The organism is Acinetobacter sp. 24-47-67 (genome assembly GCF_056779735.1).
Genome location: NZ_JBWYIK010000008.1, coordinates 1 through 57,671, shown reverse-complemented (window position 1 = coordinate 57,671; position 57,671 = coordinate 1). Strand labels below are relative to the sequence as shown.

Genomic DNA, 57,671 nt, shown 5'->3' with positions numbered 1-57,671 from the left:
ATTGACGTTGAATCTGCTTCTGCAGGTGACATCGTATGTGTAACAGGTATGGACGAACTTCATATCTCTGACACGATTTGTGATCCTAAACATGTTGAAGCATTGCCACCGCTTTCTGTAGATGAGCCTACAGTATCGATGACATTCCAAGTTAACAACTCACCATTCGCCGGTAAAGAAGGTAAGTTTGTGACCTCACGTAACATCCGTGAACGTCTTGATCGCGAATTAATTCACAACGTAGCACTTCGTGTAGAAGATACTGACAGTCCTGACCGTTTTAAAGTGTCGGGCCGTGGTGAACTTCACCTTTCGGTATTGATCGAAAACATGCGTCGTGAAGGCTTCGAGATGGGTGTATCTCGTCCGCAAGTAATCTTGAAAGAGATTGACGGCGAAATGCAAGAGCCATACGAAAACGTAACATTTGACGTAGAAGAACAGCATCAAGGTGCTGTAATGGAACAAATGGGTAACCGTAAAGGTGAAATGACCAATATGGAAGTCGACGGTAAAGGTCGTATTCGTATTGAAGCAACTGTACCTTCACGTGGCTTGATTGGTTTCCGTTCAGAATTCATGACCATGACTTCAGGTACTGGTATCATGACCTCAAGTTTCTCGCACTATGGACCAATGAAACAAGGTTCTGTTGCAAAACGTCAAAACGGTGTGTTGATTTCTATGGTTCAAGGTACATGCTTGGGCTATGCATTGTTCAGTTTACAAGACCGTGGTCGTCTATTTGCTAAACCTCAGTTAGAAGTTTACGAAGGTATGATTATTGGTATTAACTCTCGTTCTGACGATATGGTTGTAAACCCAACTAAAGCGAAACAATTAACAAACGTTCGTGCATCAGGTACTGATGATGCATTAACACTTGTTCCTGCGATTGAATATACGTTAGAACAAGCACTTGAATTTATTCAAGATGATGAGCTTGTTGAAGTTACACCTAAATCAATTCGTATTCGTAAGCGTTGGTTGACTGAAAACGAACGTAAACGTAATAAATCTTAATTGATTTAAATAAAAAAACCGCTCAAAAGAGCGGTTTTTTTATATCTTGACTACATCATTTAAGATATGAAATAAAAGTTGTTGAATTGTTGTAGTTGATTTGGACAAGATCTTGTTTATTTAAACAGAGATACTTATGATTTTGGTGGAAAACCAACGAGTTTAGACGGAAATATCATTAAGAATAATGTATATTATGTCACATTAATGCATAGAAAAAATTTTGGAGAAAAAATGAGCATTATTAAAGAGTTTAAAGAATTTGCCGTGAAAGGCAATGTAATGGATCTGGCGGTCGGTGTGATCATTGGTGGGGCGTTTGGTAAAATCATCGATTCAATGGTGAAAGATGTCATCATGCCAATTATCAGTTGGATCTTAGGCGGTGATGTTGATTATTCAAACTGGTTTGTTGTATTAGGAGATAATCCAAATAACCTTACAACGCTTGCTGCCGCTCAAGAAGCGGGTTTAAATGTTTTGGCTTACGGTAATTTCTTGACGATTCTCATCAACTTCATCCTGCTTGCATGGGTGGTATTCTGGTTAGTGAAATTGATGAATAAAATGCGTCGTAAGCAAGAGGAGCAAGCTCCAGCACCTGAAGCTACTCCAGAAGATATCGAATTACTTCGTGAAATTCGTGACGAATTAAAACGTAAAGGTTAATGCTTTTACAATGAAAACGGCGCTAAATGCGCCGTTTTTTATATCTCATCATTTTTTTAAAATCGCCCGAAATCCCCCTTTGTCAAAGGGAGGCTGGGAGGTATTGATTCTTAGCTCTCCCTTGCGAAGCGATGCTTCTCATCTCCTAAAAGGAGAGGGAAATCCAGGAAGTTTAAAAATCCATACGAAATTTAATTTCGAGTAAATGCCAGCCGAATTGACTCTTAATTGGTCCATGTAATTCACGTTCAGCCAAACTAAAAACTGCCTTATCGATAGGACCAACCAATTGTCCTTTCTTTACCTCACCTAATTCCCCTCCTTTTTTTCCTGAGGGACAAGTTGAGTGTTGCTTAGCAATTTTAGCAAAATCAGCACCGTCTTTAAGCTTTTGTTTAAGTTGGATACACAGGTCTTTATCTTTGACTAAAATATGCCGAACAATTGCTGATTTCATTTGGATTTTACCTTTGATACAGGATTATTTGAGGCTTGAGGTCGCTTAAGCGGTTGACACTCAGGGCAAAAAACAGAAGCACGTTGCCCGAGCTTAATATTTTCTAAAGTTGTTTCACAGTTGATGCACATTTCACCAGCGCGCCCATAAGCCAATAGCGTTTGTTGAAAGTAGCCATTTTCGCCCATGGCATTGGTGTAATCACGTAAAGTAGATCCGCCTAAATCAATTGCTTGTTTAAGGATTCGTTTGATTTCAATGACAAATTTTTCAATTTGTGACCGTGTAAGACTAGAGGCGGGTTGTGCAGGATGAATGCCCAAATTAAACAGACTTTCAGTTGCGTAAATATTTCCAACACCCACAACAATGTGGTTATCCATAATTGCAACTTTGACTGCAACACTCTTATTTTTAAATTTCTGCTCTAGATAGTCCGCATTAAAAGCTTCACTTAAAGGTTCAGGGCCAAGCGTATCTAAAAGTTTGGATTGAGCATGATCATCTAGCCATAAAATGCAACCAAAACGACGAGGATCGTGGTAGCGTAATTGGATATCATCGAATTGAATGATGAAATGATCATGCTTTCTCAACGCATCACATGAATCACTCAAACGAAAGCTTCCTGACATGCCCAAGTGCCATAACATGGTCACATTTTCAAATTGTGCCAAAATATATTTGGATCGACGTGTTAGCCCTATTAGTCGTTGACCGACCAATTGATTTACATCATTTGGTATAGGCCATCTCAGACTTGAATTATTGACTTGAACAGAAAGTACTTTTTGATTCAGCAAAGGGAGCAAGCTGGTTTTCGTGGTTTCAACTTCAGGTAATTCAGGCATGGAAACTCTGTTAAATGGGCGAGTAGAAAAATATTGGGTTAAATGAGGATATTGCAAGCAGCATCGAGTGAACTACAAGATATTACGCTTGAATAGAATATGATACACAATCCATCTAGTGCCTTCATGGTTAAGTTTTAAAATGTTTTTTAAAGCATTCAATGATGAAATGAACTTAGATGATTTATCACGTAAATGCGTTGTACACTGCTACAAATAAATCAATTTAAAATCAGGGAGATTCAGTGTGGCAAAATTATTTGAGCCAATTCAATTCGGAAATTTATCACTCAAAAATAGAATTATTATTGCTCCCATGTGTCAGTATTCTGCGAATGAAGCAGGGGAGCATAGTTTTTGGCATGAACAACAATGGGCGAGTTATGCATTGTCGGGAGCTGGATTATATATTATTGAAGCAACTGCGGTACAAGCTGTAGGTCGTATCAGTTTTGCAGATTTAGGGTTATGGAATGATTTACAACGTGCACAATTAAAAGCATTGATTGATAAGGTAAAATCGATTGCTCCAACGCCAATCGCCATTCAGTTAGCGCACGCGGGACGTAAAGCTTCAACTGATAAACCATGGTTGGGACGTGGTCAATTCTCATCGAATCATGAACATGGCTGGCAAACGGTATCTGCAAGTGATTTACCATTTAATCCAGATGATCAGGCTCCTCATGAATTAAGTATCGAGGAAATCAAAAAAATTATCGATGACTTTGCAACTGCAGCAGTCAGATCTGTAGATGCAGGTTTTGATCTCATCGAAGTCCACGCGGCTCATGGTTATCTATTACATCAATTTATGTCCCCTTTATCTAATCGAAGAACAGATGAATATGGTGGAAGTTTTGAGAATCGCATTCGTCTAACTTTAGAGGTTTTTCAGGCGATCAAAAATGCTGTTCCAGACAACTATCCAATCGGTGTTCGTTTGTCTGCAACAGACTGGATGGAGCAAGAAAAGGGATGGAATATTGATGACTCAATTGGGTTATCAAAGGCATTAGAAAAACTTGGTGCCGTTTATATCCATGCATCATCTGGTGGATTACATGTCGATCAAAATATTCAGATTGGTCCTAATTACCAAGTTCCATTTGCGGAAGCAATCAAGAAACACGTAGACATTCCAGTGATTGCTGTTGGGCTGATCACTGAACCTCAACAGGCGGAAGATGTCTTACAACAAGGCAAAGCTGATGCAATCGGGCTCGCAAGGGCAATACTATTTAATCCAAGATGGCCATGGCATGCTGCTGCTCAATTAAAAGCAGAGGTTGAAATTAGTCCGCAATATTTACGATGCCAACCGCATGATGTGAAATCATTATTTAAGCCATATGCTGATAGATAAAATAGGCATAAAGGTATACTTAAAAAGTCATCCTGGGTAATTACGGCTGTTGTATGATAATTTGACTAACTCATACAATAGCTAGGGATGCTAAGTCATGGTTTTATCGGTCATTATTCCGATTTTTTTACTGCTTTTTTCGGGATATGCCTCGGTTAAACTGAATTTACTTAGCAAGGAACAAGTCTCTATTGTTGGTACATTCGTCATTCGAGTCGCTTTACCTGCTCTATTTTTACAAGCGCTTTCATCAAAAGATCTTGATGCGATATGGCAACCTGAACTTTTTTACAGTTATATTGTGGTGACCGCCTTTGTATTTGCAATCGCTTTAGGGGTTTTGGTAAAGCATTTTAAAAACAATTTAAGTGATGCTGCCATTCTCTCGATTGGAGCTTCAATGTCTAATACTGGATTACTTGGTACAGCCATTTTAAGTCTATTGATTGGTCATATCGCGCTTGCCTTTACTTCTTTAATCGTAATTATCGAAAGTGTTTTTCTTGTTCCTGCAGCTTTATTTATTGCGGGCTTGCAAGCTCAAAATCAGCAAGCACTACTCAATACATTAAAAAATAACTTTATAAATCTATGTAAAAATCCATTGTTTATTGGTGTGGTAATCGGAATTTTGTGCGCGGTTTTTCAGGTTAAACTGCCGCATTATATAGATCAAGTTTTCTTAATGATTGGTCAGACGGCATCTCCTTTGGCGTTATTTGTGATTGGCGGGAGCGTCGCAGGTTTAACCTTAAAATATGTCAACCAGCAGAGTCTTTATATTGTTCTATCATCCAACTTTATTTTTCCAATACTCATGTATTTGACTCTACGATTTATTGCTCAAGCACCGATGGATATCGTGTATGTAGGGACATTGATTGCAGCTTTACCTACACCTGCATTATTTGGAATGTTGGGACAAGCGTATGGGCTCAATGATCGTGCAATTACACCTTTATTGATGAGTACAGTGATTGGATTTATTGTGACTGCTGGATTAATTATTTTATGGTGGTAATTGAATAAAACTTAGAATGTAATCATAAATATCCTTTTCATATAAGAAAACCCTATCTCGTGATAGGGTTTTTGTATTTGAGCATCGGTTTAAAATTTAAATTAATGCTTATGATTTAGCTTTCGTATTTGCTGCAGGTTTTTTTGCATTCTCAGCAATCAGTTTGTTCACGATCGCTAGATTTTCCTTGGCTTGAGGAATATTTTCATCTGCTAAAGCACTAAATATTTTTTTTGCTTCAGGTAGGTTTTGCGGAACGATATTCCCGTTTACGAACATATTACCAATGGCCATAAGCGCAGGGATGTATCCTTTTTTACCTAAATCTTGAATGCTCGCTAAACCTTTTTTCACAGGCGCTTCAGTTTTAGTTTTGAAGCCTAATGAAATATCGTATAAAGCACGAGCATGAATGGCTGGATAACTTCCTTTCTTAATTAAAGGATCAAGTTTTTGTAACGCGAGCTTATCAGATTGTTCTTTGCCTTCAGAGAACAGCAGAACCGCAGATTCAACAATCGCATCTTCAAAACCTTGAGCCGCAGCTTTGTCTAGGTATTCACGAGATTTTTTTTCATTTTTGGTCAGACCCAAGCCACCAGTGGCATAGTTTTGCGCCAATACATAATTGGCTAGAGGATAGCCTGCAGTGCCAGCTTGTTCATAAAGTTGTACTGCTTTTTTGTTGTCTTGTTTGGTTCCTTGACCAGCTTGGGTCAGATATGCCAAGTTATAAGTCGCTTGAGGATTCCCAGCTTTTGATAAGCGTTCAAGTTCTTGGTAGGCCGCATTGTAATTCTTTGCTTGAATCAGTTCCTGTACTTTGCTGAATACAGGATCGACTGGTGCGGCAGCGAAGCTAAATGAGGTGGCAACAGCGAGTAAAGCACCACATAATATTTTTTTCATAATTGTTTTATACCTATCTTAAAAGCAACCCTATTTATTTGATGTAAATAGAGTTTTATACCATTTAATCATAGTCCGAATTATGTGAATGTAAATATATAATATGTATACATCCTTCAAATTTAGCTTCGCTTTGTGAATAAAGTCTGATTATTGCAATGTGTGCATATAAACGATACTGGATTTATGTTGTTCAGCCTTGAATATATGGATTTAACCAAAATTTTAATGCACTAGTAGTTCTTCGATGGTTTTGCTTAAATACGCATTGTGCAATGAGGTGGTCAACGATGTTTATAAAAGGCATTAAACGTAATTACGATAAAGTTTTTCAAGATGATTCAATCCCAGATGAACAAAAGATAGATGCGCTCTTATTGAAACTTGGCGAGCAGTATTTGGTGAGTCAGGAGAATCGAGTGTATGTATTCCAAAAAGGTGATTTAACCGTAAAGTTTGATGCTAAACACGCGAGAGCATTTCATTTTAAAGATTATGTGGTGAAGGATATGAATAAATTATTTCATGGCTTTTAGAATAAACCTCCTAGCGATATAGGAGGTTTTTTATGAGTCATCTCTCAATCGATTGACAGTTAAAATCTATTTCATCTAACGCCTTGGTCTTATTTTCATATCTTTATCAATAAAAAAACTCTATTATAAAACGATACGAAACGTATCGTTTTATTTGTGAGGATTTCATGACAGTCGATGACAAAAGTGCACGACGCCGATCATGTATTTTAGCTTCAGTCAAACAGGCTTTGAATGAAGTGGAATATCACCAACTGACAGTAGAAGACATTGCTTCACGTGCTGGAGTGGGAAAGTCGACTATTTATCGATGGTGGTCACATAAATCTGAATTGGTTCTGGACACCTTTAAAGAGCTCACACTCTCAATTTTTGAGTTTGAGCCAGAGCTCGACCTTGAACAAAATCTTAATCAACAATTGCTTCGTTTGGCTAAGGCTTTAGATCATCCAGTGGGACGAGCGATGTTGGTGGTTATGGCGAATCATCGTGAATTAGCTGCAACATTCTTCAAGCAATATTTATTACCTAAACGAGTTCAACTGCATCAACTGATCCAACAGGCGATTGAGGCGGGGGAGCTGATTGAACATGATCACTATGATTTGGTACTTGATCGACTGTATGGTCCTATTCATTACCAAATTATTTTCTTTAATCATTTGCCTGATGAGCACTATATCCGTCAATTGGTCAAACTGAGTTTAGATCCATTACGTCCTCACGCCTAAACATTAATGCGACAAGAGTAGATTTTCATGAGTGTAACCACCGAACGACTTTGGAATCGTTCATTTATCTTGTGTGTATTAAATAATTTATTTGTTTTTATTTACTACTTTGCCATGTTGGCTGTCCTTCCGATTTACATTGTGAAGGACTTAGCGGGATCAGTTGAAGAAGCAGGATTAGCGTTAACGCTTTTTCTCGCCTCATCAATAGCAGTACGACCATTTTCAGGCATGATCATTCAAAAAATGGGTAAGCGACTCACTATGCGTGGATCGAGCACGTTTTTTGCGGTCTTTGCATTTGCTTATTTATTCATTGATAACATGTGGTCATTGTTGCTTATACGATTTTTACATGGGATATGGTTTAGTGTGTTGACCACTGTGGCTGTTCCAGTCGCGAATGACTTTATTCCTGAGCATCGTAAAGGTGAAGGCATGGGCTATTATGTGATGTCCACAAACCTAGGTGTGGTATTTGGACCGTTAATTGCGCTCACCATGATTCAATTTTATAGCTTCCAAATTTTATTCGGTGCTCTCGCGGTGCTCATCAGTTTAGGTCTAATTTTTAGCTGGCTATTAAATATTCCAGCGAATCAGATACCTCAGCAAAATAAAATGAATAAAAAAGGTTTTAAGCTAGACGATTTTCTTGAGCCTAAAGTTTTTGCTGTAAGTGGTGTTGCTTTACTTACAGCTTTTGCTTACTCGAGTATTACCAGTTTTATTACGGTTTATAGTGAGAGCAAACAACTGCTGGCGTACACCAGTGTATTTTTTATATTGTTTGCGGCGTCGATGTTAATTGTAAGACCTTGGGTCGGTAAAATTTATGATCGTCAAGGTCCGAGTGCTGTTATCGTCCCTTCTTTCATATTTTTTGCGATTGGACTTGTGGTCGTAACACTAGTCAATAATCAGTGGATGTTGTGGTTATCTGCAATTTTTATTGGAATTGGATATGGTTCAGTATTTCCTTGTTTGCAAACGCTCACCATTCAAACCGTAGATAAACATCGGATGGGGCATGCAATATCAACATTCTTTATTTGTTTTGATATTGGTCTGGCAGTTGGTTCAGTTGTAATGGGATTGGTTATTGCACAATGGAGCTTTGAATTTATGTACTGGTGTTGTGCTGTATTGGTCATATTAAACCTGATCATTTATCGGAAATATGTTCCAAATCCTCAGCCTATTAGTTAATAAAAAAACCTCCTAAATGGAGGTTTTTTTAGATTATTTTACTGTGGTCTAGCCACATCACCATTTAAATACTCAGGCAAATCTAAAACAGTCACGTCTAACTCTTCTAATGCTTCAGGGCGTGCCACCACTAAAGCGATATAACCGTTTTCAAATGCCGCACTATTAACGATTTGTACACTTTTATCGAGTTGTTCAGCTTCTGCAGGTACAGCACCTGTACCCTGAATTAAATGTAACCACGCTTTCGGTTTAGCTTTAAACCATAAACGTGCAATCACTTCCTGACCCAAGTAACAACCCTTGTCGTAGTGAACGCCTTCGCGTTGATGTAAACGAAGTTCTTGGGGTTGGAACACGTGTTCAATGGCTTGATCAATGTAAGCTTGACCATGTTGAATGGCCTGAACTTGCCAAGCGGCAATATCTGTTACTTCTGCTGAGAACGTTGTGGTGTCACCTTGAAGCGTAGGATAGACCTGACTAGCTTCTTCAAGTTTCATTTTGGAAAAAGCACCGAATTTTTTAATGTGTTTGGAAAATTCTTCAGCTTGATCTTGAGTGGTTACAATGACGAAGCTTTCAGGATTCAGCTTTGTTAGCCATAAACCAAAGTGAATTCGACCTTTTAAATCACAAATTGCTGTGTAGCGCGTGATATTTTCCTCAAGGCGTTCAACATGCAACGTCACTTGACCTTGTAAAAATTTTTGAGCATCCACGCCATTAAGCGTAAATGAGGAGAAAGATAAATTGTTCATTTTCTATGCTCGAATCTGAATCTAATACTAAAGAATTATCCCAATTTTCCACTATTTTTCAAAAAAAAGCACATAACCGCTAATTTAACTGTGTTATTTGAAACAAAATATTTCAAAAACCCTATTTTTTATACCTAAGTATATGAAATATATAAGATTTGGGAAATGGACTTTCAGCAGTGTACTATGCCATCACAAATGATGAAATCTCATCAACAACAAAATGTTTAGAAAGTTTAGAAAAAAGATGCTCAAGGCAAGGCAGGAACGCGATGAATAACAACTACCGTAAACCACTGCAAGGTACCCAGCTCGAATATTATGATGTGCGTCAAGCCGTTGAAGATATTCAGCCAGGCGCATACGCAAAACTCCCATATACTTCTAAAGTGCTTGCAGAGCAATTGGTACGCCGTTGCGACCCTACAATTTTAGAGCAGTCTCTTAAAGAATTAATCTTTAACAAACAAGACCACGATTTCCCTTGGTATCCAGCACGTGTGGTCTGCCACGATATTTTAGGTCAAACAGCATTGGTGGACCTTGCAGGTTTGCGTGATGCGATTGCCGATCAAGGTGGAGACCCATCTAAAGTCAATCCAGTGGTACCAACTCAGCTGATTGTCGATCACTCACTCGCAGTCGAGTACGGTGGTTTTGATCCTGATGCATTTGAGAAAAACCGTGCAGTGGAAGATCGCCGTAATGAAGACCGTTTCCATTTTATTGAATGGACCAAAACTGCCTTTGAAAATGTTGATGTAATCCCTGCGGGTAATGGCATCATGCATCAAATCAACTTGGAGAAAATGTCTCCAGTGATTCAAAACCGTGGTGGCGTAGCTTTCCCTGATACGTGTGTGGGTACTGATTCACATACCCCACATACCGATGCTTTAGGTGTCATTTCAATTGGTGTCGGTGGCTTAGAAGCTGAAAACGTGATGCTTGGCCGTGCATCTTGGATGCGTCTCCCTGACATTATCGGCGTGGAACTGATTGGTCAGCGTAAGCCGGGTATTACCGCAACTGATATCGTATTGGCTTTAACTGAGTTCTTGCGTAAAGAACGTGTAGTCGGTGCTTATTTAGAGTTCTTTGGCGAAGGTGCGGACACCATGTCGATTGGTGACCGTGCAACCATCTCCAATATGACCCCTGAATACGGTGCAACGGCTGCGATGTTCTATATTGACCAAAATACCATTGATTATTTAACCCTTACAGGTCGTGAGCCTGAGCAAGTGAAGCTTGTTGAAAGCTATGCCAAAGAAATTGGTCTTTGGGCAAGTGATATGACTAAAGCCGAGTACCCACGTGTACTCCGTTTTGATTTATCGACTGTGACGCGTAACATTGCAGGGCCATCTAATCCACATGCGCGTGTGTCGACAAGCGATTTAAAAGCGAAAGGCATTGCAGGCAATTTAGAAGCAGCACGTGCTCAAGAAGCAGAAGGCTTAATGCCTGATGGTGCAATCATCATCGCTGCAATTACATCATGTACCAATACATCAAACCCACGTAATACAGTGGCAGCAGGCTTGCTTGCTCGTAAAGCGAATGAATTAGGTTTGGTACGCAAACCATGGGTGAAATCATCTTTTGCACCGGGTTCTAAAGCAGCAGCATTGTATTTAGAAGAAGCAGGTGTACTCGGTGATTTAGAAAAACTCGGTTTTGGTATCGTGGCGTATGCATGTACCACATGTAACGGGATGTCAGGTGCGTTAGATCCAAAAATCCAACAAGAAATTATCGACCGTGACCTCTACGCAACGGCTGTTTTATCAGGTAACCGTAACTTTGATGGTCGTATCCATCCTTATGCAAAACAAGCGTTCTTGGCATCTCCACCTTTAGTTGTGGCGTATGCGATTGCAGGGACGATTCGGTTTGACATCGAAACTGATGCGCTAGGGTACGATAAAGACGGTAACCCAATTTACCTCAAAGACATTTGGCCATCTGATGAAGAAATTGATGCACTGGTAAAAGTTGCGGTAAAACCTGAGCAATTTAAGAAAGTGTATATCCCAATGTTTGATTTGGGTGAGAAAGTTCAAGCTGCAAGCCCATTGTATGATTGGCGTCCGCAAAGTACTTATATCCGCCGTCCGCCATATTGGGAAGGCGCACTTGCAGCACCACGTACTTTAGCCAATATGCGTCCGCTTGCGATTTTAGGCGATAACATCACCACAGACCATTTATCACCATCGAATGCGATTATGATGGATTCGGCAGCAGGTGAATATCTACATAAAATGGGCGTGCCTGAGGAAGACTTTAACTCATATGCAACGCACCGTGGTGACCATTTAACGGCACAACGTGCGACCTTTGCCAATCCGAAATTGTATAACGAAATGGTGGTACGTTCGGACGGTACGATTAAGCAAGGTTCAAAAGCGCGTGTAGAGCCTGAAGGCGAAGTGATGCGTATGTGGGAAGCGATTGAAACCTACATGAACCGTAAACAGCCTTTAATTATTATTGCAGGGAAAGATTACGGACAAGGTTCTAGTCGTGACTGGGCTGCGAAAGGTGTGCGCCTTGCAGGTGTTGAAGCGATTGTGGCGGAAGGTTTTGAGCGTATCCACCGTACCAACTTAGTCGGTATGGGCGTATTACCGCTTGAGTTTAAGGCAGGAACTGACCGTAAAACTTTAGGTTTGGATGGTACAGAGCTGTATAGCGTGATTGGGAATATTGCACCTCGTTCGACTTTGACTTTAGTTATTGAGCGTTCAACGGTGGATGGTAAAAATCAAACGATTGAAGTGCCTGTTACGTGTCGTTTGGATACCGAAGAAGAAGTGTCTGTGTATGAAGCGGGTGGGGTATTGCAACGCTTTGCACAGGACTTTTTAGAAGGTTCAATCGCTTAAAGAGTTAAGTTAAAAGTTGTTGAATTTAGTTAAAAAAGACCCTACTTTAGAGTAGGGTCTTTAATAAGAGAAGAAAAATGGAAAAAATATATGAATCTAGAATTGTTGACGAATTTGAAGGGTGGGATGGTGATAAAACTTATGAACTTGATAATGGAAGTATATGGAAGTTAGCATCTTATAAATATAAATATGTTTATAAATATCGTCCCAAAGCCGCTATCTTTAGAAGTAATGGGTCTTATTATTTGCAAGTTGAAGGTATGGGAGAAGCTTTAAAAGTATATAGAATATGATTTCTAATAAATTCAATATTTTATAAATGAATATAAAAATAAAGATATATTAATTCGGATTTTTTAGATTTTTATGATGCATAGCTTAGTTGAAATTTTAAAAATACTTTCGAAATGTCGTTTGGATATTAAAAAAACACATATGTATGAAGTAGATGGAATCTACAACGCTTTGGATAGAATTTTTAACAGGTAACATAATTTGATAAATTGGTAACAAATCACTAATTTTTAATTAAAGATTTGATTTTTAGAACATTTGATTGTAAAGAAAGATTATATGCTTAGACGTTTTTGTAAATGGCATTCAGAAACCCAAAAAATCTTGGTTGTTGCATCATATCTTACAGGTATATTTCTAATAACATTTATAGGGTTATCTATTTATAAAGAAATATGGAATTTAGAATTAAATGAAATCGGTGATTCGTTGGCTGGGATGATAGGGAGTCTAGGATTTATTTGGTTAATTATCACTGTGTTAATACAAAATAGAGAGTTGCTTAATCAGGTTAAAGAATTAAGAGAAAGTAAAGATGCACTGAAAGCCCAATCACAATCTCTAGAATCTGCGGAAATATTTACTGCTTTAGAATATGTAGATAAGAAATTACCTGAGTTTGATAATAGATTAAAAGACATTAAAAAAATCATTGTTGATGAGCTTGAAATTTTTTTATCAAAATATCCTTCTGATAGAGCTAAACATATAACTTTAAAACCAAAGTTAGATCTTTGTGAAGTTTGGGGATATTTTATCAAAGAAGATAAATTGAAAGGAATTCAACTTATCTATTCGATAGATGATATCAAAGATGAATTCGATTACGAGGCATATCTTAAGTTAGAAACAATTAGAAGAAATATGGGGTACGCAATTAAGTTTTTGGATAACTTATCTGTGAATGCAAGAAATGAAGTTAAGTTGATTATAAATACTAGAATTGAATATTATGAGATTAGTCATGATATTGATTGGTATCGAGACTGGTATAAAACGTTATCAGGAATAGAGAAATCTATCAAAACTAAAATCTATCAAAATAATCTTGCGCCTTCGGCAATCGCTAATTTTATTATTGGGCAATCACTAGAAAGAGATAATGATGTGTAAGTATATAAGTTGCAAAAAAAATCTGAAAACTAGTTAGATTTATCTTCGCCCAATCGCCATCATCATCTGTCGAAATGGACAATAAAAAGCCATTCATTCTCCGTTATAGTGATCTCACCATTTCTAAAATTATACGGAGAACAAAAATGGTTACAGCTGGCTCTAAACCGGGAACAGGTTTCTATTTTTGCGTTCAATGTGGGCATCGTGCTTACTTAGAAATTGGTACTGATCGTTTACCACCGTGTACCAAATGCTTAAGCAATCAATTTAAAAAATAATTCGCTCAAGCAAACACACTAAAACAGACACCACTGTTTTAAACAAAAGCCCTATTACACCATAGGGCTTTTTTGTTACCTTAAGAAAATTAAAAACATATAAATAAAAAGGTTTGCTATGGAAACAATACTCGGTTTATGTCTTGGTATAGGATTGAGTGCTGCATGTGGCTTCCGCGTATTTGTTCCCTTATTGGTGATGAGTATTGCTGCTATTATGGGCATTTTTGAACCCATAAAAGGTTTTGAATGGTTGGCGATGCCAGCGGTCTGTATTGCACTCGGTTTTGCCACACTGTGTGAAATAGGCGCTTATTACATCCCATGGGTAGACAACTTACTCGACACCATTGCAACACCTGCCGCGATGGTGGCTGGAACATTGACGACCATGGCGGTAAGCTCTGGCGAAATGTCGCAATTTGCAAGTTGGGCTGCTGCAATCATCGTTGGTGGTGGAACAGCAGGAGCAGTGCAACTTGGGACAGTGGCAGCACGGGGCGTATCGACCGCAACCACGGGTGGCGTGGCAAATCCTGTGGTTTCTACAGGTGAGTGGGTCAGCGCATTGGTGATTTCCGTATTGTCATTTTTTATACCAGTATTGGTAGTGATCGCTTTACTAATTGGTGTGGTTTGGGCAGTACGTTGGTTCAAAAAGAAAAAGCAGCGTCAAGCTGATGCTCAGTAAATTTATAAAAGAAGTATTAAAAATACTCGGATAAAGAATGAAAAATATATTGGCATTTTTTCAAGTTTTAATTGGGCTTTACTTTTTGGGTGATCTGATTAGACAGAATCCAAAGATTGATGGGTTTTTACAAAATACTGAAAAAAAATTTTCAAATTGGAATCACAAGCTCAAAGATTCAAATGCAAAATCAGGCTTATTTTTGTTGAAGAAGATTCATGGTTACTTATCTATAATTTTTATCATTATATTTCTCGTTATCCAAAAATTATGGCCTTCACAAATTTATTTGCTTCATCTTCTGTCCGCTGCTTTCGTTGCTTGTATATTTGTTTGGTTGTCTTTGACCTGGACAATTGATCATAAAAACATGATCCTTTCGATGGCAAAGCAAGTTGCTTTTTTAAGTGTAACGCCTTTTATTGCAGGAATAATGGACTATCTTTTTTCATTAAATTTTACAGCAATATTTGTTCAGATATACAACACGCTCGCACAGACACTGCATTTGGAACCGAGCGGGATGCATCATCCAATTATTATGGGGCTTGTAGGTAGTCTTATTTTGACAAGCTTATTTGTCATCTATTACATAATAATGTGGGTGATTTCGCTACCAACACTACTGATTTTTCTATTATTTATGCTGAGTGCTCAGAGAATTGCCAGATTAATTAACAGTATTGCGCCTAAACAGCCTTTAATGGGTTTAGCTGTAATATTGTTTATCATTCTGACGTTTGTTCAAGTAAATATCTAAATTATTCAGTGGATGAATTGAATTTACAGACTTCTGAATAAACTATATCTTTGATTTTTAAGTGAGATTGTTTAAATATTTAAAAACCACGATCAATTTTACAGCTATTTTAGCTCAGCATTGGTCTAAAGCTTGCTTTAGATTTATAGCACTTAAGCTCATTGAAGACTGAAATAAACTTATAGGATCACCCTGTGAATACAGTACAAGAAAAATCCCGCGCAAAACTTCCTTTTAAAGTCCACATGATGGCAGGCTGGCCGTTGTTACTACTGATTATTGGTGGTGCTGTGGGTGGTTCACTCGGTGCAATTGCTTATACAATTAACCTCAAAATTTATAAATCTGAATTATCTCAACTACAAAAAGTAATAGCTAATCTTATGTGTGGCATGTTTGCCATGATGTTGTGGTGGAGCATTGCATCTTGGATTCAAGCCAGTCTCTAAAATGGAAGGTCAACTTGAATTTTAATTGCAATATTTAGCTAAAAATCGCTAAAAAAAGTGTATCAATGAACCTATTTGGGAAAAAATATTATATTTATAAGGTGATATGAAATATTTTTTTATTCGATGCTAAAATTCGTTAATCTTAGGAAATTAATCCCGACGCAGTCTCGCTATTATATATCTCAAGGGTGTGACGGGATCGAAAAGAGTAGATTGCTACCAGTTGCGTACGGCGTGCGTGTAGTACTTACCCAAAAGGTCTTGATTCGGCTTAGGACGCTATAAACCAGAAGTTTATAGGCAATAGGGTTATAACTTACAAAGTTATAATAGTTGAAGTAAACAACATGTTTTCCCTGACACCCTCAAAATTCTCTTAAAAAAAATTATAATTCTCAATTCTCAATTCTCAATTCTCAATTCTCAATTCTCAATTCTCAATTCTCAATTCTCAATTCTCAATTCTCAATTCTCAATTCTCAATTCTCAATTCTCAATTCTCAGTTCTCAATTCTCAATTCTCAATTCTCAGTTCTCAAATCGCTCATCTTATAAATTGACACTGAGTTGATCAGTTGCTATTTTTCCGCATCCCAAAGAAATGCTCTGTTCACATGCCTTTAGACGATAATTTTGTATATATGCCACCTCAAGGTCCGCTTAACATCGTCTATGAAGATGATGATTTGGTGGTCATTGATAAACCAGCAGGATTATTGTCTGTGCCAGGACGCTTGCCTGAGCATCATGACAGTGCGTATTTAAGAGTGATAGCTCAATATCCAAATGCAAAAATTACCCATCGTTTAGATATGGCAACCTCTGGAATTTTGATGTTTGCAAAACATCGCGATGCTGAAGTGGCTGTGAGCAAAATGTTCCAAGCGCGCACCGTGAAAAAAAATTATGTGGCACTGGTGCAAGGTAAAATTGCACAACAGGGACAAGTAGACTTGCCTTTAATTACGGACTGGGAAAACAGACCGAGACAAATCGTTCATTTTGAACTTGGAAAATCAGCCTTAACACTGTTTGAATTGGTCGCTTATGATGCGCATTTAGATGTTAGTCGTGTCTTGTTGACGCCAATTACGGGGCGTTCACATCAATTACGCGTACATATGCAAGCCATAGGTCATCCGATCACAGGTGATAAACTCTATCATCCAAACCCTAAACTCAGTGATTTAGGGCGTATGGCTTTGCATGCGAGTTATTTAGAGTTTCAACAACCGTTGAGTGGTATTGAAATTAAAATTGTGAGTGAAGTTCCATTTTGAATGAAACGCTTCAAGCAAAATACGTATTGTGAGTGCCTAACTAAAATTTAACAATTACGATCATATAAAGTTAAGAACAATTTCTAATGAATTCTTCTCCAAAATGAAATAAATATAGGCTACTCTAGGATATTGTATACGCAATAACCACAATAAGGATGAACGTATGAGCCGTGATTTAGAACAATTTCCAAATGATGATAATGGCGATGTACTGTGGCAAATGTTCCAGGATGGAGATGATTTAAGCGAGCCGCATGAGATTGAGTACTCAATTGCTTTTAGCTCTAAAGACAAAGCTGAAAAATGTGCCTTGTTCTTGCTTCAGGAAGAACAAAAGATCAGTTTATTTATTGATGAAGAGTCTGAATCCGCAGAATGGATTATCACGATTTATGTGTATATGGAGCCAGAATACTCAGATATTGTGGATTTAGAAGAGTGGTTTACCAAAATAGCCAATGACTATGACGGTGAGTACGATGGATGGGGATGTATGGCATATGTATATGATGATGAAGATATAGAAGATGAGTTTCAAAGCTAAACAAGGCTAGAGCCAATAAAAGAACCTAAGTGATTGAACTTAGGTTTTTTTTATTTAAACCTTATAAAATTTAAGGTTTTTTTCTATTCGCTAGATGAAAGTGGTATATTGAGCAAAATTTTTTTAATTTTTTGGATTTTTTTTATGTCTTTGCCAAATTGCCCAAAATGTTCCTCTGAATATACTTATGAAGATGGGGACCTCTTGATCTGCCCAGAATGTTCACATGAATGGAAAGAAGGAGAGACACTCGAAGAAGTGGTTCAGATCAAAGATGCAAATGGCAATCTTCTTGCAGATGGCGATACCGTAACGGTTATCAAAGATTTAAAAATTAAAGGTTCATCATCCGTAATCAAAGTCGGTACTAAAGCAAAAAGTATTCGTTTGTTGCCAGATGCAACGGATGGTCATGATATTGATTGTAAAGTAGATGGTTTTGGCGCAATGAAACTTAAGTCCGAATATGTAAAGAAAGCATAAGCTTTTATAATGGCTTCAGTGAAACTGGGGCCAATTTTTTATGCGAAAATAACTCGTCATTGGTTTTCTGATCATAATGATAAGTTTTAATAAATAATGGTTGTTTTTTATCAATTTAAATTGAATTTTAGATACAAATTAGAATAAAAATTTCTTTGCTTGGCACAAAATAACATTACACTTCTTCTTTAAAAGTGTTAACTTCATCACACTAATAACAATAAGGTCACATCATGTCTATTCAGATTGAGGGTAATGTTGTTGCTGCTCATGAAGTATTAGCGCAATTAAAAGAATGGGATTCAGCATTAGTAGGTAATAATGTTGATGCGTTAATCGAACAATGTGCGCAAAATGTAAGTATGTTTGATGTCAGCACCCAACTTGAGGGAGCTGAAGCTTATCGAAAAGAATGGCAAAAATTTAGTCCCTATTTCTTCGATGGAATGCAAATCACTCGCCGTGATGTAAAAGTGCATGCGAGTGATCATTTGGTTGTATTACATTGTCACTCTAAAGTGGAACATAAAGCCTTAAAAGGTCAGTTGCAAATGCCTTGGTGTCGTACAACATTATGTCTACAAAAAACCAATGAACAATGGGTGATGGTACACCAACATATTTCTATGCCTGTAGACTTAGCAACGGGAAAGGCTATCATCTTGAAGGATAAATCAAAATTAAGGCTTGTGGTTTAGCTTATCTTGAGCATTTAGATGGGCTTAAACAGTGTTATCTTTCATGAATGAGTTAAATTCTGGAGACGTGTCATGGGATTTTATGATTTTTATCGTTTGAGTTCTCATGCGGTGATCACCAACCCAGAGGGACAAGTCTTATTACTGAAAGCAAACTATGCCAATTACAGTTGGGGGTTGCCTGGTGGTGGTTTAGATCAAGGTGAAACCATACATCAAGCTTTGCTAAGAGAGTGTAAAGAAGAAATAGGTTGTGATGTAAGCATCCAGTATTTGTCTGGGGTTTACTATCACGCACATGTAAACTCACACACCTTTATCTTTAGATGCATGATTGAAAATAACGCCCAAATTCAACTCTCTGAGGAACATACGGAATATGCATGGTTTAGTCCAGAGCAACTGTCTGAGGTTCAACGCACTCGTGTTCAAGACTGTCTGAATTTTCAAGGTGAAGTTCGGAGTTATTCATTCTAGAATTTAGAAATTAGACAGTTGGCATAATGTTTTGAAAATGATTGAGCTTAGCAATGATTTCATCTACTTGTTTCAGACGTTTCACTTCATCCCATAACAGTTTTGCTTCAGGATAATGTTTAGACATCATACCTAGCCATTGCTTATAACGTCCGACCATATTCATTTCTTTTTTATAAGAACCATTTAAGAAGCGAATTTGGAGTGTAATTAAATCGCTCCATTGTAATATCGCTTCGTCTTTATTATGTCGGATGCATTGTGTGACATCGGGTGTTGTCACTGCTGCACGACCAATCATTAGATCTTCACAACCTGACTCTATTAAACACTGGCGCGCATCTTGGTTATTCCAGATTTCACCATTGGCTATCACATTAATGCTAAGCGCATGACGAATGGGTTGAAGTTGATCCCAAAAGGCGGGTGGGGTATAGCCATCTGCTTTTGTTCGTGCATGAACGGTAACCCAAGCGGCACCAGCATCTTCTATAGCATGTGCATTTTCCAGGGTGAAATTACGATCCATATAACCTAAACGCATTTTTGCTGAAACTGGTATTTCAGCAGGCACTGCATCACGTACAGCTTTAACCAGTTGATACACTGTTTCAGGTTCATCCAATAATACAGAACCACCTCGATGCCTGTTTACTGTTTTAGCTGGACAGCCAAAATTCATATCAATTGCAGGTGCACCTAACTCCACCGCTCGAACGGCATTTGCAGCCAACATGGTTGGATTATTCCCTAAAAATTGAACATGAACGGGTGTTCCTGCTGCTGTTTTGCCATCGTTCAATAATTCGGGACAGTAAGAATGATAGATGTGATCTGGGAGGACAGAATCAGTGACACGGATAAACTCAGTTACACACCAGTCGAAGCTGCCGACATGTGTGAGAACATCACGCATGATGGGATCAGTTAAACCTTCCATGGGTGCTAAAACGAGTTTCACTTGGTCACCTGAATATGGGAAAAACGGTGTTATACGGTGTTTTGTATAGCTTGTCTAGTCAGAAATTTCACACAAAAAAAAGCCCAAACTTATGTTTGGGCTTTTCGCTTCCAATTATTGATATTTAGCCCATTGTAGGTCTGCATTTTTAATGGCGATGAAATCATTGGCATTCACATCATCAACTTTATTTAAATTTTTATATTCATTTTTGGGAATATAAATATTTGTACCAGCACCCATTGTATTGTGTTGTTGAACACTAGTATACGGTGGGACACCTTGAGAGCTGATATTACCAAAGATTCCATTTTTTTCACCGATACCACATGCTGCACTACCTTCAACATTACTTCTTGCTAATACGTCACCATAAATTTGTGCACATGCACCAATACGCACAACTTGATTAGACATCAAGGCAACTAAACCAAGTTCTAACTTTGTTATTTCTTTATTATCAATAGTCACTGTATCAAGCGTACCGTTAGGTAATCTATTGGTATTTTTATACATCGTATTCGCATCTTGGCACAAATTCACTGGCGTCAAGAATTTGTTCGATAAAGTTGCAGGTGTTGTTGCAGGTGGACTAACACTAAACTTAGTATTAGACGTAGTGCCTAAGTTACGTGAACAAATTAAGGCATCTGTTGCATTTGGATTTCGCGTAATATTACGAGGCGAATAAATGCGAGGAGACATCGCAATCGCATCAATATCACCTTCAGCAAGGAAAGTATTGGTGAATACAGAATCAGTACTATCCGCCGCAAGATTCGCTTTACCAGAAATAATTAATTTACCTTCGAAATACAGAATACCTGGAGCAAAACTTGCGTTATCGAATGTAGATGTATCCATTGAACGAATATACCAAGTGTCTGGTAATGTATAGTCATAATCTTTAGGCCAGCCAAATATATAACGATCTTTACCATCAAGACCATTGAAGTCTAAGCTGACCCGTGGAAGATATCCAATAATTTGGCTCGTGCAATAACCGCTCTTATGCTCAGTACGTAGCCCTAAACTATTGGTCATGACCTGTTCTTCATGAATAGTTTCACAAATAGCACCGACATAATCTTTGCTATTCAAGGTGTATTTCCCTAAATAGAAACCTCGTGAGCCTGAGTTTGAGTTCTCAGGGTCAATTTTCATGATTTGAGTTTTATTTCCTGAAGTATCTACAGCAAACTGTTTGTGAATATTATTAGTAGCGTCATACTCATACATGTAAGTGATTTTAGAGCTCTCATTGCGAAGATGATTTAAATATACGCGAGCAGCGCCATATTCACGTACGAAAATATAGTTTGCATCATTTCGATATTGACGAACATCGACTCTGGTTTCAAACGTCATATTTTGAATTGCTTCTTGAATACTGGCTATGGTTTCAGAAATATCGTATTTAGGAATATCTGGAAAAGTACTGAGCTGAGGGATGCTTGTGAGTTTTTCATAAATTTTTCCACTAATTGCATTCTTAAATCCTTCAACTACACCATTCTGATTTGAAGTACTAAAGTTGGCAAGATAGACATCACCTTTTACGTCTTCAGCAATAAGACCATCTAATAAGCGTAATGGACCGTTAGAATACACATTTCCACCAATCCAACTTGTACTTAAGCGGACTCCAGCCTTGTACACGCCAATCCCTTGTTTCGACTGATTGTGAGCATAGGCCGATTGTTCAATTTTGGAGAAGGTATCAAGGTCAATAAATTCTTTGGCTCTTACACTGCCCTTAACGTCACTACTAGAAATATTAACTTTCCCGCCTGATGTAATATCACCCGTAACAACACTAGTTCCGATCATTGTTACGTTGCCACCTGCCATGACATTTCCGTTGACTTTACTAGAAACGGAAATATTGACATTCCCTTGGTGTGTGGTGATAGAAGACACTTCAACATTCGTGCGTAGTGTTACATCTTTATTGGTATGCAAGTTTGCAGCATAGCCACCTTCTGTAAGGCTAATATTTCCGTCAGTGGAAATATTTTGAGCTTTAGAACCAAGAGAAAGTGTGACATCACCAATTGCTTTAATATTTTCTGCTTTGACATTAGTTAACAGTTTAACCCACTCACCAGATGAAATATTGCCAAAATTTCCGCCGTTAATAATGTGAACATAGCCCTCAGCATTGATGTTAATTACAGCCCCATTTCTTGTACCACAGGCATCAATTAAACAATCAATATAGACATTTCCACCTTTACCATCTTTGTCTTTCTTAACGTTAATAGTTAAGTTTTTGATATTTTTGATTTTGAAACCAGCTTGTAAGGACAGGCTGCCACCATCGACATTCAGTTCGACATACTCATCTGGTTTAGTTGGATCTTCGCCGGAAATGGTAGTGCCAGACATAAATGTTTGACCAGTGAAATTAATAACACTCTTGTACTTAATCAGGTCTGCTGCAAGGTCATAGATTGCTTGTATCGTAGTAGCTGATTGAGCTGACCCACTTTTCGACAGAATATTTGCGATGACAATACATTTGGTTCCAGTAGAACCATCTGGGTTATTGGTTAAACCATTGCAACCTTTTACATCTTTTACTTCAACAGTGACATAACGTTGGTTGGTATCATCATTTAAAAGCTGAATTTCACCTGTATTTAATAAGCTTTGGCGAAAGTCGTTAATATCGGTATCCTTATATTTTTTTAATAAATATTCACGAAAGGCACTAACACCTGACCATCCCATGAGTTGTACGTTGGTTTGTGCATGCGCAGCAACATTTGCTTCTTTGTTGGAGATGAGTGATTTTGCAACAGTCGATGTTATGATCATCACTGTAAGCCCGATGAGCAAGACCAAAAGAATAGTGGCCATGCCTTGCTGCTTTCTTAAACTATTCATCTTTAATCTCGCTCTTAAAGGTTAACAATGTTATTAAGACAAACGGTATTACTCACTGTTTGACCAATGTTTGAATTTTGCATTTCATCTGCGTATTGACGATTAGCAGTAATCGTCAGTTGGCGCGTACCTTTGGAGTTGTTTTTATCAATTCCAAAAGGTGTACAATTTCCCGGTGTTAATACAAAGTTAAAAACGGTGCCTGTTTCTAAGGTCTTAAAGGAAACAATATGCTGTTTTTCATCAGGTTGGCTAAAAGTTTCTATATTTAATACTGCTTCAGACCCACAGTTATTCTTTTTAAGAAAGATTAAGCGATATGTATCACCTTCTTTTTCTTGAGTTAATGCTTCACAGTTGTAATTAATCGTTGTATTTGCAGACATTAAGCTTGTTACAGGATCTGGATTCATACGCCAGAAAACAGCAGGTAAATTTTGAGTGTCCACTCCTACAGCAATATCTGATGTTTTTCCTGAACCATAGCCGGCATTTTGAACGAGCTTCTGTGCAACTGATAATGCTGTACGTATTTGAGCATCGTATTCCGAATCACGAGAAGAACTAATACCAATTTGAGTCGTCTGTTTAAAAAGCATGAGCATCATTAGCATGCATAACATTGCAATGACTAATCCAACCATCAACTCAACGAGCGTAAATCCTTTTTGACTCATGATTTATCTCCCGACTCGATAACAATCTAAGCCTTCCATACTGTCTTCAGCGCAGGTCTTGGCATTAGATTGATTTGTACTCGCAGCTAATACAGGCCATGTAATTTTTGTACCTGCGACACCGCTCGTTTCACTAATATTTTCAGAATTCAAATTGCAATAAATGTAGTAGGTATTACCATTTAATGTGAACGATTTACTTTCGGTAGATTGGTTATTGAATGAAGCACAAACATCAGTTGAATCAGTAGATATAGTGATGGTTTGTAAGCGATTTTGCAGTTCGTTTATCACTATATTGTCAATGTTCATATATCGTTGCGTGTTCAACATTTTGCTGATTGCTAAACCGCTACCAAAAACAATAATCGAGAATATAAGTAAACCAACAAGAGACTCCAACAATGTGAAACCACGTTGATTAGTTGATTTGAATGTTTGCTGATTCATTATTCTTCTCAACTGTAACGGTTAAATTTAAATTTGAATTGCACGTTGCTGATGCTGAACTTGCAGCAACCAACATCCCATTCGAGTTAAAAGATAGACAATAAAACTCTGTATTATTTACTTTGAAAAATACATTCGATGCATAGGGGATTTTTTGAAGGATATAGTTTTGGTCAGGCGAGTTGCCGTCACTTGTTGAACACGCATCAGTATTGTCCTTAGCAACTCGAATCACTCTAATTTCTTGATGGGTTTTATCTATACAAACAGATGCTGCTGCAAGTGAAGACTCTTGATTATTCGTGTTTCGAATTGCTGCAGAACGGGCTTGATAAGTCGCATTTTTAATACCTGCTAGCGCTCCATCAACATGACTTTGATCTACCCAAGCTCTGGTTAAAGAAGTACCTACAAATAACAAAATAGCCAGTACAACGATCGTAATCATTAGTTCGATCAGCGTGAAACCAAGTTGTTTTCTATAACCAGTATTTTGCATATTATTTCACCCAGTCAGTATATGAACCACAACCGGACACGGTACGAGTTCCATCATTTTTGAGTGTTAATGTACAACCTAAAACTCTTGCTTCAGTTCCTATTGCCTGAACCGCATAATTCACACCATCTGATGAAGTGTACGTAAAATTAAATGAATCAGAACTTGGATTCCAAGTTGTAAATTTAGTTTTTACTGCATTGGTATTTGATAAGGTTTCTTTAGGGTAGTTTAGTGTTCTTTGATATGCATTTTCAGCACCTAATGAAAGTGCGATTAAATTCGATTGAGCTTCTTTGATTTTTGCTTTGGTGACGTAGTTTTGATAACTAGGTACTGCAATTGCGGCCAAGATTGCAACAATAATGATGACGATCATTAATTCGATTAAGGTAAAACCTTTTTGCAATTTCATACATACCCCAAAATAATCATCAAAAATATCCATTTACTAACTGTAACATTAGTTACTAACCTAAATAATAACAACTTATAGGAGATTAATGGGGGGTATTAAGCGATGAACAGATTATTAATATTAATTAATTAAATAATTCAAATAATATTAACTATTATTTATTAAATCATCATAAAGGTTTAATGTAGTTTTTTTATTTTAAGTAATTGATTTTTATTACTATTCCTAATGTGAAAATTTTATTTATACTTAAAATTTATTTATCTATATTTTAAATGTATTTAAAATATATAAAATTTAATATGATGTGATATTTATTTAATTATTATTTATTGTGATTCAAATCACACAATTGTTATTTTCCTAGAATCATTTCTAATACAAATTTTGATCCAATAAAGCCTATTGCAAGTAAAATAAAACCAATAATGGTAAAGCGTCTCGCTTTTTGACCGCGCCAACCAAAACGATAATGTCCAAATAAAAGTGCACCGTAAACAAACCAAGAGACAATACTAAATGCTGTTTTATGTGCCAAATGTTGTGCAAAAAAATCATCAATCGTAAAAAAGCCGAAGATAAGTGCAGTACTTAATAAAATGAAACCTGTAACAAGCATATCGAATAACAGAGATTCCATTGCTTGATAGGAGGGTAATAGATTAACCCAAACACGATGTTTCTGTTTGTTTTTTAACTCACGATCTTGTAACCACAACAAAACTGCGTGAATTGTTGCCATTAATAGCACTGCATAAGCCGAGAGTGACAAAATAATATGGACATCAAGTCCAAGCGTGTTCTGTTTAAGTGTAAGTATAGGCTGGCTCAGGGAATAGCCTAAAATTAAACCCAATGCAGCTACTGGTATTCCAATCAGATTTAGCGCAAGTACAGGTCGATAAGTGCTATAAAGCAGGCTCAATAACAGCATGAGTGCTGAAGTAAATGAAAGGAGATTAAAAACGTTATAGTTAATGCCGAAAGGCGTTTTCATATCTATCAATAAGACGACAGCATGCAAGATCAAGCCTAATCCAGCTACGAGACTGATAAACCAATGATTAGGGACACGTTTAGTCATTAAATGGGTAAATAAATACCAAAAGGCAGTGGTATAGGCGATCAATGCTAAAATTGTGTAAACCAAAGGGAGGCTAATCATGTCAAACCTTTTTATGGATGCTGAATATTCATCTAATAAGATATAAATTCCAAACGAACTACAGTATCCTATAGCATCTTATGCATAAATTTTCTATTTTAAGAAAGATTTTTTTGCAACAACCATTTTAAGCGGATTTTGCAATGTTTGATACCTTAACAGAACGACTCACGCAGAGTTTAAGAAATGTTACTGGCTCTGGGCAACTGACCGAAGACAATATTAAAGATACGTTACGTGAAGTGCGTATGGCACTTCTTGAAGCCGATGTTGCACTTCCTGTAACTCGTGAATTTATCGCGAAAGTTAAGGAAGAGGCATTAGGTCAAGAGGTGATGTCACAGTTATCTCCAGGCCAAGCATTCGTCAAAATTGTTCATGATGAACTCACCAAAATGATGGGTGAGGCAAATGAAAGTCTTGATCTTGCTGCAAAGCCTCCCGTTGTTGTTTTATTGGCTGGTTTACAAGGTGCAGGTAAAACGACGACTGCTGCAAAATTAGCTCGTTTTTTACAAGAGCGACAAAAGAAAAAAGTCGCAATGGTTTCTGCCGACGTCTATCGTCCTGCAGCGATTAAGCAACTCCAAACTGTAGCAGGTGAAGTCGGCGCGATTTTCTTTGAATCAAGTGCTGATGAAAAACCAATTACGATTGCAAACCGAGCAATTGAACAAGCTAAAATTCAATTTGCGGATGTATTGATTGTCGATACTGCAGGTCGTTTACATATCGATGACGATATGATGGGCGAAATTAAAGAATTGCATGCAGCGATTAATCCTACAGAAACACTGTTCGTTGTAGATGCAATGACCGGTCAGGATGCTGCAAATACAGCAAAAGCATTCAATGATGCATTGCCTTTAACCGGTGTGATTCTTACAAAAACTGATGGTGATGCGCGTGGTGGTGCGGCACTTTCTGTTCGTGCAATTACTGGTAAGCCTATTAAATTCTTGGGGATGGGGGAGAAACTCGATGCCCTTGAACCATTCCATCCTGAGCGTGTAGCACAACGTATCTTAGGTATGGGTGATGTGCTTTCTTTGGTCGAAGAGCTTGAACGTAAAGTCGACAAAGAAAAAGCTGAAAAAATGGCGAAAAAACTGCAAAAAGGCGGCAGCTTCAACTTTGAAGATATGCTGATGCAGTTTGAACAAATGAATAAAATGGGCGGTATGATGGGCTTCTTAGACAAGTTGCCTGGCATGAGTAACTCAGGAATTCAGGATGCGATTGCTCAAGCAAATCCTGAAAAGCAAGTGAAGAAAATGGAAGCGATTATTCAATCGATGACCATCAAAGAGCGTCGCAATCCTGACTTGATGAATCCAAGCCGTAAAAAACGTATCGCAGCAGGTTGTGGTATGGATGTTGCTGAAGTCAATAAGCTGATCAAACAACATGCCCAAATGGCAAAAATGATGAAAAAATTTGCGAATCCATCGGGTATGGCGAAAATGATGAAATCATTAAGCGGTATGCAAAAGAAATTTGGTGGCGGCGGTGGCGTTGGTCCGTTATTCGGTGGAAAAGATCCAAAATAATTCCCAAAAATTAAAAAGGCGCTGTGGCGCCTTTTTTCATGCTACATAATTTTGCAAACTTACTATTTAGTTTAAAAAATAATCAATTCATGATGTTGAGAATACAGTCAAGAGTGCAAGAAAATGACACAGGTTTATGTTGTGCATGGATATACGGCAAGCCCTGAAGAAAATTGGTTTCCATGGATACAACAACAAGCTGATCAGTATGGTATTCCATTAAAAGTATTGAGATTAGATCCTTCTGAGACGCCACTATTAGGAACGTGGCAACAACAAATGAAAGAGCAAATAGCTCAAATTGATGATCAAACAATTTTTGTTGCTCACAGTCTCGGGTGTATTGCAACTTTACATTACTTAAGCCAAGTGCTTTTAAACCAAAAAATCAAAAAATTAATTCTAGTTGCTGGTTTCAATGGACGTTTAGGGCGGCTTGAGCAAGTTAATCCATTTATTGATGCAGCAGATATAGATTTTGAACTCATTCGTGACCAAGTTCATGATCGCGTGGTCATTTATTCTGAAGGTGATGAGCGCGTTCTGCCTAAATTTAGTTTCCAACAAGCTGAAAGTATTGATGCACATGTCGTTGCTGCAGAACATCAAGGGCATTTTATTGATTCAGAAGGTTGTACTGCATTGCCTGAGGTTTGGGCTGAGATTGTTCGAGATTAATTCAGAAGCTATAAGCTCTCACTGACGTGTTTAACGTGATGTCACCCACATATTGATTTCTGCTCTAAAGATAAGCGTTTGGTTTTGATCATGGACTTCGACACACGCTACAAATTTATTTGGTATGGATTGACCCGCTTGAATTGGCGTCAGAGGATAAGCAACTGCTGTTAAATCGGTCGTTGCTTTTTTAATATAGTTGACTTGCATACCATCGGGTATCCATCGATGGCTTTGTGGAAGAGTGACTTCTGTCATTAGACCACCAGTAAGCTCTGCCAAATTACACAATGCGATCGCATGTATAGTATCGAGGTGATTTAAAACCCTTTTTTCTTTAGACATCTGGACCTGACAAAAATCTGGTCTCAATTCAATAATTTTCGTGCGAATAGACTTGAAATAAGGTGCTTTGAGTTGAATGATTTGATTGAAAAGTACTTTCCCTAAGGGCAGTTTCTTCGCAATATTCCAAAAATTTAACGTCCTGTTATTCATGTTGTTTAGCCTGTTTTTTTATATTTTGGATGTGTACTGATACTAAGTGAATAATTTTTTGTTTTAAAAGACACTCAGTTCAGCAGACCTGATGACTAAGTTATGTTTTTTGCTGCGCGACAGCAAGATAGCGTTGTAAGCCTTTTAATAATAAATCGGTTTCAATTTGCGGGTGATAAGATTGTAAATATTGAGCAAAGAGTGCTGCATCTCCACCTGTAAGGATTAATTTTCTTGGAGATGTTGTTAAAACTTTTTCGATCATACTGACCAATCCCAATAAAATACCATGATGAACAGCATCCATTGTATTTTGCCCAGGACTTAACTCATCAAATGCAGCATCAGGGATTTTGATCCCTTTGGTATTTTGAATAAGTGAGTCTCGTTGTAGATAGAGATTAGGTACGATATATCCGCCTAAATGTGTAAATCCATCTGCTAAATCAATTGTTAAGGCCGTTCCACAACTGATCACGCAATATTTCTCTTGAGGATCGGTGACGACCGCTAGAACTTGTAGCCAACGATCAATGCCCAGTTGATTCGGTTCTGTATATCCACATTGGAGTCCTGCATATTCTTGATGAACTTTAGCAACGACAATTGGGATATCTAGCAGTTTTAAAATTTTGAGTATACGGTCGTTATTCTTCTTGTCTTGAACAGATGAGATACCGACTTCTGAGAGGTTTTGAGATTTAAAGTGTTGGATGAGACCCAACATTAAGTCCGCAGGAGATTGTAGATGAAGCTCCGCCACATGCTCCAAGATTTGCTCACCTTCCGTGATCCAATATTTTAAACGCGTATTGCCTATATCTAACCAAAGACGTTTCATCATGTATTCGCTGACCTATCTTTTCTCTATTTTTTTAAGCGTAAACGCCCTTGATACAAACCGATTAAACCTTGTTCAGTCAAAATATTAATTCGACCATCATCTCCAATACCTTTAAAGATACCTTGTACTGTTTTATTCACTTGCTCAAATTCTACAGTCTGATTCATAAAAGCAGCATAGTGATTGAAACGTCCTGAGAGATTATAACTTCCGTGCTCAAACCATTGTCCGGCTTGCATGATGGCAAGATAAAGCTCTGAAATAATCTTAATTCGATTTGGATGAGCTAAACCCAATTGCATGATTGATGTGGTTTGCTGTTCGATTGCTGCATCAGAAACAGGCAATAAATTAATACCAACACCAACAATCGCCTGATGTGGGGTTACAGGTTCTACCAAAATGCCACCCCATTTGCCTTGCGCACTATAAAGGTCATTTGGCCATTTAATTTGTAAATGATCCAATGACTTAAATGAAGGAATTTGCAAAATATTAAGTGCAATCTCAAGGGATAGTCGACCATCTAAGGGTGTTTTGGTTTCTAGCAATGTGCTTAAATAAATATTCCCGACTGGGGAAACCCATTGTCGTTGATGTTGTCCACGTCCCTGAGTTTGAGTCTCACTGCATACAAGAATACCCTGTACACCTTTTTTGATGAGTGCGCGTACTTCATCATTGGTTGAAGTGGTGCTCTGTTTTAACAGTAAAACTTCTGGAAGTTGTTGAGCTTCAGTTAAAAGCTGACTGAGGTGGCGAGTCTCTAAATCCATGTTGAATCTGAGAAGAGTAAAAGATTTATGGAGTTAATCATATATTTAGCTATTGGTGCAATCGCTGGTTTTACTGCAGGGTTGTTTGGCGTGGGCGGTGGATTAATCATCGTACCCATTTTATTTATTGTATTTACCCAAATGGGTTATGACCCAACTGTCATTATGCACATGGCGCTTGGAACATCATTAGCTACGATTGTGGTCACATCGATTAGCTCGGTTATGGCCCATCATAAAAAAGGTGCAGTGCTATGGTCAGTATTTAAAAATTTAGCGCCAGGTTTGGTATTGGGTTCATTTTTTGGTGCTGGCTTGGCCAGTATTATCTCTGGACCAATGCTGCAATTGATTATCGGTTGTTTCGCAATTTGGGTCGCATACCGTATGTTCCGTGGAGCTAATGTGGTGGTCGATCAATCTAAGCAACTACCTTCTGTACCTGCTCAATTGACGGCGGGAAGTGGAATTGGGGTGGCCTCAGCAATTTTTGGGATCGGTGGAGGAAGTTTAACCGTACCTTATTTGAATCATCATGGGGTGGTGATGCAAAAAGCTGTTGCAACATCTGCTGCATGTGGACTGCCGATTGCTTTAGCAGGTGCATTTGGATTTATGTTCTATGGACAACAAGCACCTGCTGAAATCGAAAATGCCATTGGATATGTTCATGTTTATGCATTCATTGGCATTAGTGTAATGAGTTTTATCACCGCAAAAGTAGGAGCAAAAGTTGCACATAAACTGTCAGCAGCGATGTTGAAAAAATGTTTTGCAGCTTTGCTTACAACTGTAGGGATTTATTTTATTTATCAAGGCGTATTTTGAGAAAAATATGCCAAATAATTCTCAAAAATAAAGATGTGTATTGACTTAAAAATTTGATAAATTGTCAGACAAAGACATAGTCAGCATGATGCTATTGGTATAAAAACAATAAAATAGCATCATGCTTTATGAAGTATGAGTAAAAAAAATAAATAGGAATATTATGCAATTGGAAGAAGTGGACAGCCTTTCAGAGCAAATAGCCAGACATATAAGTGAACAGATTATTAGTGGCGAATTGGTCGAAGGTGAACGTATACAAGAATTGCGTATCGCTAAAGAATTAGACGTGAGTCGAGGTTCGGTACGTGAAGCTTTATTATTACTTGAACGCACGCATTTAATTGAAATTTATCCAAGACGCGGCGCAATTGTGTCAGAAATGTCTGCCCAACAAGTGCGAGCTTTATTTGATACGAGTGCACTTATGTTAGGGCAGATCGTCCAGCGTATGAGTGAAACTTGGCGTAATCATGAAGCTGAGGCGCTTCAGCAACTTTTGCAATATTTAATTGAACAAGTTAAACAAAGTAATACTGAAAAATTTTACGATGGTGTATTTCAATTTTTAGCCAAGCAACAAGATATGGTAGCTAACCCATACTTAATGAAGTTTTATCGCGAACTGTTGCCATCTATACGTCGTAGTTATTTTTTAACCTTAAATACTTCGCGTAGAGAGCTCCAAGAAGCACTTGAATTAATTAAGCTCGTGATCGATGCAATTTTGATCCGAAAATCACAACAAGCTACTTTATTTATGGAAGATTTTTGCCGACACTTGCGCAATCTAGTGTTAGAGTCACTGACACGAATGAAACAAATTGAACTAGCTTGGGCGCGGAGATCGCGCAGATAATCAGGACACTATGCGATTAAGCAGCTTAAAACTCTCTGGCTTTAAATCTTTTGCGGATAGCAGCACCTTACAATTTAAAGCCAACCGTACCGCAGTCGTGGGACCAAATGGTTGTGGTAAATCCAACGTCATCGATGCAATCCGATGGGTGATGGGAGAGTCAAGCGCACGCCAGTTACGTGGTGGAAGTATGCAGGATGTCATTTTTACTGGGACAGCAAAGCGTAAACCAGTGGGAATGGCGAGTGTAGAATTACGCTTCGAAAACACCTATGGAAAACTAGGTGGAGCATATAACGCTTATAGTGAGTTGGCGGTACGTCGCCAAGTCAATCGCGATGGTAAATCTGAATATTTTCTTAATGGTACAAAATGCCGCCGCCGTGATATTACAGATATTTTTTTAGGAACAGGCTTAGGTCCTCGTTCGTATGCGATTATTGAACAAGGCATGATTAACCGTTTGGTCGATGCAAAACCAGATGAAATGCGCGTTTATATCGAAGAAGCTGCTGGAGTATCACGTTATCAAGCACGTCGTCGTGAGACGATGCAACATTTAGAACATACTCATCAAAATTTAAGTCGTCTAAATGACATTGCTGTTGAATTAAAATCCCAATTAAAGACACTAAAGCGTCAAGCAGAAGCTGCACTTCAATATAAAGCCTTAGAGACTGAAATTCGAACTTTGAAAGTTGAGATACTTTCATTTCAATGCCATCAAAGTGAACGAATTCAACAAGAATATACAACTGAAATGACTGAATTGGGTGAGCAATTTAAGCTTGTTCGTTCTGAACTCACCACTGTTGAGCATGATTTAACAGCAACAAATGAGTTATTTCAGCGATTAATGCAACAATCCACACCACTTCAGCAAGAATGGCAACAAGCTGAAAAAAAGCTGGCTGAATTACAAGCCAATTTGGATCAAAAACAGCAATTGTTTGCTCAAAATACTTTAACTTTAAAGCAGCTTGAAGAGCAAAAAATACAAACCAAAGAGCGGATGCAACTGATTGATATTCAGTTGGAAGATTTGATCCTCCAGCAAGAACATCAAGCAACAACATTGAGTGATACTGAATCAAATGCACAGCTTGATTTACAACAATTCAATGAGCTGAAGGCAAAGCAACTTGAAGCGCAAAAATCATTTTCTGAAATAAAAGCATTGGTTGAAAAGCAACAACAGCAACGTGCACAAATGTTGGCGCAGAGTGATCAATTGGCTAAAAATGTGCTTCGAATTGAGCAGCAAAAACAAACTTTGCTCGAACAAAAATCTCAAAATCAAGCACAGTATGAGCAGGATGATATTGACAATCTCCTGCATGAAAAACATGATGTACAGATTGAAATCGTTCGTCTAGAAGAAAGAATTGAGAAATTAGAAACTCAATTGAAACGTGATCAAATCTCATTGACTGAGCAAAAAAGTAAATGCACAGATTTGAATTCACACATCCAGATTTTGAAATCTGAACAAAAACAATTACAACAGCTTGTGGTGAAAGTCAGTCGACATGCATCGAAGAGCAATGACCCTTTAATGCAAATTTTGAAGCTAAAAGATCAGGCGAAACCGTTTGCAGCATTGGTCGAAAAATTTCTGTCAAAGTGGCTGCATGCGAATACGTTAAAGAGTGAAGATTTATTTCAGACCGAATCTGCCCGTCAATTAAAAGTTATTCAGCAAGAGGTATCTGGGACTGTACTTGGTTTACCCACATTAGCGAGCTGGATTGATTTCCCCCAAAACTCATTATGGTTAAACGTTGCGATAGCTCAAGATTTTGAGCAGGCGCTTCAATTACAGCCTCAATTAAAACCAGGTGAGTCTATTTTAAGTTTGGATGGCTATCATATTGGTCCTGACTGGATGATTGGTCTGTACTTTGATGAGTCGAGTCAAGATGCTCAAGGAGCACTTAGCCACCGAATTCGATTAAATGAAATTGATTCAGAGTTGACACAAATGGTGAAAGCGCATGAGTCAATGACGCTCGAACTCGCTGAGATGCAATTAAAGCTTGAACAAAAAAATAGTGAATGTACGGAGTTGCAAAAAGCGTTAAAAAATCATCAAGCCCTTGCTCACCAAATTGAAGTGAAGATTGCAAAACAGCAAATGGCTCAGCAGGCTTTCGAGTCGCAAAATTTACACATCGAGTCACAAATTGCTCAACTTGATGCGCAGCTTGAAGAAGATGCGATGCAAAAAGATGATTTGGAAATCGATTTACATGCATTAATGCTCAAGATTGAGCACAATCTTCCACACTACAAAACTTTAGAGTTTCAAGTTGAAGAATTGAATAATCAGGTTGAGCATCTTCAGGACTTAGTTTACAAAAAACAACAAGAGTTAGAAAAAAACCGCCGTACTCATACGCAAAATCAGCAACAAATTGAGCTGTTGGAAAAAGATGCAAGTTTTCTAAAAACTCAATATCAGCAGATCATCACTCAAATTACACAAGCTAAAAATTTCGTGGATCCGATTCAATTAGAATTACCCACTTTGCAAAGCCAATATGAGGCTCAAAAGCAGCAGACTGAAAAGTTACAAAAGACTTGGTCCTCATGGCAAGTCGAGCTTAATGAAATTCAGTCCAAGCAACAAAAATTGACGGAGCTACGGTTAAATCATCAGCAAAGTGATGAGCACTTTAGAACCCAGTTAGAAGAGAAGCGTTTAGCATGGCAAGTGGCTAAATCTGATTTACAACATTATGCTGAACAATTAAAAGAGCTTAATGCTGAATTATTAGAAAATATGCAAATCGATCTGAGTCAGCACCAACAGCAGTTAGAGCAAGCACAGCGTCAGTTTGACAAAATAGGCGCTGTGAACTTAGCAGCTTCAGAAGAGTATGAAGAAGTATCAAAGCGCTATGAAGATTTAAGCCATCAAATTGAAGATCTTGAAAAAACAGTCGCACAATTAAAAGACGCGATGAAAAGTATAGATCAAGAAACTAAAAAATTATTCATGACTACCTTTGATCAAGTAAATGCGGAATTGCAAAACTTATTCCCAAAGGTTTTTAATGGTGGTGAAGCAAGTTTAAGTTTAGAAGATGATTGGCAATCTGGTGTAAAGCTAATGGCTCGACCACCAGGAAAGCGAAATAGTTCTTTAGCATTGTTATCAGGCGGTGAAAAAGCACTAACAGCACTAGCATTAGTTTTTGCTATATTTCGACTGAATCCAGCACCATTTTGTGTATTGGATGAGGTTGATGCACCGTTAGATGATGCAAATGTTGGACGTTTTTGTAATTTAGTAAAAGAGCTTTCTGAACAGGTCCAATTCATTTACATTACACACAATAAAGTTGCGATGACGATGGCTACTGACTTACTTGGTGTAACAATGCCTGAGCCAGGAACATCGAAGTTAGTCACTGTTGATCTAGAAGAAGCGAAAGAATACGGTTTAGCTGCGGAGTCTTAATATGGAAATCAGTACCATTATCGGAATTGTGATCGCAATCGTGATCTGTTGCATAGGGTTGTTTATGATCCTGCGCAAGCCGAGTGATGCAGCACCGTCATTAGATGCTGAATTACATATAAATGAACAATGTAATCAACCCGTCATTCCGCGCCATGTTCGTAGTCTTTTACAGGCGCAAGCCGCTCCATTGGCTTCTTCTGAGCGTGTAGAACCAAGTTTGAAAGACATTGAAGCGAGTGATGTGGCTCAATTGGATCAAACAGCTGTTCAACAAGCTACAAAGACGCCTGAAAATATTCAAGAAACTGTAGAAGTGGTAGATACAGTGCAATTGAATACTTCGGTAGACTTTGCAGAGAAAGAAAGTAAATCTCTGCTCGACTCCAGTAAAAACTCGGACTGCACTGAGACTGACCCACTAGAAAAAAATACAGAAACAGTCGAGAGTAAAGTTCAGTCGATTGATGGTGTAACAGACACTCAAAGTGCAGATCTTATTTCCAAAGATTCAATCGTAGAAACTACAATTGAAGACTCGAAAAAAGTTGAGCCAAGTTTTGTATTAAATCCGAATATTCAAACTGCTGAAATTAAAGAATTTGAAGAAGAAAGCAGCATCTTGGATGTGCATTTACATGAACAGCAACGTTTTGATGATGAAAGTGCTTTAGCAAATGCCGAATACATTATTAGTTTGAATATGTATCCGAACCCTCGAAAAGCACTTTCTGGTGATAAAGCTTTGAAAGTGTTAATGAAATATGGATTGCGCTTTGGCGAAATGAACTGTTTCCATCGTTATGAAACTCCTGATGCAGTCAGCCCATTGCTGTTTTCCGTACTCAGAATCACAGATCAGGGTCCTGCAGGTTTCGATTTAGAAACATTATCTGGTGAACAAGTTCAAGGTTTAGCATTCTTCTTAGCATTACCGCATCATAATGTTCAAAAAGGCTATGACAGTATGGTGAGTATTGCAGGGCTTATTGCACGTGAAACAGATGGTACCGTCTATGATGAAAATAATCTTGAATTTACACCGCAGTTAAAAGAACACTGGCGCCATAAAGCGATCGACTATAGATCAGGTCAAGCTGTTTAATCACCTAGGTGACTTACTGAATTTGTGTAAAGTCATTTATACTGTTTAGGTTGAAATTATTGGGCGGAATTTTCCGCCCTTTTATATGGTGAAAATATGGATCGGAACGCTGTCGTTGCGCAAATGCGCCAACTCATTCAATTACTGGCTCGGCATAAACATGCTTATTATGTGATGGATCAGCCGACAATTGAAGACAGTGAATATGATCAATTGTTTTATCAACTAAAAAACTTAGAAGAACAATATCCTGATTTAGTACAGACGGATACACCGACCAATAAAGTCGGTGATAAACCTTTATCTAAGTTTGAAAATATTACACATACTGTTCCAATGTTGTCTTTGGGTAATGTGTTTAATCGGGATGAACTTTTTGCCTTTGCACGCAGAATTGAAGAGCGTTTACCTAACCAGAAAATCCAATACGACGTCGAACTTAAATTTGATGGGCTTGCGATCTCACTATGGTATGAACATGGTGTGTTGATTCGAGCGGTTACACGTGGGGATGGTGAAACAGGAGAAGTCATAACCCAAAATGTAAAAACAATTCGTAATTTGCCTAAAGTACTCATGATGTCTCAAGGTGTACCACCAGCGTTGTTAGAAGTTCGTGGCGAAGTACTAATGCCTAAAGCTGGATTTGTAAAGTTAAATGCTGAAAATGAGGCCAAAGGTGAGAAAACTTTTGCTAACCCAAGAAATGCAGCAGCAGGGAGTTTGCGTCAACTTGATCCGACCATAGCAGCATCACGACCACTTGCATTCTATGCTTATGGAATTGCGCAATGCATGCCACATCATGGTCTGAGCACGATGTCAGAGAGCTTAAATTGGCTTGAACAGTTGGGCTTTGCTGTTGGGGAAAAACATTTTGTTTGTGACAGTATTGAAGAGGTTCAAGCGGCTTATGAATCTGTAAATCAGGAGCGTCCAAACCTGTCAGTTGAAATTGACGGGATGGTCATCAAAGTCAATGATTTGAAGCAACAACAACAATTAGGCTTTTTAAGTCGTGAACCTCGATGGGCAACAGCATATAAGTTCCCTGCAGTGGCTGCGCTAACCACAGTTGAAAATATTGATTGGCAGGTAGGGCGTACAGGTACTTTAACGCCTGTAGCGCGATTAAATCCTGTATCGGTTGGCGGAGTCACAGTATCAAACGTGACTTTACATAATATTGGTGAAATACATCGCTTGGACGTGCGCGTTGGAGATACGGTGAGTGTCTATCGTAGCGGAGATGTTATTCCTAAAGTTGAAAAGGTTTGGCCAGAATTTCGACCTCTAGAAACCACTGAAATTCAATTGCCAGAACAATGTCCTGTATGTGCTTCTCCAGTTGTGATGCCCGAAGGCGAAGCTTTAGCACGATGTTCAGGTGGGCTTTATTGTGCAGCGCAGCGTATAGAGGCGATACGTCATTTTGTATCACGTAAAGCAATGGACATCGAAGGTTTGGGTGATCGTTGGGTTGAGTCTTTATTACATCTTGAACTCCTCAAAGATGTTGCAGACATTTATCACTTGCACGAGCATCGTGAAAAATTACTGACTATTGAAAAAATGGGTGAGAAATCTGTACAAAATCTCATCGACTCAATTGAAAGTAGTAAAAAAACAACATTGGCGGCATTTATTTACGCACTAGGCATTCGAGGAGTAGGCGAGACTACGGCTCGAATGTTAGCCAATACTTTCCAGACTTTAGATGCGCTGAAATCTGCTGATTTAGAAGCATTGAAGAAAACCCCTGATGTAGGTGATATTACTGCAGAATGGATATTAGACTTTTTCAAAGCTGAACATAATATTGAAGTATTAAATCGATTAATTGAGGCTGGAATTCATTGGGATGCACCGATAGCACCGACTCGACAACCTTTAAATGGTGAGAGCTGGGTGGTGACTGGTACTTTAAGCAGTATGGGACGAGATGAAGCGACTCAACTCTTACAGGCATTAGGTGCACGTGTGAGTGGTAGTGTATCCAGTAAAACGAAATGCTTGGTTGCTGGTGAAAAGGCGGGTTCCAAACTTGAAAAAGCAGAAAAACTAGGTATTCCGGTGATGAATGAGGCTGAGTTTATTGCATTTATGATTCAGCATGGTCAGCTCACTGAACCTGAGTCTTAAGTGTATCTTGCACATAACGAAGGGCATCAATAGATGCCCTTTTTTCTCGAGTAATTAGATATTAACCACGTTTTTTGATAATGCCATCGTCAAGTAGCTGTTGAAAATGTTCTACGATACTTGTCTCAACGTCACGATATTGCATGCCTAATTCTTGCTTACTACGCTCAGCATTGAAGTAAATGGGGTAACCCACATTCAAGTCAACGAATTTTCGCGTATAGCCAAACAGAGGAGCGAGTAATTTGAATAAAAACTTGGGAGCAATCATTCGTGGGAAAGGATAGCGTCCACCATAATGTTGTCGTAATGTTTTACCCATTTCGAGTAGGGTCATCGTTTTAGCATTAATAATATATCGTCCATGTGCTTTAGGGTGATGTGCTGCTTGGATATGCGCATGAGCGACATCTCGAACATCGACTAAACCATTCCACATTGGAGGAACACCAAATAATGTCATGCCATTTCCAAATTGTTGAATGACTTCAACACTTCCAGATTGTGTAGAAGGTGTGAGTGATGGTCCAACAACCAATGAGGGATTGATACACACTAAATTCCATCGAGATTGTGCCTTTTGCATATCCCATGCTTTGCGTTCTGCTGCGACTTTAGAGTAAAAATAAGGTTGGTGTTCGGCACTACTGGTGGTATTCCAATGGCTTTCTTCAAACTGGTTCTGCTCAGTTTTCAAAATATCCACTGCATCGCCATAAGTTGAAGCAATACTAGATGTGACAACGACACGTTTTACTGTATCTGTACGATTGACACTGTTCAGTACATTGGTCGTACCTTTTAGTGCAGGGTCAATCAAGTCTGTGATTGGATCTTTAAAGTTAGTCACTAAAAAAGGTGACGCCATATGGATCACAATTTCACAGTCTTTCATTGCTTCATCAAACGAACCTTCTTCTAAGAGATTTGCTTGAAATAACTTTAAAGCGCCTGAAGTTTGAGATGCGATTTGTTCTAAATGTTGAAAACTTGAACTTTTAGTTAAGTCTCGTACAGTGGCGTGAACGGTGTATCCTTGTTCTAATAATTGTTTAATTACCCAACCAGCAATATAGCCAGTTGCACCTGTCACCAAAATCGGGGCAGTAGTCGTCATCATTGTTATTGCCTGATGGTCAAATAGATTCATTCTAAAATTAAAAAAAGGATTTGTCCTTGATCATTTTCAACATCAACTCAAATGTAATGAGAGTCACTTCGATTGGTTACAAAATTAAATAGAGCTAAAATTTGTTTAAAACTGCTCTCGAATTTTTTTAACTGTATGCAAGGGGTTATTTTTTAAGTAAAAAATAAGTGATTCAAACTGCAAATGCGTATGTTTCTCATTTTAATTATATAAAAATCATAAACTTACACATTATATTTTTTGCAAAATAAGCTCTGATTGTTCATAATGTTGCTATTAAAGAATGGAGTGATTGAAATGCGTGGCAATCCAGAAGTCGTAGATTACTTAAATATGTTGATCGGTGGTGAACTGGCTGCTCGTGATCAATATCTCATTCATTCACGTATGTATGAAGATTGGGGTCTCACTAAGATTTTTGAGCGTATCGATCACGAAATGCAAGAAGAAGCACAACATGCTGATGCTATTATTCGCCGTGTCTTATTCTTGGAAGGCACACCGAATATGAGTCGTGATGATATTGAAGTAGGTGAAGACGTTGTTTCATGTTTAAAAGCAGATTTAAAGCTTGAGTACGAAGTGCGTGAAAAATTAGCGCAAGGTGTAAAGCTTTGTGAGGAAAAAGGCGATTACGTGACACGTGATATGTTGCGTCAACAAATGTCGGATACCGAAGAAGATCATACCTATTGGTTGGAAAAACAGCTTCGCTTAATTGAACTAATTGGTTTACAAAACTATATTCAGTCTCAAATGTAAGTTAAAACCCAGCAAGGCTGGGTTTTTTTATACCTCAGTTTTGCCTGAATTGGCTCATTTTTAATAATTATCTAAAAATCAAAGTGAAATTGAATGATTTGCTCAATGAGTTATTGTGCTTGGCTTTATATACTGACCGAAAACGATCAGCTAAGGATTGGCAATCATGAGTAAAATCTTATTAATTACCGGTTGGGGACTTGGAACAAAACCACTCGAAAATTTAAAAACTGCTTTGGATATGGCAGGATTTCAAATCGATCTGATTAATATCTTTAATGCACTCGACCCTGTGGAATTATCTAAACATGTAGAGTTAGCCAAAAAAGTCGATGTCATTATGGGGTGGTCTTTAGGCGGACAATTAGCAACGTTGCTCACCCAAAAGGTTTTCGAGCTTTCAGGTCAGGCAAAAACGTTAATTACTTTAGCATCGAATCCTTGCTTCGTTGCCAATGAACGCTGGTGTACAGGTATGCCGCTTTCTACTTTTCAAAGTTTTAGAGAGTCTTTTGAAAATGATCCCATGACCACTTTAAAGCGATTTTGTTATCTGGTCTCACAGGGAAGCCAAACTGCTAAGCAAGATTGGCAATCTTTGCAAAATTCAATTACGAGTGAAGAGCTAGATTTAAAAAAGCAGGGCTTGGATTTACTATATCATCTTAATACTGTCGAGATATTGAAAAATTATGTCGGAAAACAATTACATGTATTTGCTGATGATGATGGATTAGTTAGTAACAAAGTTCTAGATAATATCCGAAAGATAGATGCAAAGTTTTTTAAATTCGAAATTATCCCAGGCTCTCACTGCTTTTCAATTTTTAGAGCTACACAACTAAGTGACAAAATCGTTCAATATCTAAGAAAGAATGAGAAATCCTGATGAATATTGTCTAATCAGGCAATTCATAACAAAAATAATTCGCGTTATGCTCTGTTTAGATTAATAAGGAAATTCTTCCAGGATGGTTGACGAATTCGATTTAGCACACTTATGGCACCCTTATACTTCGATGTTAAACCCACTGCCGACATATAAAGTAAAAAAGGCTACAGGGGTGATGATTGAACTTGAAGATGGCCGTCAACTCATTGATGGTATGTCATCTTGGTGGTGTGCCATTCACGGATATAACCATCCTCAACTTAATCAAGCTGTGTCGGATCAATTGCAGCACATGTCACACATTATGTTTGGTGGGCTTACTCATGATCCTGCGATTGAATTAGGGAAGGCATTATTAAAAATTACACCACCTCAATTAGATAAAATATTCTATGCGGACTCAGGTTCTGTCGCTGTTGAAGTCGCACTAAAGATGGCAGTTCAATATTGGACCGCACAAAATAAGAAAGATAAAACCAGTTTTATCACGACGCGTTCTGGTTACCATGGTGATACATGGAATGCAATGTCAGTATGTGATCCAGTCACTGGGATGCATCAGGTCTTTGGTTCTAGTTTACCTTCTCGTTATTTTGTTCCTGCACCGCAGACTCGATTTGATGAAGATTGGAATCCAGCAGATATTCTTGTATTGGCAGAAACTTTAAAAAACCATCATGCCACTATCGCTGCCATGATTATTGAGCCGATTGTGCAAGGTGCTGGAGGCATGCGTTTCTATCATCCTGAATATTTACGCGAAGCCAAGAGGCTATGCGATCAATATCAGGTGTTAATGATATTTGATGAAATTGCCACGGGGTTTGGACGAACAGGTAAATTATTTGCTTGGGAACACGCTCAAGTTGAACCAGACATCATGTGTATTGGTAAGGCGCTGACCGGTGGGTATATGACTTTATCTGCAACACTGACCACACGACATGTCGCTGAAGTGATCAGCTCTGGTGAAGCTGGCGTATTTATGCATGGACCTACATTTATGGCGAACCCCTTGGCTTGTGCTGTCGCCTTAAAGAGTACTGAGCTTTTATTGTCACAAGATTGGCAGTCCAATATTCAAAGAATAGAGCAAATTCTAAAACATTATTTACATAGATTAGATGATCAAGCGCATATTCAAGATGTTCGTGTGCTCGGTGCTATCGGTGTTGTTGAGCTTAAACAAAATGTTGATATGAAAACGCTGCAACAGCGTTTCGTAGAACGAGGCGTGTGGATTCGTCCTTTTGGAAAATTAGTTTATGTCATGCCGCCTTTTGTGATTTCAGATGTCGAACTCACTGAATTATTAACGCAGTTGGTAAGTGTTGTGTTGGAACTTGCAGAGGAAATGAGATGAATCTGTTGGACCACTACGCTGAGCAGTTAGACTCATTAAAACAAACTGGAAATTTTCGGCAGTTTAAATCCATCGTTCAGCATGGAAAATGGGTTGAGCTTCAGCAACAAAGAATGTTGAATCTATCGAGTAATGATTATTTAGGAATTGCATCAGATCTACAAATAAGAGAAGCATTTTTTGATCATTGTTCAGTAGATTCAAAAAGAATGAGCTCTTCATCTTCAAGATTACTCACAGGAAATTATCCTGAATATGAGCAATTTGAATATGACATGAGTCAATCATTCAATCAAAGGGCAGTCCTGTTATTCAACAGTGGCTATCACATGAATATTGGTATTTTGCCTGCGATTGCTGATAGTCAGACTTTAATTCTTTCGGATAAATTGATTCACGCCAGCATGATTGATGGGATTCGCTTAAGTAAAGCGAAGCTGATACGTTATCGACATAATGATCTGCTTCATTTAAAGCAATTGATCGAGCAATATCATGATGATCCCTTGTATCAAAGAATCATTGTGGTAACTGAATCAATTTTTAGTATGGATGGTGATGAAACTGATTTAACTGCGTTGGTGAGTCTGAAATATCAGTTCAGTAAAATCATGTTATATGTTGATGAAGCACATGCTATTGGTGTTCGGGGAGAGCAAGGGTTCGGTTGTGCTGAACAATATGCTGTCATAGATGATATCGATTTTTTGGTCGGAACATTCGGGAAAGCACTCGCATCTGTTGGTGGATACATTGTGTGTCATCCAATCTTAAAAGATTATTTAATCAACAAAATGCGCTCTTTGATTTTTAGTACCGCACAACCACCCATCAACATGGCTTGGACGCATTTTATTTGGAATAAAATGAAAAAAATGCAGGAGCAACGTGCTCATTTAAGTGATTTGAGTCTGCAACTGCGTCAATATATTCTTGAGCAAGGTTACGAATGTCCTTCAAGCTCGCAGATTATTCCTTTAATTTTAGGTGATTCTCAGCGTGCACTTGAGCGCGCACAACAATTACAACAATCTGGTTTTTATATTTTGCCGGTTCGGCCACCAACGGTTCCACAAGGAAGTTCACGCTTGAGAATTTGTATGAATTCTCAGCTGAATCAAGATGAATTGGAGCGGTTGAAAGAACAATTATGAATGACTCTATGTTGAACAAATTTATTCAAAAAGAAATGATTGCTACTCGATTTGCAAAATCGCATTGGACTTATGCAGATCAGGCACGTATTCAACAAAATGTAGCGAAGCATTTAAGCGAGCTGATGCGTCTTTATGTTTCATCTTCTGAGCTTGCTAAAGTATTTGAAATTGGATGTGGAACTGGAAATCTAACTCAAGAGATGCTTCATCATTTTAAAATGGATCAAGTCATTTTGAATGATTTATATGCTGATGTTGAGCATACCATCAGTCATCATCAGCCTGTCGAGTGGCGTATTGGTGATGTCGAAAAAATTGAGTTACCCAAAGACCTTGATTTATGTGCCTCAAGCTCTGCATTACAGTGGATGTCTGAGTTTGAAAGATTGATACAGAAAATTTATTCGGCTTTAAAGCCCAATGGTTATTTTTGCTTTTCAACTTATGGGCCTCAGAACTTAAAAGAAATTAAATCCTTAACTGGACAAGGATTAAAATATTTTGATCAAAGCCAAATTAAAAGCTTACTAGAGCAGAACGGATTTGAAGTGATGCACTGTGAACAACAATTGGCTCAATTACACTTCGCGCACCCAAAATTGGTCCTAAAACATTTACAGGCCACAGGTGTGACGGCAACCTCACAGGGGTTTCGTTGGACGAAGGAAAGTTTGAATCAGTTTTATCTAGGTTACCGACAATTTATTGCGACTGATGAGCAAGAGAATCTTGTATATCCTTTAACGTATCACCCTATATTTTTTATCGCACGGAGTAAGTCATGAGTGCTCAAATCTACTTTGTGAGCGGTATTGATACTGGAATTGGAAAAACATACGTCACTGGTTATTTGGCAAAAATTTGGCGTGAACAAGGGCGGAATGTCATTACTCAGAAATTAATTCAAACGGGTAATGTGGATGTTTCTGAAGATATTGAAAAACATCGTGAAATTATGGGATGTGGTTGGTTAGAGGAAGATACTCAAAAACTCACTATGCCTGAAATTTTCAGTTATCCTGCATCGCCTCACTTAGCGACACGTATAGATGGGCGAAGTATTGATTTCGCTAAAATTGAACAAGCGACTCAACAGTTGTCCTCTTCATATGAAGTTGTTTTGCTTGAAGGGGCGGGTGGCTTGATGGTCCCTCTAACAACACAATATTTAACCATTGATTATTTAGTGGATAAAAAATATCCCATAATTTTGGTGAGTTCGGGGCGTTTGGGAAGCATCAACCATACTTTGTTGAGCTTAGAGGCACTGAAGCATCGTGGGCTTGAGTTATATGCTCTAGCATATAATTTGAATGCTGAATCTGACGATGAGCTTATTTCACGTGATACATCTGCCTACTTAAAAAAGTATTTATCGCAACATTTTCCATCTGCTAAATGGATTGATATTCCTGTTATTGAATAAATGAAAAAAACCGCTCTATTGAGCGGTTTTTTTTAGGGATTTAAAAAATTAGAACTTCTTAAAGCCTTTGTTAATACCAAAAGGTTTGCGTTGACCAAATTTATTTTCATTACGTGGTTTGTAATCAACAGAATTGCCGTTTACTTCACCTTTGTTTTCAGGACGTTTATTGCGGAAATCCTGATTTTCAGTGCGAGGGGCACGATTGTTGAATCGATTCTCAAAGCCTTCTTGACGCGGTGCGCGATTGTTAAATCGATTATCGCTGCGGCTTTGATCAGCACCACCTTGACGGAAGTCACGGCGTGGTTCTTGATGCTCGCCTTCGTCACGGCGTTGTTGGCGTAAATAACCACCACGACGTGCTGCAAGTGGTTTCTCTTGCATACGTTCATTGCGGCGTTTCGCCATACCGAAAAGACCAGTACCTTGACGTGGTTTGAGTTCAACAGACTTAGTTAAGTTATCAATATCATTTTTATCAAGTTCAATCCAACGACCTGTACGTAATTCACGTGGCAGAATGACTGTACCATAACGTGTACGTAATAGACGGCTGACTTTTAGACCTTGTGATTCAAAGATACGGCGTACTTCACGGTTACGTCCTTCTTTTACAACCACTTGATACCAACGGTTAATCCCTTCACCACCAATTTCAGAGAATGACTCAAATTTTGCTGGACCATCATCGAGCATGACACCATCTGTCATGTTCTTTTTCAGTTGAGGGGTCACTTCACCCATCACACGTACAGCATATTCGCGTTCAATTTCACTAGATGGATGCATTAAGCGGTTTGCAAGCTCGCCATCGTTTGTGAAAAGTAATAATCCTGTTGAGTTGATATCTAAACGACCAACCATGACCCAACGATCACCCGGAATTGATGGTAATTGATCAAATACAGTTGGGCGATTTTCAGGGTCGTTACGTGAACAGATTTCACCTTCAGGTTTGTAGTAAATCAATACACGACGACGAATTTCATCTTCAATTTGGAACTGTACTTTACGACCATCGATACGAAGCTCATCGGTTGGTTCGATACGTTCACCTACTTGAGCAACTTGACCGTTGACACTAACACGACCGGCAGCAATGACTTCTTCCATATAGCGGCGAGAACCCAAACCTACACGTGCCAATACCTTTTGCAATTTTTCACTCATAACAGCATAACCTTAGAAATAATCATCAACAGTTCACCTATTTACGACTTGGGTGCGTGAGCATCCAATGCCATAAAAGCTTCCTTGGCATCCTGTAGGGGAGGCAGTTGATTTAAATCACTTAAACCAAAAGCATTTAAAAATTGTGGCGTTGTAACCAACAACGCGGGTCTTCCTGGAAGTTCCCGGAAACCGGACTCTTTAATCCAGTTCCAATCGAATAACGTTCTGAGTTGCTGACTGTTATTCGTGACTCCTCGAATTTGCTCAATATCGGCTCGGGTAACGGGCTGATGATAAGCAATCACTGCTAGAGTTTCTAACAATGATGGTGATAATTTAGTTGGACGTTCTGGCCAAGTTTGTGTAATCACTTGTCGATACTTAGCACGAACTTGAAAGCGAAAACCTTGAGCTGTTTCAGTCAGCTCAATTGAACGACCGTGTTGTAACACTGCAAGCTGTTGTAAATAGGCGCGCAGTTGTTGTTTGGAAAATTGGTTTTGAAATGCCTCTTTTAAGCGTGCAATAGAAACAGGCGCTTCACTGGCAAAAATAATAGCTTCGAGCTGCATGAGCACTTCGTGGTGTAACTCATCAACTTGAAAGGAGTTTGATTGATCAATGGTCATATCATTACCCCTTGAATTGCCAGCGGGGCTTCAATACCTGATGCAATAATTTGAACTTTTTGCTGACGTGTTAGCTCTAATATTGCCATAAACGTCACCACTAACCCCATACGACCTTGACTTGGTTTTAAAAGTTGATCAAATTTCAAAACCTCACCTGATTTTGTCATCTGTTCAATATAGGCAATACGTTCTTCAAGCAAAACAGGTTCTTGAGTAATCTGGTGTGTAACAGGCTCTGGGCGATTAAAAATACAAAACATAGCATCGCGCAGAAGAGAGGCTTCATAACCTTCATTTACTGTATTAATTTGTCCAAGGCTAACGTTGGGTAGAAAAGTATCACGGTCCAAAATAGGCATTTGACCGAGACGCTCAGCAGCTTGCTTGATCCTTAAATATGTCTCTAAACGATCTATTAATTCTTGTTTTGGATCTTTTTCAATTTGAATTGATTTAGGTTTAGGCAGCAGTAAGCGTGATTTTAAATCTGCTAATAAAGCCGCCATCACCATATAATCTGCGGTCAACTCAATATTGAGTGACTTCATACTGTCAATATATGACAAATATTGCGTTGCAATCGGAGCTATATCGAGCTGAAGTAGATCGAAACCGTTTTTTTGGATGAGGTAAATTAAAAAGTCGAGTGGTCCTTCGAAATGTTCTAATAGAATTTCGAATGCTGCAGGCGGTATATATAAATCTTCAGGAATCGTATCTTGCCACTCATCTAAAACACGGATGTGTGGAAGTGCGTCCATGGGATTATGGATAGCTTGAGTCATTACAATTATTAGCCACGCGAATTTTCAAAAGCATGTTGGGCGATTCAGGAGATCACATATCGAAATCAGTAAAAGGACAGTGATTCGAATAGCATAAAAACAATATGGGTATTCTAAATTAAATCGAGTGCTGAATATATCTTTATCCGCAGTTTTACGATAAAAAATTTGAAATAAATAGGTAGTATTTTTTAAGGTTATATAGATGTATTTAGTGTTTTAATTGATAAATGTAAACTGGTATTCATTGTTAGCGTGTATTCGACGAGAAGTAAAACAGTATGAATAATTTTCAAAAAGTAGAACAAAATGTATATGAACAAAGTGTAGGTATAAAAGTTCACTCAAATACTCACCCTATAGACTCATTCAAAGCGTTGAGTGGAACGTATGTAAATTTATATCCCTTAAATTTAATTCAAAATATTGAAGAGCTTGCAAGAGATCTATTCCCACTCAAGATTACAGATGAGTTTATTTCAAGCTTTACCTATTTGCCTTACGAAGCGCCAACTTCGATTGAAGACTTGTCATATAAACTCTCATCACAATTTGGTACACAGGGGAATATTTATTATGTTATTCGCATAGCGAAAAAACCAGTGGGGTGGATCGCATTGATGAATATCGGGTTGGATGATGGAGTGGTTGAAATTGGGAATGTATACTTCTCAGCAGATTTAAAACGGTCTAGAGCTGCTACAGATGTATTATTTTTACTGTTGAATGAGTGTTTTACTTTAGGATTTAGGCGTATAGAGTGGAAGTGTCATGAGTTGAACTTAGCTTCCAAAAAAGCCGCACTACGATTCGGTTTTCAATATGAAGGAATGTTTAGACAACATAAAGTGGTCAAGGGAAGAAACCGAAACACGCTTTGGTTTTCAATGTTGGATGAAGAGTGGCTGACTTTAAAAGAAAGTTATTTAGCTTGGCTTGAACCAAGCAACTTTACGCAAGAGGGTCAACAAATAAAGACCCTCCAAGCATTTTATAACGAAAAATCAGCGTAAATTAAATAAAGCGAGATGAATGGTGAGGCATTTTACTCAAAAGCACTCACATCACCCACGCCACGGCGGATAATTTCAGGTTGACTTCCTGAGAGATCAACAATACTTGTTGTGGTTAATGTACCAAGTCCACTATCAATAAAAACATCAATTCTTTTACTTAATTGTTGTTCTATTTCATATGGATCATCCAAAGGCTCAGTTTGACCTGGAAGAATCAGGGTGCTGGTGAGTAAAGGTTCCCCCAGCTCTTTAAGAAGCATTTGACAGACTGGGTTGCTCGGTACACGTAAACCAATGGTTTTCTTTTTGGGGTGCATCAAGCGACGAGGGACTTCACTTGTCGCTTGCAAAATAAAGGTGGTAATCGCAGGTGTATTATTTTTAAGCAGACGATAAGTTGCATTATCCACTTTTGCATACGTTGCAATATCTGAGAGATCCGCACATAAGATCGCATATTGATGCTTAGCACCAAGATCACGGATTTGAGCAATTCGTTCCATTGCTTGCTTATTACCAATTTGGCATCCGATGGCATAGGCCGCATCTGTTGGATAAACCACGACATCGCCTGCACGTATTCTTTCTACTGCTTGAGTAATAAGTCGAGATTGTGGATTGTCAGGATGTACTCTTAAATGAAGCATTTTATTTTCTCCTGATTATTTTTTCGTATTATTGCGTGCATAGACATTCACTTCAATGTCATGAATATATATTTACTAGACTTAATCTAGCGATGCACGAGAAAATTCATCCAAATGTAATGTTTTGCCACTTCTGAGACACTTACAGATGCACTGAATAAAGTGTTGAGCATCTCTTGGAAGCTGAGCGTCACCTGAAAAATAGCGCTGTACTTGAGCATAAACATTGTCTTTAAAAGACTGTCCATCACCACCTTCACCCGTTAAATTGTCCAGAGAAACGCGGAATTTTCGACCAAAGGCTGTGGCAAACATCCATTCTATTGCTTGAGGTTTAATTTCGACTTGTTCAAATAGGGCTTGTTGTTCAGCGGTTCGACCATCTGGTGCATACCAGTAGCCAAGATCAGGAAGAGTACGACGATGATCTCCTGCGATTGTCCAATGACTTATTTCATGTAAAGCACTATTGAAAAATCCATGTGCGAATTGGATGCGAGCGGGTTGTTGGTCTGAGGCAGGGAAGTATTCAGGTTCAAAGTCGCCTTTGACTAATGTGACATTTAAGTGGGAAAACCAATGATTAAAGTGTAAGATAAGCCAGTCTACCTGTTGAGCTTCTGTTTGCAGATTTACCCAAGGTGCGAGTTGCACGCGGTCTAAGTGATCGGTCAAATTTGAGGTCGAAGGATAGTGTAACTGTAATGAAGTTGTGACTTCAGGTTGCGGCTGCAACTGATGCATGACTTGATTAACCCAAATGATCTGTCTGAATAAGTGCAAAATTGTATCTTAATCTTTGACAGAGTACTTATGAATTTGTAGAATTGCCGCCTTAATTATGTCAGCAAATACCTTTCCGGCACAGATTGAGCCGTTTAAATGGGCTGAACAGGGCTTCACATGGTCAGGTACACTGCCATTGTCGCGCTTTGTTCGTATATCCCGTGAAGCTGTTGGGTCAATTGATAATCAATTGATCAACATAGACTGTAAGCTATCAATGGATGCGTATCATCGTATCGTTTGGCTTGATGGTAGTGTTGAAACGAAGGTTCCAATGGAATGCCAACGTTGTTTGGATACTGTTGAATTACCTCTCGAATTGGACTTTCATCTGGCTTTAGTCGATGATGAGTCACTGATAGAGCGCTTGGATGAGGATGCTGATTTCATCGTCTTAGGTGAGAGTGAAGCAACGACAAAAGGTTCTTTTGATGCACCTGCAACCGCTGATTTACTTTCTCTCATAGAAGATGAATTGTTATTGTTGATTCCTTTGTCACCAAGACATGAGTCTTGTGAGCATAAGCATCAACCTGCCCAAGAAGAAGTTGTTGAAGAAAAACGAGATAATCCGTTTGGTGTTTTGGCAGCTTTGAAGGGTAAACTTAACTAATTTTTGTGTTATACTCTTAGGTATAAGACAATCGAATTTGTTCTGATCCATTTTTTCGATCTTTGTAAGGAGCCATCATGGCCGTTCAGCAAAACCGTAAAAGTCGCTCTCGCCGTGACATGCGCCGTTCACATGACGCTTTAACCGAGAATGCATTAACAGTAGACCAAACGACTGGTGAAACTCACCGTCGTCACCACGTAACTAAAGATGGTGTCTACCGTGGTCGCCAATTATTCGCTAAAGCAGCTGATGCTGAATAATTGGTGTTGTATTAAGCGTCAAGCTTAGTAGAAAAAATGGGAGCGTAAGCTCCCTTTTTTTATTTCTATTTTTTGTTGTATTTGGCAATTACCAAAGCTTTTTTTTAATGATAAATTTCGCTCCATCAAATCAGTTAAGACTTGAGTTTGATGTTCAAGATGATCGAAATGAATCAAAATTGAATAGTCAAGCTCTGAATAAAGGATTTTTATATGTCTGCTAAACGCCTCGAGCAAGCCGTTCTTGCGACCAAAACTGCATTTGTTTTTCCTGGACAGGGTTCTCAAAAAGCAGGAATGTTAGCGGAGCTTGCAGAACAGTTTAGTAGTGTGCAAGAAACGTTTGCTGAAGCTTCTGAAGCACTCGGCTTTGATTTATGGCACATTGCGCAAAGTGGTGAAAGGTTAAACCAAACTGAATTTACACAACCAGTACTGCTCACAGCAAGCATTGCTTTATGGCGTGTATGGTTAGAGCTTGGTGGTGTCGTTCCTAAATATTTAGCGGGACATTCACTGGGTGAATACAGTGCATTGGTTGCTGCAGAATCTTTAAGCTTAAAAGATGCAGTTAAATTGGTGAACTTACGCGGTAAGTTGATGCAAGATGCTGTCCCTCAGGGTCAAGGTGCTATGGCTGCGATTCTTGGTCTTGATGATGCTAAGGTTGTAGAACTGTGTGCTCAAGTCACCGCTCAAGGTGAGGGTTCGGTGGATGCTGCAAACTATAATGCACAGGGTCAAGTTGTGGTGGCAGGTGATACTGCACGAGTTGAAGCGTTAATGGCTTTGGTAAAAGAGCAAGGTGCAAAAGCAATTGCGTTACCAGTATCAGTACCATCACATTGTTCATTAATGAAGCCAGCGGCAGCAGAGTTTGCCAAAGCTTTAGCAGATGTTGATATTCAATTACCTCGCATTCCAGTGATTCAAAATGTCAATGCACAAGTGGCTGACAGTGTTGATGAATTGCGTACAGCGTTGACATCACAACTTTATGAGTCTGTCCAATGGACTAAAACACTTCAAGTATTGGCTGATCAAGATGTGAGCTATGTTGTTGAATGTGGTCCTGGGAATGTATTAACAAATTTAGCAAAACGTCTAGCACATGTTGAAAAAGCATTGCCTTTAGATACTAAATCTCGTTTAGAAGATGCTTTAAATACTGTATTAGTTGCAGAAGGGAAAATTGCATGACGCAGGAACGTAAAGTCGCGTTAGTGACAGGTGCAAGCCGTGGTATTGGTGCTGCGATTGCACAACAGCTGATCGAAGATGGCTTTTTTGTTGTAGGTACGGCTACATCTGATTCTGGTGCTGAAAAATTATCTACACAATTTGCTGAACATGGTGCAGGAAAAGTACTCGATGTTCGTGATGGAGCTGCAATTGATGCACTCATTACAGATATTGAACAAAGTTTTGGTCCTGTACTTGTTCTTGTGAATAATGCAGGTATCACAAAAGATAATCTACTGCTTCGTATGTCTGAAGATGATTGGGATGATATCCAAAATATTCATCTTAAAGCAGTGTTCCGTCTCTCTAAACGTGTATTGAAAGGTATGACGAAAGCGAGATTTGGACGAATTATCAATATTAGTTCTGTCGTTGCGCATTTTGCAAATCCAGGTCAAGCAAATTATTCAGCTGCGAAGGCTGGGATTGAAGCTTTTAGCCGGAGTTTGGCTAAAGAAATGGGCAGTCGTCAAATTACTGTCAATAGTATCGCGCCTGGATTTATTGCAACTGAGATGACTGAACAGTTAAGTGATGAAATTCAGAAAAAAATGAGTGATCAAGTGGCATTGAACCGTTTTGGTCAGCCTCAAGATATCGCAAATGCAGTAAGTTTCCTTGCTTCTGATAAAGCAAGTTACATTACTGGTACGGTATTACACGTGAATGGCGGTTTATACATGGCGTAATGCGATGTATAAACTTTCAAATATATCAAGATTCAATTAAACTATAGGCATTATACGCCGCCACAAGCAATGAGGAGAATTCCTGTGAGCGATATCGAACAACGTATCAAACAAGCAGTAGCTGAACAACTTGGCTTAAAAGCTGAAGAGATTAAAAACGAAGCATCTTTCATGGATGACTTAGGTGCTGACTCTCTAGATCTAGTTGAGCTTGTAATGTCTTTCGAAAATGATTTCGACATTACTATTCCTGATGAAGACTCTAACGAAATTACAACTGTTCAATCTGCTATCGATTATGTAACTAAGAAATTAGCTTAATCATCAGATTCAGTTCTTTTCGAACTTAAAAGCTACCTTTATGGTGGCTTTTTTTTATTAAGGATTAAATTGCAATATTACATTAAGTTACCTTAAGTTTAAGAAAGATAACTGCGTTAGGTATAGTTCTTCTGTATAAAAATTAAGGGATCTAAATTATTTGATCACCAAACTGAAATAACAATAGGAGAATAACAATGGGTCTTTTTGATTTTGTGAGAGGTATTGGGAAAAAAAATACCGCACCAGCTGAGCAACAAGCTACACCAGCAACGCCAGCAGAGCCATCTGCTCAAGAAATTGCGAATAAATTATTGGGGCATATTAAATCACTTGGCTTACCAGTAACAGGACTGTCTGTGACTTATAATGCAAGCAGTGATTTAGCGACTGTAAAAGGACAAGTGCAAACTCAAGCAGATCGTGAAAAGATCATCTTGGCTGTGGGAAATATTGATCATGTTGCTCAAGTCGATGACCAACTTACTGTTTCATCTCCAGAGCCTGAAAGTAAATTCTATACAGTAAAATCAGGGGATAATCTTTCAAAAATTTCTAAAGAGTTTTATGGTGATGCAAATCAGTACAACAAAATTTTTGAAGCAAACCGACCATTACTTAAAAATGTAGATGATATTTTCCCGGGACAGGTTCTAAGAATTCCAAACTAAAATATCAATGAATCTAAAAGACCGAGATTTAAATCTCGGTTTTTGATTTTAAAGTAACTTAATAACTTAAAACTGATTTTTAAATTATCAATATAAAACAATATTTTAACGGCTGGAAAATTTCTATAAATATATTTTAACTTCCACATTGCAATGGTGTTTTTGGCCATTTTTTAAGTTATTTCGAAGTAATAAGAATAAAAAAATTGAAATAAACTCATTAATTCTAACATTATGTTTTATATAGAAAAAATAAATTAGTAAAAATAAGTGTTTGAAAATAAATAAAATTTAATTTGTTTCAGGAGATAAAATATTGTTTCATTAGGTTTTATTATGTAACTTTAATTAATTAATAGTGTAATTTTGTTTCTGGTATTTTTTTGCAATATTTAAAAATTTTATGTCTCACTTATATAAAATAATAAATTATGAGATGTTTTTCACTATTAATTTATAAAAAGTGACTTTGTATAAATTTAAATATTCTCAATAAAAACATTGCTTTAAGAATCTCGAATGGGGTGTAAAAAAATTTTTTTAACTATGAATTTTTGTTGATTTTCAACTGACTTTTTATGACGTTTACATTGATTCTCAATCTGATAAAAAAATAGAGGGTTAAAGAATATCTTAATAATACTGGGTGACGTCATGAAAAATTTAGAAATATTATCAAAAAACGATGGGGCGGTTTTAGAAAAGACTACTGCTAATAAAATCGTATTAAACCAGAACTCAATTGTGAAAATTGATGCATCAATCGAAGAGGTCTTAAACTTTCAGAAAGAAGGAAATTCTTTAGTTATTAATTTTAAAAATGGCGAACAATTAGTTGTAGAAAGTTATTTTGACGATCCCTTAAATAGTCATAATATTTTATTTAATGACAATGGTCAGCTTTATTGGGTTGAGTTCACAGATGCTGCCAATGAAATAGCTTCGACTATTAAATATTATCCAATTGATGATATTTCAGCACTTATCGCTGGAAACTCAAGTACAGTTTTGACAGGGTTAACTCCATGGTTAATTGCAGGGGGATTAGCTGCTGGAGTAGTTGCTATTGCAGATAATATGAGTGATTCTGATAAAAAATCTAATTCTGTATCGCCGGAACCAGAACCACCAATTAACGATGAATTAGAAGAAGCAAAACAGCTGGTTAATGATGCAGAGAAAGCTTATCAAGATCTTAAAGATTTGATTGAAGATAAATTAAATGATGGGTTAATTACTCCTGAGGAAAAAGCTGAATTAGAGGAAGCATTACAAGATGCAAAGGATGCTAAAGATGCTGCTCAAGATAAAGTCGATAACTTGGTAGATGGCGAGGCAAAATCTGATTTACAAGATCGACTAGATGATTTGGTTGATGAAGAGTTGCCAGCAATTAATGATCAAAATGGTGATGGTGTACCAGATGATCTCGAGCAAGCTTTACTAGATGCTGAAGAAGCTGTAGCCAATGCTGAACAAGCGTACGAAGCATTAAAAGATTTAATTTTAGAGAAGAATGAAAACGGCCTGATTACACCTGCTGAAAGAGCGGAATTAGATCAAGCTAAAGAGGCTTTCGAGAGTGCCAAAGCCTTAGCAGAAACTAAAACAAATTTATTACCAGAATCAGTTCAATCTCAAAAAGATGCTTTGCAGGAACGTCTTGAAGATTTAGTAGATATCATCCTACCTGAAATTAATGATGAAAATGATGATGGTATCGTAGATGATATCGCTGAAGCACTCATTGAAGCAGAGTTGGCTGTTGCGGAGGCTGAAGCAAAGTATGCAGCTGCTGAAAATGCTTTAACTGTTGCAAATCGTGATGGATTAATTAATCCAACAGAGCTTAATGCTTTACAGAATGCTTTAGAGCAGGCACAAATTGCTAAGTCAACTGCTCAAAGTAAAGTAAATGCTCTACCTGAATCTGTTCAGGAACAGAAAGATGCCTTTCAAAATCGATTAGATGATCTGACTGACATAAGTTTGCCTGAAGTAAATGACGCAGATGGTGATGGCATTGTAGATGGCTTACCAGAAGCGATTCAGGAAGCGCAGTCAGCTGTAGAAGAAGCTGAAGCTAAATATGCTGAAGCTCTTAATAATTTAGCTTTGGCTCAAAAAGATGGCTTAATTAACCCGCTTGAACTCAGTATTCTTGAACAGAAAGTACAGGCTGCACTTGATGCAAAAGAAGTTGCTCAAGATAAGGTAAATGTATTGCCAAATGGAGCGATTAAAGATGGTTTACAAGATCGTCTAGATGCTCTTGTAAATATTGACTTACCTGAAGTCAATGATGCAGATGGTGATGGCGTACCAGACGGCGAAGATATTACACTTGAAGAAGCAACAGAGGCAGTAGAGGCGGCTGAAGCAGCATATGCTGAGGCAGAGCAAGCACTAGCAGATGCGGAATCAGATGGTTTAATCACCCCAACAGAACTTGCTGAGCTGACTCAAGCACGTGATGATGCACTTGCTGCGAAAACAGAAGCACAAACAAAAGTGACAGCGTTACCTGAGGCAGTACAAGCAGAAAAAGATGCGCTACAAGGTCGTTTAAATGATCTAGTCGACATCACCTTACCAACAGTAAATGATGAAAACGAAGATGGCGTAGCAGATGAGTACGAACAAGTATTGGCAGATGCCGAAGCAGCAGTAGAGGCGGCTGAAGCAGCATACGCTGCGGCAGAACAAGCGCTGATCGATGCAAATGCCAATGGCCTCATCACCCCAACAGAACTTACTGCATTGACTCAAGCACGT

60 protein-coding genes (1 of these 60 running past the window's edge) are annotated in these 57,671 nt (G+C 38.2%); 40 read left to right on the top strand and 20 right to left on the bottom strand.

Annotated elements, in window-relative coordinates; genetic code table 11:
* Positions 1-1,023, top strand: partial view of a translational GTPase TypA gene (typA, locus tag AC1M9K_RS10500; protein WP_035270590.1) — the 3' portion only. 810 nt of this gene lie to the left of the window's left edge; 1,023 of the gene's 1,833 nt are visible here — the last part of the coding sequence; its start codon lies off the left edge, out of view; its stop codon occupies positions 1,021-1,023.
* Positions 1,024-1,257: 234 nt separating this feature from the next.
* A complete protein-coding gene (mscL, locus tag AC1M9K_RS10495; RefSeq protein WP_481589233.1) occupies positions 1,258-1,692 on the top strand; it encodes a large conductance mechanosensitive channel protein MscL in 435 nt (144 codons plus the stop codon).
* A gap of 172 nt (positions 1,693-1,864) precedes the next feature.
* Here the strand turns inward: mscL and AC1M9K_RS10490 are convergent, their stop codons facing one another.
* Both AC1M9K_RS10490 and mutM read right to left on the bottom strand, forming a co-directional pair.
* A complete protein-coding gene (locus AC1M9K_RS10490; RefSeq protein ID WP_180028291.1) occupies positions 1,865-2,149 on the bottom strand; it encodes a peptidylprolyl isomerase in 285 nt (94 codons plus the stop codon).
* Complete coding sequence (gene mutM / locus AC1M9K_RS10485; RefSeq protein ID WP_481589232.1) at positions 2,146-3,000, bottom strand: bifunctional DNA-formamidopyrimidine glycosylase/DNA-(apurinic or apyrimidinic site) lyase; 855 nt, start codon at positions 2,998-3,000, stop codon at positions 2,146-2,148. The genes AC1M9K_RS10490 and mutM overlap by 4 nt, the downstream gene beginning before the upstream one ends.
* A gap of 247 nt (positions 3,001-3,247) precedes the next feature.
* Between mutM and AC1M9K_RS10480 the strand changes: the two genes are divergently transcribed.
* Both AC1M9K_RS10480 and AC1M9K_RS10475 read left to right on the top strand, forming a co-directional pair.
* The gene (locus AC1M9K_RS10480) at positions 3,248-4,366 is read left to right on the top strand and encodes an NADH:flavin oxidoreductase/NADH oxidase (RefSeq protein ID WP_481589231.1); all 1,119 of its coding nucleotides are present in this window, start codon (positions 3,248-3,250) and stop codon (positions 4,364-4,366) included.
* 97 nt (positions 4,367-4,463) lie between these two features.
* Positions 4,464-5,387 carry an AEC family transporter gene (locus AC1M9K_RS10475; RefSeq protein WP_481589230.1) on the top strand — a complete coding sequence of 308 codons (924 nt, stop codon included), beginning with the start codon at positions 4,464-4,466 and terminating at the stop codon, positions 5,385-5,387.
* 108 nt (positions 5,388-5,495) lie between these two features.
* On the opposite strand, the gene AC1M9K_RS10470 is transcribed toward AC1M9K_RS10475, so the two are convergent.
* Positions 5,496-6,296, bottom strand: coding sequence for a tetratricopeptide repeat protein (locus AC1M9K_RS10470; protein ID WP_481589229.1), 801 nt, complete (start codon positions 6,294-6,296; stop codon positions 5,496-5,498).
* A 290-nt stretch (positions 6,297-6,586) separates the two neighbouring features.
* Between AC1M9K_RS10470 and AC1M9K_RS10465 the strand changes: the two genes are divergently transcribed.
* The 3 genes from AC1M9K_RS10465 (at position 6,587) to AC1M9K_RS10455 (ending at position 8,772) form a co-directional block, all read left to right on the top strand.
* Positions 6,587-6,832 (top strand): hypothetical protein, encoded by a 246-nt coding sequence (locus AC1M9K_RS10465; protein ID WP_092767507.1) that lies wholly within the window; start codon positions 6,587-6,589, stop codon positions 6,830-6,832.
* 167 nt (positions 6,833-6,999) lie between these two features.
* Entirely contained in the window at positions 7,000-7,563 is a 564-nt protein-coding gene (locus AC1M9K_RS10460; protein ID WP_092767505.1) for a TetR/AcrR family transcriptional regulator, read from the top strand.
* A gap of 27 nt (positions 7,564-7,590) precedes the next feature.
* Positions 7,591-8,772, top strand: a complete 1,182-nt coding sequence (locus tag AC1M9K_RS10455) for an MFS transporter (RefSeq protein ID WP_481589228.1) — start codon at positions 7,591-7,593, stop codon at positions 8,770-8,772.
* Between the two features lie 38 nt (positions 8,773-8,810).
* On the opposite strand, the gene ygfZ is transcribed toward AC1M9K_RS10455, so the two are convergent.
* On the bottom strand, positions 8,811-9,533 hold the full coding sequence (ygfZ, locus tag AC1M9K_RS10450; protein WP_481589227.1) for a CAF17-like 4Fe-4S cluster assembly/insertion protein YgfZ: 723 nt from the start codon (positions 9,531-9,533) through the stop codon (positions 8,811-8,813).
* Positions 9,534-9,805: 272 nt separating this feature from the next.
* Here ygfZ and acnD point away from each other — a divergent pair, with 272 nt between their 5' ends.
* The 12 genes from acnD to AC1M9K_RS10390 all read left to right on the top strand — a co-directional run bounded on the left by acnD (position 9,806) and on the right by AC1M9K_RS10390 (position 19,503).
* Positions 9,806-12,424: a Fe/S-dependent 2-methylisocitrate dehydratase AcnD gene (gene acnD / locus AC1M9K_RS10445; RefSeq protein ID WP_481589226.1), complete on the top strand. Its 2,619-nt coding sequence runs from the start codon at positions 9,806-9,808 to the stop codon at positions 12,422-12,424.
* Between the two features lie 77 nt (positions 12,425-12,501).
* A complete protein-coding gene (locus AC1M9K_RS10440; RefSeq protein ID WP_481589225.1) occupies positions 12,502-12,720 on the top strand; it encodes a hypothetical protein in 219 nt (72 codons plus the stop codon).
* 280 nt (positions 12,721-13,000) lie between these two features.
* Positions 13,001-13,834 (top strand): hypothetical protein, encoded by an 834-nt coding sequence (locus tag AC1M9K_RS10435; RefSeq protein ID WP_481589224.1) that lies wholly within the window; start codon positions 13,001-13,003, stop codon positions 13,832-13,834.
* Positions 13,835-13,908: 74 nt separating this feature from the next.
* Positions 13,909-14,115, top strand: a complete 207-nt coding sequence (locus tag AC1M9K_RS10430) for a zinc ribbon-containing protein (protein WP_481589223.1) — start codon at positions 13,909-13,911, stop codon at positions 14,113-14,115.
* A 118-nt stretch (positions 14,116-14,233) separates the two neighbouring features.
* Positions 14,234-14,806: a DUF4126 domain-containing protein gene (locus tag AC1M9K_RS10425; RefSeq protein ID WP_481589222.1), complete on the top strand. Its 573-nt coding sequence runs from the start codon at positions 14,234-14,236 to the stop codon at positions 14,804-14,806.
* A gap of 37 nt (positions 14,807-14,843) precedes the next feature.
* Positions 14,844-15,566 carry a hypothetical protein gene (locus tag AC1M9K_RS10420; protein ID WP_481589221.1) on the top strand — a complete coding sequence of 241 codons (723 nt, stop codon included), beginning with the start codon at positions 14,844-14,846 and terminating at the stop codon, positions 15,564-15,566.
* A gap of 245 nt (positions 15,567-15,811) precedes the next feature.
* Positions 15,812-16,015, top strand: coding sequence for a hypothetical protein (locus AC1M9K_RS10415; protein ID WP_180028325.1), 204 nt, complete (start codon positions 15,812-15,814; stop codon positions 16,013-16,015).
* A 617-nt stretch (positions 16,016-16,632) separates the two neighbouring features.
* A complete protein-coding gene (locus AC1M9K_RS10410; RefSeq protein ID WP_180028302.1) occupies positions 16,633-17,298 on the top strand; it encodes an RluA family pseudouridine synthase in 666 nt (221 codons plus the stop codon).
* Between the two features lie 166 nt (positions 17,299-17,464).
* Entirely contained in the window at positions 17,465-17,845 is a 381-nt protein-coding gene (locus tag AC1M9K_RS10405; protein ID WP_035269856.1) for a ribonuclease E inhibitor RraB, read from the top strand.
* Between the two features lie 144 nt (positions 17,846-17,989).
* Entirely contained in the window at positions 17,990-18,328 is a 339-nt protein-coding gene (locus AC1M9K_RS10400; RefSeq protein ID WP_035269853.1) for a zinc ribbon domain-containing protein YjdM, read from the top strand.
* 233 nt (positions 18,329-18,561) lie between these two features.
* The gene (locus AC1M9K_RS10395; RefSeq protein WP_092767489.1) at positions 18,562-19,026 is read left to right on the top strand and encodes a YybH family protein; all 465 of its coding nucleotides are present in this window, start codon (positions 18,562-18,564) and stop codon (positions 19,024-19,026) included.
* A gap of 72 nt (positions 19,027-19,098) precedes the next feature.
* The gene (locus tag AC1M9K_RS10390) at positions 19,099-19,503 is read left to right on the top strand and encodes an NUDIX hydrolase (RefSeq protein WP_035269847.1); all 405 of its coding nucleotides are present in this window, start codon (positions 19,099-19,101) and stop codon (positions 19,501-19,503) included.
* Positions 19,504-19,513: 10 nt separating this feature from the next.
* Here the strand turns inward: AC1M9K_RS10390 and AC1M9K_RS10385 are convergent, their stop codons facing one another.
* The 7 genes from AC1M9K_RS10385 to AC1M9K_RS10355 all read right to left on the bottom strand — a co-directional run bounded on the left by AC1M9K_RS10385 (position 19,514) and on the right by AC1M9K_RS10355 (position 26,562).
* Positions 19,514-20,464, bottom strand: coding sequence for a tRNA-dihydrouridine synthase (locus tag AC1M9K_RS10385; protein ID WP_481589220.1), 951 nt, complete (start codon positions 20,462-20,464; stop codon positions 19,514-19,516).
* A gap of 114 nt (positions 20,465-20,578) precedes the next feature.
* Positions 20,579-23,326, bottom strand: a complete 2,748-nt coding sequence (locus AC1M9K_RS10380) for a bactofilin family protein (protein WP_481589219.1) — start codon at positions 23,324-23,326, stop codon at positions 20,579-20,581.
* Positions 23,327-23,367: 41 nt separating this feature from the next.
* Entirely contained in the window at positions 23,368-24,030 is a 663-nt protein-coding gene (locus AC1M9K_RS10375) for a PilW family protein (RefSeq protein WP_092767483.1), read from the bottom strand.
* Positions 24,031-24,033: 3 nt separating this feature from the next.
* Positions 24,034-24,480 (bottom strand): PulJ/GspJ family protein, encoded by a 447-nt coding sequence (locus AC1M9K_RS10370; protein WP_092767481.1) that lies wholly within the window; start codon positions 24,478-24,480, stop codon positions 24,034-24,036.
* Positions 24,452-24,979, bottom strand: coding sequence for a pilus assembly FimT family protein (locus tag AC1M9K_RS10365; RefSeq protein WP_092767479.1), 528 nt, complete (start codon positions 24,977-24,979; stop codon positions 24,452-24,454). The genes AC1M9K_RS10370 and AC1M9K_RS10365 overlap by 29 nt, the downstream gene beginning before the upstream one ends.
* A 1-nt stretch (position 24,980) precedes the next feature.
* Positions 24,981-25,394: a type IV pilin protein gene (locus AC1M9K_RS10360; RefSeq protein ID WP_481587214.1), complete on the bottom strand. Its 414-nt coding sequence runs from the start codon at positions 25,392-25,394 to the stop codon at positions 24,981-24,983.
* 358 nt (positions 25,395-25,752) lie between these two features.
* Positions 25,753-26,562 carry a cytochrome C assembly family protein gene (locus tag AC1M9K_RS10355; RefSeq protein ID WP_179999001.1) on the bottom strand — a complete coding sequence of 270 codons (810 nt, stop codon included), beginning with the start codon at positions 26,560-26,562 and terminating at the stop codon, positions 25,753-25,755.
* A 143-nt stretch (positions 26,563-26,705) separates the two neighbouring features.
* Between AC1M9K_RS10355 and ffh the strand changes: the two genes are divergently transcribed.
* Both ffh and AC1M9K_RS10345 read left to right on the top strand, forming a co-directional pair.
* The gene (ffh, locus tag AC1M9K_RS10350) at positions 26,706-28,112 is read left to right on the top strand and encodes a signal recognition particle protein (RefSeq protein WP_035269264.1); all 1,407 of its coding nucleotides are present in this window, start codon (positions 26,706-26,708) and stop codon (positions 28,110-28,112) included.
* Positions 28,113-28,235: 123 nt separating this feature from the next.
* Positions 28,236-28,790, top strand: a complete 555-nt coding sequence (locus tag AC1M9K_RS10345) for an RBBP9/YdeN family alpha/beta hydrolase (protein ID WP_481589218.1) — start codon at positions 28,236-28,238, stop codon at positions 28,788-28,790.
* Positions 28,791-28,820: 30 nt separating this feature from the next.
* On the opposite strand, the gene AC1M9K_RS10340 is transcribed toward AC1M9K_RS10345, so the two are convergent.
* The 3 genes from AC1M9K_RS10340 to AC1M9K_RS10330 all read right to left on the bottom strand — a co-directional run bounded on the left by AC1M9K_RS10340 (position 28,821) and on the right by AC1M9K_RS10330 (position 30,908).
* Positions 28,821-29,288 (bottom strand): hotdog fold domain-containing protein, encoded by a 468-nt coding sequence (locus AC1M9K_RS10340; protein ID WP_481589217.1) that lies wholly within the window; start codon positions 29,286-29,288, stop codon positions 28,821-28,823.
* A gap of 100 nt (positions 29,289-29,388) precedes the next feature.
* On the bottom strand, positions 29,389-30,129 hold the full coding sequence (locus AC1M9K_RS10335) for a type III pantothenate kinase (RefSeq protein ID WP_481589274.1): 741 nt from the start codon (positions 30,127-30,129) through the stop codon (positions 29,389-29,391).
* 26 nt (positions 30,130-30,155) lie between these two features.
* On the bottom strand, positions 30,156-30,908 hold the full coding sequence (locus AC1M9K_RS10330; protein WP_092767469.1) for a biotin--[acetyl-CoA-carboxylase] ligase: 753 nt from the start codon (positions 30,906-30,908) through the stop codon (positions 30,156-30,158).
* 27 nt (positions 30,909-30,935) lie between these two features.
* On the opposite strand from AC1M9K_RS10330, the gene AC1M9K_RS10325 reads away from it, so the two are divergent.
* The 5 genes from AC1M9K_RS10325 to ligA all read left to right on the top strand — a co-directional run bounded on the left by AC1M9K_RS10325 (position 30,936) and on the right by ligA (position 39,305).
* Positions 30,936-31,736: a sulfite exporter TauE/SafE family protein gene (locus tag AC1M9K_RS10325; protein WP_481589216.1), complete on the top strand. Its 801-nt coding sequence runs from the start codon at positions 30,936-30,938 to the stop codon at positions 31,734-31,736.
* Between the two features lie 163 nt (positions 31,737-31,899).
* Positions 31,900-32,595 (top strand): GntR family transcriptional regulator, encoded by a 696-nt coding sequence (locus tag AC1M9K_RS10320; RefSeq protein ID WP_035269253.1) that lies wholly within the window; start codon positions 31,900-31,902, stop codon positions 32,593-32,595.
* A gap of 10 nt (positions 32,596-32,605) precedes the next feature.
* Entirely contained in the window at positions 32,606-36,058 is a 3,453-nt protein-coding gene (gene smc, locus AC1M9K_RS10315; protein ID WP_481589215.1) for a chromosome segregation protein SMC, read from the top strand.
* Between the two features lies 1 nt (position 36,059).
* Positions 36,060-37,163, top strand: coding sequence for a cell division protein ZipA C-terminal FtsZ-binding domain-containing protein (locus AC1M9K_RS10310; protein WP_481589214.1), 1,104 nt, complete (start codon positions 36,060-36,062; stop codon positions 37,161-37,163).
* Between the two features lie 96 nt (positions 37,164-37,259).
* Positions 37,260-39,305, top strand: coding sequence for an NAD-dependent DNA ligase LigA (gene ligA / locus AC1M9K_RS10305; protein WP_481589213.1), 2,046 nt, complete (start codon positions 37,260-37,262; stop codon positions 39,303-39,305).
* A 61-nt stretch (positions 39,306-39,366) separates the two neighbouring features.
* Here the strand turns inward: ligA and AC1M9K_RS10300 are convergent, their stop codons facing one another.
* A complete protein-coding gene (locus tag AC1M9K_RS10300) occupies positions 39,367-40,431 on the bottom strand; it encodes an NAD-dependent epimerase/dehydratase family protein (RefSeq protein ID WP_481589273.1) in 1,065 nt (354 codons plus the stop codon).
* A gap of 321 nt (positions 40,432-40,752) precedes the next feature.
* Between AC1M9K_RS10300 and ftn the strand changes: the two genes are divergently transcribed.
* The 6 genes from ftn (at position 40,753) to bioD (ending at position 46,055) form a co-directional block, all read left to right on the top strand.
* Positions 40,753-41,217 carry a heteropolymeric bacterioferritin subunit Ftn gene (gene ftn, locus AC1M9K_RS10295; RefSeq protein WP_035269243.1) on the top strand — a complete coding sequence of 155 codons (465 nt, stop codon included), beginning with the start codon at positions 40,753-40,755 and terminating at the stop codon, positions 41,215-41,217.
* Positions 41,218-41,383: 166 nt separating this feature from the next.
* Positions 41,384-42,106 carry an alpha/beta hydrolase family protein gene (locus AC1M9K_RS10290; protein WP_481589212.1) on the top strand — a complete coding sequence of 241 codons (723 nt, stop codon included), beginning with the start codon at positions 41,384-41,386 and terminating at the stop codon, positions 42,104-42,106.
* An 82-nt stretch (positions 42,107-42,188) separates the two neighbouring features.
* Positions 42,189-43,472 carry an adenosylmethionine--8-amino-7-oxononanoate transaminase gene (gene bioA, locus AC1M9K_RS10285; RefSeq protein WP_481589211.1) on the top strand — a complete coding sequence of 428 codons (1,284 nt, stop codon included), beginning with the start codon at positions 42,189-42,191 and terminating at the stop codon, positions 43,470-43,472.
* Positions 43,469-44,626, top strand: a complete 1,158-nt coding sequence (locus AC1M9K_RS10280) for an 8-amino-7-oxononanoate synthase (protein WP_481589210.1) — start codon at positions 43,469-43,471, stop codon at positions 44,624-44,626. The genes bioA and AC1M9K_RS10280 overlap by 4 nt, the downstream gene beginning before the upstream one ends.
* Complete coding sequence (gene bioC, locus AC1M9K_RS10275) at positions 44,623-45,414, top strand: malonyl-ACP O-methyltransferase BioC (RefSeq protein WP_228133285.1); 792 nt, start codon at positions 44,623-44,625, stop codon at positions 45,412-45,414. The genes AC1M9K_RS10280 and bioC overlap by 4 nt, the downstream gene beginning before the upstream one ends.
* A complete protein-coding gene (gene bioD / locus AC1M9K_RS10270; protein WP_481589209.1) occupies positions 45,411-46,055 on the top strand; it encodes a dethiobiotin synthase in 645 nt (214 codons plus the stop codon). The genes bioC and bioD overlap by 4 nt, the downstream gene beginning before the upstream one ends.
* Before the next feature lie 48 nt (positions 46,056-46,103).
* Here the strand turns inward: bioD and rluB are convergent, their stop codons facing one another.
* The 3 genes from rluB to AC1M9K_RS10255 are packed head-to-tail and all read right to left on the bottom strand — an operon-like array spanning position 46,104 to position 48,648.
* Complete coding sequence (rluB, locus tag AC1M9K_RS10265) at positions 46,104-47,228, bottom strand: 23S rRNA pseudouridine(2605) synthase RluB (RefSeq protein WP_481589208.1); 1,125 nt, start codon at positions 47,226-47,228, stop codon at positions 46,104-46,106.
* A 41-nt stretch (positions 47,229-47,269) separates the two neighbouring features.
* Positions 47,270-47,860 (bottom strand): SMC-Scp complex subunit ScpB, encoded by a 591-nt coding sequence (gene scpB, locus AC1M9K_RS10260; protein WP_481589207.1) that lies wholly within the window; start codon positions 47,858-47,860, stop codon positions 47,270-47,272.
* A complete protein-coding gene (locus AC1M9K_RS10255) occupies positions 47,857-48,648 on the bottom strand; it encodes a segregation and condensation protein A (protein WP_035269217.1) in 792 nt (263 codons plus the stop codon). Before AC1M9K_RS10255 ends, scpB begins: the two co-directional genes overlap by 4 nt.
* A 281-nt stretch (positions 48,649-48,929) precedes the next feature.
* Between AC1M9K_RS10255 and AC1M9K_RS10250 the strand changes: the two genes are divergently transcribed.
* Positions 48,930-49,661 (top strand): GNAT family N-acetyltransferase, encoded by a 732-nt coding sequence (locus AC1M9K_RS10250; RefSeq protein ID WP_481589206.1) that lies wholly within the window; start codon positions 48,930-48,932, stop codon positions 49,659-49,661.
* Between the two features lie 32 nt (positions 49,662-49,693).
* On the opposite strand, the gene AC1M9K_RS10245 is transcribed toward AC1M9K_RS10250, so the two are convergent.
* A complete protein-coding gene (locus AC1M9K_RS10245) occupies positions 49,694-50,311 on the bottom strand; it encodes an L-threonylcarbamoyladenylate synthase (protein WP_035269212.1) in 618 nt (205 codons plus the stop codon).
* Between the two features lie 81 nt (positions 50,312-50,392).
* Positions 50,393-51,055 (bottom strand): elongation factor P hydroxylase, encoded by a 663-nt coding sequence (locus AC1M9K_RS10240; RefSeq protein ID WP_180028321.1) that lies wholly within the window; start codon positions 51,053-51,055, stop codon positions 50,393-50,395.
* 97 nt (positions 51,056-51,152) lie between these two features.
* Here AC1M9K_RS10240 and AC1M9K_RS10235 point away from each other — a divergent pair, with 97 nt between their 5' ends.
* The 7 genes from AC1M9K_RS10235 to AC1M9K_RS10205 form a co-directional block, all read left to right on the top strand.
* Positions 51,153-51,710, top strand: a complete 558-nt coding sequence (locus tag AC1M9K_RS10235) for a YceD family protein (RefSeq protein ID WP_179999015.1) — start codon at positions 51,153-51,155, stop codon at positions 51,708-51,710.
* Positions 51,711-51,787: 77 nt separating this feature from the next.
* The gene (gene rpmF / locus AC1M9K_RS10230) at positions 51,788-51,973 is read left to right on the top strand and encodes a 50S ribosomal protein L32 (RefSeq protein ID WP_035269206.1); all 186 of its coding nucleotides are present in this window, start codon (positions 51,788-51,790) and stop codon (positions 51,971-51,973) included.
* A gap of 213 nt (positions 51,974-52,186) precedes the next feature.
* The gene (gene fabD, locus AC1M9K_RS10225; protein ID WP_481589205.1) at positions 52,187-53,173 is read left to right on the top strand and encodes an ACP S-malonyltransferase; all 987 of its coding nucleotides are present in this window, start codon (positions 52,187-52,189) and stop codon (positions 53,171-53,173) included.
* Complete coding sequence (gene fabG / locus AC1M9K_RS10220; RefSeq protein ID WP_481589204.1) at positions 53,170-53,904, top strand: 3-oxoacyl-ACP reductase FabG; 735 nt, start codon at positions 53,170-53,172, stop codon at positions 53,902-53,904. Before fabD ends, fabG begins: the two co-directional genes overlap by 4 nt.
* An 84-nt stretch (positions 53,905-53,988) precedes the next feature.
* On the top strand, positions 53,989-54,225 hold the full coding sequence (acpP, locus tag AC1M9K_RS10215) for an acyl carrier protein (RefSeq protein WP_035269198.1): 237 nt from the start codon (positions 53,989-53,991) through the stop codon (positions 54,223-54,225).
* Positions 54,226-54,422: 197 nt separating this feature from the next.
* Positions 54,423-54,896, top strand: coding sequence for a peptidoglycan-binding protein LysM (lysM, locus tag AC1M9K_RS10210; RefSeq protein WP_481589203.1), 474 nt, complete (start codon positions 54,423-54,425; stop codon positions 54,894-54,896).
* Positions 54,897-55,550: 654 nt separating this feature from the next.
* On the top strand, positions 55,551-57,671 hold a 2,121-nt coding region (locus AC1M9K_RS10205; protein ID WP_481589202.1), incomplete at its 3' end, for a GA-like domain-containing protein.

Excerpts from the sequence above, each read along its gene's own strand:
- mscL (WP_481589233.1), top strand. The coding sequence starts at position 1,258 with ATGAGCATTATTAAAGAGTTTAAAGAATTTGCCGTGAAAGGCAATGTA.
- AC1M9K_RS10490 (WP_180028291.1), bottom strand. The coding sequence starts at position 2,149 with ATGAAATCAGCAATTGTTCGGCATATTTTAGTCAAAGATAAAGACCTG.
- mutM (WP_481589232.1), bottom strand. The coding sequence starts at position 3,000 with ATGCCTGAATTACCTGAAGTTGAAACCACGAAAACCAGCTTGCTCCCT.
- AC1M9K_RS10475 (WP_481589230.1), top strand. The coding sequence starts at position 4,464 with ATGGTTTTATCGGTCATTATTCCGATTTTTTTACTGCTTTTTTCGGGA.
- AC1M9K_RS10470 (WP_481589229.1), bottom strand. The coding sequence starts at position 6,296 with ATGAAAAAAATATTATGTGGTGCTTTACTCGCTGTTGCCACCTCATTT.
- AC1M9K_RS10465 (WP_092767507.1), top strand. The coding sequence starts at position 6,587 with ATGTTTATAAAAGGCATTAAACGTAATTACGATAAAGTTTTTCAAGAT.
- AC1M9K_RS10460 (WP_092767505.1), top strand. The coding sequence starts at position 7,000 with ATGACAGTCGATGACAAAAGTGCACGACGCCGATCATGTATTTTAGCT.
- AC1M9K_RS10455 (WP_481589228.1), top strand. The coding sequence starts at position 7,591 with ATGAGTGTAACCACCGAACGACTTTGGAATCGTTCATTTATCTTGTGT.
- ygfZ (WP_481589227.1), bottom strand. The coding sequence starts at position 9,533 with ATGAACAATTTATCTTTCTCCTCATTTACGCTTAATGGCGTGGATGCT.
- acnD (WP_481589226.1), top strand. The coding sequence starts at position 9,806 with ATGAATAACAACTACCGTAAACCACTGCAAGGTACCCAGCTCGAATAT.
- AC1M9K_RS10440 (WP_481589225.1), top strand. The coding sequence starts at position 12,502 with ATGGAAAAAATATATGAATCTAGAATTGTTGACGAATTTGAAGGGTGG.
- AC1M9K_RS10435 (WP_481589224.1), top strand. The coding sequence starts at position 13,001 with ATGCTTAGACGTTTTTGTAAATGGCATTCAGAAACCCAAAAAATCTTG.
- AC1M9K_RS10430 (WP_481589223.1), top strand. The coding sequence starts at position 13,909 with ATGGACAATAAAAAGCCATTCATTCTCCGTTATAGTGATCTCACCATT.
- AC1M9K_RS10425 (WP_481589222.1), top strand. The coding sequence starts at position 14,234 with ATGGAAACAATACTCGGTTTATGTCTTGGTATAGGATTGAGTGCTGCA.
- AC1M9K_RS10420 (WP_481589221.1), top strand. The coding sequence starts at position 14,844 with ATGAAAAATATATTGGCATTTTTTCAAGTTTTAATTGGGCTTTACTTT.
- AC1M9K_RS10415 (WP_180028325.1), top strand. The coding sequence starts at position 15,812 with ATGATGGCAGGCTGGCCGTTGTTACTACTGATTATTGGTGGTGCTGTG.
- AC1M9K_RS10410 (WP_180028302.1), top strand. The coding sequence starts at position 16,633 with ATGCCTTTAGACGATAATTTTGTATATATGCCACCTCAAGGTCCGCTT.
- AC1M9K_RS10405 (WP_035269856.1), top strand. The coding sequence starts at position 17,465 with ATGAGCCGTGATTTAGAACAATTTCCAAATGATGATAATGGCGATGTA.
- AC1M9K_RS10400 (WP_035269853.1), top strand. The coding sequence starts at position 17,990 with ATGTCTTTGCCAAATTGCCCAAAATGTTCCTCTGAATATACTTATGAA.
- AC1M9K_RS10395 (WP_092767489.1), top strand. The coding sequence starts at position 18,562 with ATGTCTATTCAGATTGAGGGTAATGTTGTTGCTGCTCATGAAGTATTA.
- AC1M9K_RS10390 (WP_035269847.1), top strand. The coding sequence starts at position 19,099 with ATGGGATTTTATGATTTTTATCGTTTGAGTTCTCATGCGGTGATCACC.
- AC1M9K_RS10380 (WP_481589219.1), bottom strand. The coding sequence starts at position 23,326 with ATGGCCACTATTCTTTTGGTCTTGCTCATCGGGCTTACAGTGATGATC.
- AC1M9K_RS10375 (WP_092767483.1), bottom strand. The coding sequence starts at position 24,030 with ATGAGTCAAAAAGGATTTACGCTCGTTGAGTTGATGGTTGGATTAGTC.
- AC1M9K_RS10370 (WP_092767481.1), bottom strand. The coding sequence starts at position 24,480 with ATGAATCAGCAAACATTCAAATCAACTAATCAACGTGGTTTCACATTG.
- AC1M9K_RS10365 (WP_092767479.1), bottom strand. The coding sequence starts at position 24,979 with ATGCAAAATACTGGTTATAGAAAACAACTTGGTTTCACGCTGATCGAA.
- AC1M9K_RS10360 (WP_481587214.1), bottom strand. The coding sequence starts at position 25,394 with ATGAAATTGCAAAAAGGTTTTACCTTAATCGAATTAATGATCGTCATC.
- AC1M9K_RS10355 (WP_179999001.1), bottom strand. The coding sequence starts at position 26,562 with ATGATTAGCCTCCCTTTGGTTTACACAATTTTAGCATTGATCGCCTAT.
- ffh (WP_035269264.1), top strand. The coding sequence starts at position 26,706 with ATGTTTGATACCTTAACAGAACGACTCACGCAGAGTTTAAGAAATGTT.
- AC1M9K_RS10345 (WP_481589218.1), top strand. The coding sequence starts at position 28,236 with ATGACACAGGTTTATGTTGTGCATGGATATACGGCAAGCCCTGAAGAA.
- AC1M9K_RS10340 (WP_481589217.1), bottom strand. The coding sequence starts at position 29,288 with ATGAATAACAGGACGTTAAATTTTTGGAATATTGCGAAGAAACTGCCC.
- AC1M9K_RS10335 (WP_481589274.1), bottom strand. The coding sequence starts at position 30,129 with ATGAAACGTCTTTGGTTAGATATAGGCAATACGCGTTTAAAATATTGG.
- AC1M9K_RS10330 (WP_092767469.1), bottom strand. The coding sequence starts at position 30,908 with ATGGATTTAGAGACTCGCCACCTCAGTCAGCTTTTAACTGAAGCTCAA.
- AC1M9K_RS10325 (WP_481589216.1), top strand. The coding sequence starts at position 30,936 with ATGGAGTTAATCATATATTTAGCTATTGGTGCAATCGCTGGTTTTACT.
- AC1M9K_RS10320 (WP_035269253.1), top strand. The coding sequence starts at position 31,900 with ATGCAATTGGAAGAAGTGGACAGCCTTTCAGAGCAAATAGCCAGACAT.
- smc (WP_481589215.1), top strand. The coding sequence starts at position 32,606 with ATGCGATTAAGCAGCTTAAAACTCTCTGGCTTTAAATCTTTTGCGGAT.
- AC1M9K_RS10310 (WP_481589214.1), top strand. The coding sequence starts at position 36,060 with ATGGAAATCAGTACCATTATCGGAATTGTGATCGCAATCGTGATCTGT.
- ligA (WP_481589213.1), top strand. The coding sequence starts at position 37,260 with ATGGATCGGAACGCTGTCGTTGCGCAAATGCGCCAACTCATTCAATTA.
- ftn (WP_035269243.1), top strand. The coding sequence starts at position 40,753 with ATGCGTGGCAATCCAGAAGTCGTAGATTACTTAAATATGTTGATCGGT.
- AC1M9K_RS10290 (WP_481589212.1), top strand. The coding sequence starts at position 41,384 with ATGAGTAAAATCTTATTAATTACCGGTTGGGGACTTGGAACAAAACCA.
- bioA (WP_481589211.1), top strand. The coding sequence starts at position 42,189 with ATGGTTGACGAATTCGATTTAGCACACTTATGGCACCCTTATACTTCG.
- AC1M9K_RS10280 (WP_481589210.1), top strand. The coding sequence starts at position 43,469 with ATGAATCTGTTGGACCACTACGCTGAGCAGTTAGACTCATTAAAACAA.
- bioC (WP_228133285.1), top strand. The coding sequence starts at position 44,623 with ATGAATGACTCTATGTTGAACAAATTTATTCAAAAAGAAATGATTGCT.
- bioD (WP_481589209.1), top strand. The coding sequence starts at position 45,411 with ATGAGTGCTCAAATCTACTTTGTGAGCGGTATTGATACTGGAATTGGA.
- rluB (WP_481589208.1), bottom strand. The coding sequence starts at position 47,228 with ATGAGTGAAAAATTGCAAAAGGTATTGGCACGTGTAGGTTTGGGTTCT.
- scpB (WP_481589207.1), bottom strand. The coding sequence starts at position 47,860 with ATGACCATTGATCAATCAAACTCCTTTCAAGTTGATGAGTTACACCAC.
- AC1M9K_RS10255 (WP_035269217.1), bottom strand. The coding sequence starts at position 48,648 with ATGACTCAAGCTATCCATAATCCCATGGACGCACTTCCACACATCCGT.
- AC1M9K_RS10250 (WP_481589206.1), top strand. The coding sequence starts at position 48,930 with ATGAATAATTTTCAAAAAGTAGAACAAAATGTATATGAACAAAGTGTA.
- AC1M9K_RS10245 (WP_035269212.1), bottom strand. The coding sequence starts at position 50,311 with ATGCTTCATTTAAGAGTACATCCTGACAATCCACAATCTCGACTTATT.
- AC1M9K_RS10240 (WP_180028321.1), bottom strand. The coding sequence starts at position 51,055 with ATGCATCAGTTGCAGCCGCAACCTGAAGTCACAACTTCATTACAGTTA.
- AC1M9K_RS10235 (WP_179999015.1), top strand. The coding sequence starts at position 51,153 with ATGTCAGCAAATACCTTTCCGGCACAGATTGAGCCGTTTAAATGGGCT.
- rpmF (WP_035269206.1), top strand. The coding sequence starts at position 51,788 with ATGGCCGTTCAGCAAAACCGTAAAAGTCGCTCTCGCCGTGACATGCGC.
- fabD (WP_481589205.1), top strand. The coding sequence starts at position 52,187 with ATGTCTGCTAAACGCCTCGAGCAAGCCGTTCTTGCGACCAAAACTGCA.
- fabG (WP_481589204.1), top strand. The coding sequence starts at position 53,170 with ATGACGCAGGAACGTAAAGTCGCGTTAGTGACAGGTGCAAGCCGTGGT.
- lysM (WP_481589203.1), top strand. The coding sequence starts at position 54,423 with ATGGGTCTTTTTGATTTTGTGAGAGGTATTGGGAAAAAAAATACCGCA.